The sequence below is a fragment of the Intrasporangium zincisolvens genome (assembly GCF_034724055.1).
Classification (GTDB): Bacteria; Actinomycetota; Actinomycetes; order Actinomycetales; family Dermatophilaceae; genus Monashia; species Monashia zincisolvens.
The window spans coordinates 114,654-168,917 of record NZ_JAWIIL010000002.1 but is presented as its reverse complement, the minus strand read 5'-3'; the positions used below and the strand labels follow the sequence as shown (position 1 = coordinate 168,917).

Sequence of the window (54,264 nt, the reverse complement as noted above, 5' to 3'; positions counted from 1 at the left end):
GCCGCAGTACCTCAAGGACCACCCCGTGTACTACGCCGGTCCGGCCAAGACTCCCGAGGGCATGCCCTCGGGGTCCTTCGGCCCGACGACGGCCGGCCGGATGGACAGCTACGTCGACCAGTTCCAGGCGGCCGGCGGCAGCAAGGTCATGCTCGCCAAGGGCAACCGCAGCAAGCAGGTCACCGACGCGTGCCACGAGCACGGCGGCTTCTACCTCGGCTCGATCGGCGGTCCGGCCGCGCGCCTGGCCCAGGACTGCATCAAGCACGTCGAGGTCCTCGAGTACGAGGAGCTCGGCATGGAGGCGGTGTGGAAGATCGACGTCGAGGACTTCCCGGCCTTCATCGTCGTCGACGACAAGGGCAACGACTTCTTCGCCGAGGTGAGCAAGCCGGTGGCCTTCACCATCGCCAAGCGCCCCGGCCTCGAGTGAACGAGGAGACAACTGCAGTGACCGAGAACGCTTCCGCCCCAAAGGGTTTCGAGGACCTCGTCGCGGCCAACCGCGAGTACGCCGACAACTTCGACATGGCCGGCTTCGACGGCATCGCCCGCGCGGGCGTCGCCATCGTCACGTGCATGGACTCGCGCATCGCCCCGCTGCAGCTCGTGGGCCTCAAGCCCGGCGACGCGAAGATCTTCCGCAACCCCGGCGGACGCGTCGGCTCCGACGCGCTCGAGGCGCTCGTGCTCGCGACGCACCTGCTCGGCGTCGAGCGCATCCTCGTCGTGCCGCACACCCGGTGCGCCATGGCCTCGAACACCGAGGCCGAGCTGCGCGAGCGGGTCGGCGCGAGCGCTGGCGAGGACGCCTCGTGGATGCACTTCCACGCCATCGCCGACCAGGAGCGGGCCCTGCGCGAGGACCTCGCCCGGGTGCGCGCCCACCCCCTCATCGCCGCGGGCACGCAGGTCGCCGGCTTCATCTACGACGTCGACACCGGCCTGCTGCGCCACGTCGCCTGACGCGTCAGGCGACGTCCCGCTCGCGGGTGCTCCACACGTGGTGGGCCACGGCGGCCGCGAGCACGAGACCGGTGACGAGCACGGTGACACCGACCGGTGGCGCCACCGCCGCGACGGCGAGCACGAGCAGGCCCACGCCGACGCCGACACGTCGCTCGGCGGCCGGCGCCCCGGCCATCGAGTGCATGGCGGTCAGGCACCACACGTACACGGCGACGGCGCCGGTGAGGGCCAGACCGACGACACGGGCCGACGCCTGCGCCTCGCCCTGCAAGACGTCCACCGCGGCCGCGAGTCCCGCACCCGTCGCCGCCACTGACGCGAACACGAGGTAGTGCCCGTAGCCGGTGAGGAAGACGCTGGCGATGGATCCCTCGAACAGGCCGGCGTGCTCGCGCTTGAAGTAGAGCCACCACATCGAGAAGACGATGAGCAGGCCGCCGACGACGAGCGCGACCAGGCCCACTGCCGCACCGGTGGCCAGCGCTCCCTGCACGGCCTGCACCGACGCGAGGACGACCTCCCCGAGCACGATGAGCGTCAGCAGGGCGTAGCGCTCGGCGATGTGGTGCGGGTGGAACGGCGTGATGCCGCTCCGCTCGGCGACGACCGGCACGAGCAGCTCGAGAACGACGAGGGCGAAGAACGTCACCAGGAGCGCCGTGCGGTCCTGGATGAGGAGCCGGGCGATCCACAGCACCTGCACGGCGGAGATGCCCACGGCGTAGGTCAGCGCGGTGCGCCGGCCCTCCGGATGGCTCCGGGCGGCGCGCAGCCACATCGCGACCATGGCGAACCGCATCAGCGCGTAGCCGCCGACGACGAGCCCCGACTGCTCGGTGAGGAAGAGCTCGGGGATGCCGGCGGCGAGCATGAGCGACCCGGCCATGATCGCGAACGTCAGGAGCCGGTAGGGCACGTCGTCGCAGTCGTAGGACGAGGCGAACCACGTGTAGTTCATCCACGCCCACCAGATGGCGAAGAACACCATGACGAAGTTGACGAGCTCGCCGAGGTGTCCGGCAGCAAGTCCGTGGTGCCACTGCGCCGCGGCGCTGGCGATGGCGACGACGAAGACGAGGTCGAAGAACAGCTCGAGCGGCGTCGCGACGCGGTGCTCCTCGTGCGGGTCCCGAGGCTGCATGCGTCGCGAGAGCGGCACGACGTTGACGTGGCTCACGACCCGAGTCTGCCAGCAGCCCTTCAGCCGAGGCCGCGACGCTCGAGGAGGTGGCGGATGTCGGCCTCGGCGCCACGGAACTCCCGGTAGGAGGCGAGCGGGTCGACCGACCCGCCGATGCCGACGACGTACCGGCGGTAGCGGTCACCGTTGTCGCGGGAGAGGCCCCCGTTCTCGCGGAACCACGCCACGGTGTCGGCGTCGAGCACCTCGCTCCAGATGTAGGCGTAGTACTGCGCGTCGTAGGCGTAGGAGAACGTGTGCGCGAAGTACGTCGACCGGTAGCGCGGCGGCACGAGCGGGTGCGCGAGCCCGACCCTCGCCAGGGCCTGCGCCTCGAACGCCTCGACGTCGGTGACCGCCTCCGCCTGCTCGACCGTCAGCGCGTGCCAGGCCTGGTCGAGCAGCGCGGCCGCGAGGTACTCCCCCGTGGCGAACCCCTCGCCCCACGACTGCGCGGAGACGAGCCGGTCGACGAGGTCCTGGGGCAGACGCTCCCCCGTCTCGTGGTGCACCGCATAGCTGCCGAGCACCTCGGGCCAGAGCATCCACATCTCGTTGACCTGGCTCGGGTACTCGACGAAGTCGCGGAACACGCGGGTGCCCGCGAAGTGCGGGTAGGTGACGCGGGCGAGCAGTCCGTGGATCGCGTGCCCGAACTCGTGGAAGAAGGTGCGGGTCTCGTCGTAGGTCAGCAGGGTCGGCTCGCCGGCGCCCGGCTTGGGCACGTTGAGGTTGTTGACGACGACGGCGTTCGGCTGGCCGAGCAGGGTGTTCTGGTGGACGAGGCTGTTCATCCACGCGCCACCCTTCTTCGTGTCGCGCGTGTAGAGGTCGAGCAGGTAGAGGCCGAACGGTGTGCCGTCGGCATCGTGCACCTCGAAGACGCGGACGTCGGGGTGGTAGCCGACGAGGTCGTCGCGCTCGTGGAAGGTGAGGCCGTAGAGCCGCTCGGCGGCGAGGAAGATGCCGTCCTGCAGCACCCGCTCGGCCTCGAAGTACGGACGCATCTCGGCGAGGTCGACGTCGTAGGTCGACGCGCGAACCCGCTCCGACCAGAACTCCCAGTCGTGCGCCTCCACCAGATGCCCGGCCTCCCGCTCGAGCAGCTCGCGCTCCCGCTCGATGTTGCGGGCGGCGGCGGGCGCGAGCCTGCCGAGCAGCTCCATGACGCGCTCGGGCGAACGCGCCGTGGAGGCGGCCAGGGTCGCGGCGGCGTGGGTGTCGTAGCCGAGCAGCCGCGCCCGCTGCGCCCGCAGCCGCACGATCTGCAGGACGAGGTCCGTGGTGTCGTCGGCGTTGCCACGGTTGCCGCGGCTCGTCTGCGCGACCTGGATGCGGCGGCGCAGGTCGCGGTCGGTCAGCGAGGTCAGGTGCGGGTGGCTCGTCGGCAGCACGAGCGTGATGAGCCAGGCACCGTCGTGGCCGTGCTCGCGGGCCGCCTCGGCCGCGGCCGAGATCTCGCCTGCGGTGAGGCCGTCGAGGTGCGCGGCGTCCTCGACGAGCACGGCGAGGTCGTTGGAGTCGGACAGCAGCTGCTTCTCGAAGCGCGTGTTCAACGTCGCGAGCCGGCCGTTGAGGTCGCGCAGTCGGCCCTTGGCCTCCTCGTCGAGGCCGGCACCGGCGACGGTCATCTCGGTCAGGTGCCGCTCGACGAGCCGGCGTGACTCGTCGTCGAGGGACGCCATGGCGTCCGCGTCGTCGTGCACGGCCCGGATGCGCGCGAAGAGGCGCGGGTCGAGCCGGACCGCGTCGCCGTGGGCGGTGAGCCGCGGCGCGTACTCCTCCTCGAGCGCCTGCATGGCGTCGGTGGCGAGAGAGCTCGACGTGCCGAAGAAGGCGAGGCTGACCCGGCTCAGCAGCCGGCCCGAGCGCTCGAGCGCGACGACGGTGTTCTCGAAGGTCGGCGGCTCGACGCTGCCGGCGATCGCCTCCACCTCGTCGCGGTGCTGCGCCATACCGGCGTCGAAGCCCGGGCCGTAGTGCTCGACGCGGATCTGTGCGAACGGCGGGAGCGAGAACGGCAGCGTGCTCGGGGCGAGCAGCGGGTTGGCGTCGGTGGTGGTGGCGGGCTCGCTGGTGGCGTCGGGCATGACGCGACCCTACGCAGCACGCCCCGCCGGGGCATCCCGTTTGTCGACGCGACGCGTCAGAGGCTGAGCTCGGCCTTGACGACCCCGACGAGGCGGTCGGCCAGCAGCCGGGCCTGGTCGCCGTCGGCGGCCTCGACCATGACGCGCACCACCGGCTCGGTGCCCGACTTGCGCAGCAGGACGCGACCGGTGCTGCCGAGCTCGCCCTCGGCCACGCGCACCGCCTCGGCGACGACGGAGTTGGCCTCGAGGGCCGACTTGTCGACGTCCTTGACGTTGACGAGGACCTGCGGGAAGTGCGACATCACCGTGGCGAGGTCGGACAGCGGGCGCCCGCTGGCCGCGACGCGTGAGGCGAGCATGAGGCCGGTCAGGGTGCCGTCGCCGGTGGTGCCGTGCTCGAGCATGACGACGTGGCCGGACTGCTCGCCGCCGAGGACGTAGCCGCCCTCCTTCATCCCCTCGAGGACGTAGCGGTCGCCGACGGCGGTCTGCACGACGCTGATGCCGGCGTCGGCGAGGGCGTGGATCATGCCGAGGTTGCTCATGACGGTCGCGACGAGGGTGTCGCCGCGCAGGACGCCCTGCTCCTTCATGGCCAGGGCGAGGATCGCCATGATCTGGTCGCCGTCGACCTCGCGGCCCGCGGCGTCGACGGCGAGGCAGCGGTCGGCGTCGCCGTCGAGGGCGATCCCGAGGTCGGCGCCGGCCTCGAGGACGGCCGCCTTGAGGGCGTCGGTGTGGGTGGAGCCGAAGCCGTCGTTGATGTTGATGCCGTCGGGCTCGCAGCCGATCGTCGTGACGGTGGCGCCGGCCTCGCGGAAGACGCGGGGGGCCACCTCCGACGCGGCCCCGTGGGCGGCGTCGATGACGACGTGCAGGCCCTCGAGGCGGTGCGGCAGGACGGACAGCAGGTGGCGCACGTAACGGTCGGCGCCGTCCTCGAGCACGGTGATCCGGCCCACGGCGCCCCCGACGGGGCGCTGCCAGTCGGCGCGCAGGCGCGCCTCGATGCGGTCCTCCAGATCGTCGGCGAGCTTGTGCCCGCCCCGGGCGAAGAACTTCAGGCCGTTGTCGGGCATCGGGTTGTGCGAGGCCGACAGCATGGCGCCGAGGTCGGCGTCCTGCTCGGCGACGAGGTACGCGATGGCCGGCGTCGGCAGCACGCCGGCGTCGCGCACGTCGACGCCCGCCGACGCGAGCCCGGCGATGGTCGCCGCTGCGAGGAACTCACCCGACGCGCGGGGGTCGCGCCCGACGACGGCCACGGGCCGGTGTCCGTTGAACTCCCCGACCTCGCCGAGCACGTGCGCGGCCGCGACCGACAGGTCGAGGGCCAGCTCGGCGGTGATGTCCTGGTTGGCGATGCCACGGACGCCGTCCGTGCCGAAGAGTCGAGCCACGCGTTGTGCCTTCCCGGTCGGGTGGCCCACGGGCCGACCCAGGTCATGTGCTCGCACGACGATACCGCCAGTACCCGTCGACCACCGCACGAGGCGGGCGGGGCCGGTTCATCCCGCTTGCGGACGGTACACCCCTGTCCGGACCGGGAGGAAGTGGCAGGGAACTGGCAGCCGGCTCCCACCACTTTCACAGACGAGCGCCACGACGATGTCCGACATCCCGCCACCCCCCGGGAGTTCCCTGTGAAAGGACCCGCATGAGCACTCGACGTTCCCGTCGCCTCTCGGTCGCCGTCGCCGCCTCGGCAGCCGCGCTCGCCCTCGGCACGGCCTTCGGCGCCACGAGCGCGACCGCGAGCAGCCCCGACGCCGCGCCCGCCGCGCCCGCCGCGTCCGCCACGTCCGCCACGTCCGGCGGTGTCACCAACCCGTACTCCCCCGCCTACGGTCACCCGTACCGCCACGGCAGCGTGCCGACGCGTGAGCTCAACACCCAGATGCACCGCTGGGAGGCCCAGACCAAGGGCGCGAAGCCGGCAGCGAGCAAGACGCTCTCCTACGGCGGCGGCGTCGACGGCACCGGGGTCACGAGCGGCACCCCGAAGGTCTACCTCGTCTTCTGGGGCAGCCAGTGGGGCACCCAGGGCTCCGACGCGTCGGGCAACCTCACCTTCACCGGCGACCCGAAGACGGGTGCGCCCCTCGTCCAGAAGCTCTTCAAGGGCCTGGGCACGAACGGCGAGGCGTGGAGCGGCGTCATGACGCAGTACTGCGACGGACCGCTCGTGGCCAAGGGCGCCACGTCGTGCCCGGCCGGCTCGGCCCACGTCGGCTACCCGACCGGCGGCAACCTCGCCGGCGTCTGGTACGACCCGTCGACCGCAGCCCCGTCCTCGGCGACCGCCAAGCAGCTCGGCGACGAGGCCGTCAAGGCAGCCGGGCACTTCGGCAACACGACCGCGGCGAGCAACCGGTACGCCCAGTACGTCGTGCTCTCCCCCACGGGCACCCACCCGGACGGCTTCAACACCGCGTCGGGCAACTTCTGCGCGTGGCACGACTACAACGGTGACCCGTACGTCGGTTCGGCCTCGGCCTACGGCGACATCGCCTTCACGAACATGCCCTACGTCATGGACATGGGCACCAGCTGCGGGCAGAACTTCGTCAACGCGGGCGCTGTCGGCACCGACGACGGCTACTCCATGGTCGAGGGCCACGAGTACGCCGAGACGATCACCGACCAGAACCCGGCCGGTGGCTGGACGAACACGACCTCGCGCACCTACTCCGGCCAGGAGAACGCCGACGAGTGCGCCTGGATCTCGCCGGGCTCGGCGGGCGGCGCGGGCAACGTGTCGACGGCGCAGGGCTCCTTCGCCATGCAGGCGACGTGGTCCAACGACACGAACCGCTGCGACCTGTCGCACGCGACCGTGAGCTGACGCGTCGCGCCCACACGAGGGGCACGGAACGTACGACGAAGGCCCCCGAGCGGTGCTCGGGGGCCTTCGGGCGTGACGCGGGCGCCCGGGTGGGCGCGACGGGTCAGCGCTTGCTGTACTGCGGCGCCTTGCGGGCCTTCTTGAGACCGGCCTTCTTGCGCTCCGGGACGCGGGCGTCGCGGGTCAGGAAGCCGGCCTTCTTCAGGGCCGGGCGGTTGAGCTCGGAGTCGACCTCGTTGAGCGAGCGGGCCACGCCGAGGCGGACCGCGCCGGCCTGGCCGGAGGGGCCGCCGCCGTGGACGCGCACGAGGACGTCGTAGGAGCCCTCGAGCTCGAGGATGGTCAGCGGCTCGCGGACGATCTGCTGGTGCACCTTGTTCGGGAAGTAGTCCTCGAGGGCGCGGCCGTTGATCTTCCACTCGCCGGTGCCCGGCACGATGCGGACGCGGGCGATGGCCTGCTTGCGGCGGCCGGTGGCCGCGCCGGGCGTCGAGACCTGGCGGGCGCGCTTGGCCTCGCCGGACGCCGAGGCGTCGGACTCGGAGGTGTACTCGGTGAGCTCGGGCTCGTCGGTGTCGAGCACGCCCTCGTTGATGATGTCAGTCACGGTGTCTGTTCGCTTTCTACGCAGCAGCGGCGGCGCCGGGCCTTACTGCGCGACCTGGGTGATCTCGAAGGGGACGGGCTGCTGGGCCGCGTGCGGGTGCTCGGCACCGCGGTAGACCTTGAGCTTGGACAGCTGCTGGCGGGCCAGCGAGTTCTTCGGGAGCATGCCCCGGATCGCCTTCTCGACGGCCTTCTCCGGGCTCTTGGCGAGCAGCTCGGTGTAGGACGTGGAGCGCAGGCCGCCCGGGAAGCCCGAGTGGCGGTAGGCCTTCTTCTGCTCGAGCTTGGCGCCGGTGAGGGCGACCTTGTCGGCGTTGATGATGATGACGAAGTCACCGGTGTCGACGTGCGGCGCGAACTGCGGCTTGTGCTTGCCCCGCAGCAGGATCGCAGCCTGGCTCGCGAGGCGACCGAGCACGACGTCGGTCGCGTCGATGACGTGCCACGTGCGAGTGACCTCGCCGGGCTTCGGGGTGTACGTACGCAATGGAGTCTGCCTTCTCGCTTCAAACGATGGATGCGTGCCGCCGGGGCGATGACCCTGCGGTCCAGCACAACAGTCATCCAGTTTACGGAGGAGGCGGCTTGCGGCCAAATCGTCGCACCGACCCCCTGAAACCTGCTCTGACCTGCGGCGATGCACCACTTCCGGCTTCGTGCAGAACTCTTGTGCAAACAGATTGTGCAAAGGTAGTGTGCACACTATGGCTGCACACCCCCCGACGCCGGACAACATCTGGCTCACCCCGGAGAGCCTCCGCGTCCTGGCCCATCCCCTGCGCTCACGGCTCCTCGGAGCGTTGCGGCGCAGCGGTCCGGCCACGGCCACCGACCTCGCCAACGCCCTCGGCACCAACTCCGGGGCCACGAGCTACCACCTGCGCAAGCTCGAGTCGGTCGGCCTCGTCGAGGACACCGGCGACGGCGAGGGCAAGCGCCGCCTCTGGCGCGCCGGCTCGGAGTTCCACTCGTGGCACCCGAGCGACTTCGAGGGCGACGAGGACTCCGAGACCGCCCTCAACTGGCTGACCCGCGACTACGCGCGGCACTTCTCCGAGCAGTACGACCGCTGGCTCGACGTGTCGATGACCTGGCCCCCCGCCTGGCAGGACGCCTGCGGCTCGAGCGACGCCGCGGTGCTCGTCACGCCGGAGGCGCTCGAGGAGCTGCGGGAGGAGATGTGGGACCTCATCGAGCGCTACCGCCGCGTCGGCCAGGGCAACCCGAGCGCGCGTCGTGTGGCCGTCTACGCCTTCGCCTACCCCATCGACCTCGACCGTCCGCCCGGCGGCACGAGCGGCGGCACGAGCGGCGGCACGAGCGGCGGCACGAGCGGCGGCACGAGCGGCGGCACGAGCGGCGACGCGTCGGCGGAGCGAGGCCGTCGATGAGCGCCGCCCGACAGGCGGTGCTGTCCCCCACCGCTGCCCGACGCGTCTTCCTCGCGCTGACCCTGACCCGCTGGTTCCCCGTCGGCCTCGTCGTCGGCCTGCTGACCCTGTGGCAGCTCGAGCGGGGCCTCACCGTGGCGCAGGCCCTGACGGCCTCGTCGGCCGCCGGGCTGACGATCTTCCTGCTCGAGCTGCCGACGAGCGGGTTCGCCGACGCGTTCGGCCGCAAACCGGTCTTCGTCGTGTCGGCGGTCGTCAACGTCGTCGCGAGCGCCCTGCTGCTGGCCGCCCACACGTACTGGATGTTCCTGCTCGCGGCGGTCCTCACCGGCGTCTTCCGCGCCCTCGACTCCGGCCCGCTCGAGGCCTGGTTCGTCGACACCGTCCACGCCAGCACGCCCGGCGCCGACGTCGACGGAGCGCTCGCCGCCCAGGGCACCGTCCTCGGCGGCGGCATCGCCGCCGGGGCGCTCCTGTCGGGCGGCCTCGTGTGGTGGCACCCGTTCGCCGGCGCCTCCGCCCTCGTACTTCCGGTGGCCGTGTTCGTCGTGCTCAACGTCGTGCACCTCCTCGCCGTGCTCGTCCTGCTGCGCGAGCCCCCGTCGAGCGAGCACGTCGACGCCACCGGCCTGCGACGCGCCATCGCCTCGACTCGGGAGGCGCCGGTCGTCGTCCGCGAGGGGCTCGGCATGCTGCGCGCCAACCGGGTGCTGCGCGGGATCGTCCTCGTCGAGGTGTTCTGGTCGATCGCGATGATCGTCTTCGAGACCTTCCAGCCGATCCGCCTGGCCGAGCTCGTCGGCGGTGAGGAGCGCGCCGGCGCCATCATGGGCCCGGTCGCGGCGGCCGGGTGGGCGATCTTCGCCGTCGGGGCGGCGCTGTCCGGATGGTCGAGCCGGCGCATCGGCGTGGCCCGCACCGCGATCCTCGCGCGCATCCTCAACGGCCTCGGCGCCGTCGTCATGGGCCTGGTCGCCGGGCCGGCCGCGCTCGTCGCGGCCTACGCGGTCACCTACCTGCTGCACGGGTCGGCCGGTCCGGCGCACTCGACGCTGCTCCACCGGGAGGCGCAGGCCCGCAACCGGGCGACGGTCCTGTCGATGAACTCCATGGTCGCCTCGGCCGCCTTCGCCGTCGGCGCGTCGGCCATGGGCGTGCTCGCGGACGCGACCTCGACCCAGGTCGCGATGGTCTGCGCCGGTGCCGTGAGCATGGTCGGCGCCGTGTTCTACCGAGCGGCCCGACGCGCCGAGGTCGAGCGCGCCACCGCACCCGCGGCGGCCGATGCGCCCACCGACTCCCGTGCGTCCACCGACCCGCTCGACTCCCCCGACGCAGACACTGCCGCGTCGGCCCGCCTCACCTCCCCCATCGAGTGAGCACCCCGTCACACCAGCCACACGAAGACGTGTGACGCGTGGGACGGAGCGCTCACTCGATGGAGGGAAGGTGGGAGGCGTGAGGCGCGTGGGGCGGTGTGCTCACTCGATGAAGAGGCGTCGGGCGTCGGTGTCGGATGTCGGACCGAGCGGCCGCTCGGGTCAGGCGGGCGGGGCGGTGAGGTCGTCGAGCTCGGCGAGGTCGTCGGCGCTCGGGTCCCAGCCGCCGGCGCGGACGTTGTCGAGCACCTGCTCGGGACGCGTCGCGCCCGCGATGACCGACGCGACGGCCGGCTGCGCGGCCAGGCCACCGATGGCGACGTCGATGAGCCGGAGGTCGCGGCGGGCTGCGAACGCCTCGAGGGCCTCGACGGTGTCCCAGTCGGCGCCGGCGAGCCGCTCGGCGCTGCCGGCCAGTCGGGTGCCCTCGGGGGCGGCCTCACCGCGTCGGTACTTGCCGGTGAGCAGGCCGCTCGCGAGCGGGAAGAACGGCAGCAGGCCGACCCCGACGTGCTCGCACGCGGGCACGAGCTCGTCCTCGACGTCGCGCTCGAGCAGCGAGTACTCGTTCTGGGCCGACACGAACGGCGTCGTGCCGGCGGCGCGGGCGGTCCAGTCGGCGTCGACGACCTGCCAGCCGGTGAAGTTGCTGCTGCCGATGTAGCGCACCTTGCCCTCGCGGACGAGCTCGTCGAGGGCGGCGAGGGTCTCCTCGATCGGTGTGACGGGGTCCGGGCGGTGCAGCTGGTAGAGGTCGATCCAGTCGGTGCCGAGGCGGCGCAGGCTCGCCTCGACGGCCTTGCGGACGTACCGCCGCGAGCCACGCACGCCCCAGTCGGGCCCGTTCGAGCCCTGCATGTCCATACCGAACTTCGTCGCGACGACGACGTTCTCGCGCTCGGCGCCGAGCGCGAGCCCGAGCATCTCCTCGCTCGCCCCCTGACCGTAGATGTCGGCCGTGTCGAAGAGGGTCACGCCGGCGTCGATCGCCGTGCGCACGACGGCGTTCGTCGCCTCCTGGTCGATGCGGCGGCCGAAGTTGTTGCAGCCGAGGCCCACCGTCGAGACGGTGAGGCCGCTGTCGCCGAGCTGTCGGTACGTCATGTCGGTCACCGGTCCAACGTAGACCCGCCCCGACGCGTCCGGCTCGAGGGTGGGCAGGCAGGACCTGTCAATGGGCCGTCGGACGCACGGGCCCCGGGGAGAGCACGTCTCCCCGGGGCCCGTCGTCGTGCGGCCGGACCGTCCTTCAGTGCGCCTGGACGAACACGGCCACGGTGCGGGCCGGGACGGTGAGCGTCGACGTCCCGGCGTTCCACGTCGACTGCTTGACGACCGCGTCGGCCCCACCCGCCTGCACCGGGCTCAGCGTCAGCGCGCCGGTGAGCCCGGGCACCTTCTGCGACACGGCGTCCGGCGTCGCGTTGAACACGACGACGAGGCCGTCCAGGCGCGGGTCGACGTCGGCGCCCTTCGTGTCGTCGACGCGCATGACGACGACGCCGGCGTGGGCGTCGGCCGTGCCCGACACGGGGAACGACACCTTCGACTCGATGGCCGAGGCGGAGCCCAGGCGGAACAGCGGGCTGCTGAACCGCAGGCGCAGCAGGTCCTGCGCCATGGCGCTCGCCTTCTGCACGTCGCCCGCGGCCGGCTTGAGGGCCGGGCTCGCGAGGAGCGGCTTCATGTACGACCACTTGTTCGAGTTCGGGCCCTCGGGCGGCAGCCCGTGCCCGAAGCCGTTGTCCGCGCCGGTCCAGTCGAGGCGGTTGAACCAGTCGCCGCTGTCGTAGGAGTCGCGGTCGAGCGACTTGCTGCGCAGCAGGTCGGCGCCGGCGTGCCAGAACGAGGGCGTCTGTGCCAGAGCGGTGGTCGCGAGCGACAGGGTGTTCATGCGCACCCGGTCGGTCATCGAGGTCGCCACCGGCAGCTTGTACGTCAGCGCGTCGAAGAGCGTCTCGTTGTCGTGCGCGTCGACGTAGCTGACGACCTCGTCGGGCTGGTCGGCATAGCCGGCCGGCGCCCCGTTGTAGTCGACCTTGTCACCCCGCACGACCTGCCCGCTCTCCTGGCTGCGGAACTCGAACGCCCGCAGGTTGCCGGCGAGGCCGAGCTGCACGAGGTCGGTGTCGTGCGCCAGACGCGTCGCGGCACCGTCGTTGACGGCCGCCCCGTTCGGGTCGGTCGACTCGCCCGAGCCGAAGCCCTGACGGCGCGGGTCCTCGTCGAACGGGCCACCACCGCGGACGGCGTCGCGCAGCCGGTCGCTGAAGGTGCCGATGCCGGTGCCGCCGAGCTGGCCCTGGGTGGCCTGGGTGAAGCGCGCGTTGTTCGCGACCTCGCCGAAGTTCCAGCCCTCGCCGTAGAGGTAGATCGCCTTGCCGTCGACGCCGTCCTTGGCCGTCGTCAGGGCATCGAGCGCCGAGCGAACCGCGAGCATGTTGTCGCGGCTGGCGTGGCCCATGAGGTCGAAGCGGAAGCCGTCGACCTTGTAGTTGCGCGCCCACGAGACGACCGAGTCGACCATGAGCTTCTGGCCCATCGCGTGCTCGGTGGCGACGTTCTGGCAGCACGACGACGTCTCGACGGCGCCGGTCGCATTGAGCCGGTGGTAGTAGCCCGGCACGACCTTGTCGAGCACCGACTGGTCGGCCTGGCCCGAGGCCGACGTGTGGTTGAAGACCTGGTCGAGCACGACCCGCAGGCCGTCCTGGTGCAGCGCGCCCACCATGGTGCGGAACTGCGAGATGCGCTGCCCGCCGTCGGCGGCCTGGGTGCTCGAGGCGTACGAGCCGTCCGGGACGCTCCAGTGGTACGGGTCGTAGCCCCAGTTGAAGGCGTCCTTGCCCGCGACGGCCGTGACGCACTTCTGCTGCTGGTCGCTGTCCGGGGCGTAGGAGCCCAGGTCGCACTGCGGCGTCTGCTGCTTGGCCTTGTCCTCCTCGATGGAGGCGATGTCGAAGGTCGGCAGCAGGTGCACGGTGTTGAGACCGGCCTTGGCCAGGGCCTTGAGGTGGGCCCGCCCGTCACCGTTCTCAGCGAAGGCGAGGTAGCTGCCGCGCAGCACGGCCGGCACCTTGGCGTCACTCATCGAGTAGTCGCGCACGTGCAGCTCGTAGATCGTCGAGTCGACGTCCTTGGCGAGGCGCGGCGACGGGGTCGTGCGCCAGGCCGAGGGCATGAACGCGGGGTCGGCGAGGTCGACGGCCACGGAGCGCGCCGAGCTCGGCGTCAGGGCCACCGAGGCCGGGTCGGTGACGACGTTCGTCTCGACCTTCTGCGTGCTCGGGGCCCACACCCTGACCTCGTAGAGGTACCGGGCGTTGCGGCCCGCGGCGCCGAGCGAGGTCGACCACGAGCCGTCCGTCGAGCGCGTCATCGGCGTGCGGTGTGCCGTGGCGACCGGCTGGTCGGCCGAGCCCGCGGCCCACGTCAGCAGCGTGACGTCCTGCGCCGTCGGCGCCCACAGTCGGAACCCGACGCGTCCGCCGGAGACGTTGACGCCGTAGGCGCCCCGACTCGCGGGCGTTGCGTACAACGCGTCGAGCGCGATCGCCGTCTGGGCACCCGACGCGTCGAGCAGCGCGCCCGACGAGTCGTACATCGCGACGGCCACCTGGCCACGCAGGATGTCGGCCATCTGCCGCGACGTGGCCTTGTCGGCGCGCAGCGCGACGTAGCCCTTGAGCTCCGGGTGCGCCGTCGTGAGCGCGGCCGGCAGTCCGGCCGGGTCACGCGTCAGCGTCGCCACCGAGCCACCCGTCACGGACTCGGCATCGAGGCCGAGGCCACCGGTGGCCGACCAGTGCAGGCGCCAGGAGAGCGTCGCCGGGTCGGTGCCCGCCGGCAGGCCGGTGGCCGGCCACGCGACGAGGTCGGGTCCGACGACGAACGCCTTGGCCTTCGTCAGGTCGGGCGCGGCTCCGGCGCGCGAGGTCTTGACCGAGATCTGGTGTGTCGCGAGGACGTAGCTGATCGTCGTGACGACGCCGTCGGACGGCACCGAGAACGCGACGTTCGAACCGCCCGCGGCACCGCCGGCACCGTAATTCTCGTCCCAGCTCAGCCCGTGCGCCACCTTGAACTCGTAGCTGCCGGCGGGGATGGCGTCGGTGCTGAAGGTGTACGTGCCGTCACCGTCGGGGTCCTGCAGCCACGAGCGCATGCAGTCGGGTGACCAGTCGCCCGGGCAGCCGAGCTCGCTCTGGAACGAGCCGGGCGCGGTGATGATCGGGCCCTGCGCGTCGCTCGTGACCCAGTGGGTGCGGTGGTCGTAGTAGAAGCTCACCGGCTTGCCGGCGGGCACCGTGACGGGGATGTTCGAACCGCCCTTGGCGGCGCCGACCCCGTAGTTCTCGTCCCACGACTTGTTGATCGCGGCCTTGTACTCGTAGTCGCCGGCCGGGATCGAGGAGTACGAGCCCTTCCAGATGTCGTCCTTCGGGTCGAGGGTCAGCTGCGCCTGGTCGCAGGCCGGCTGCCAGTCGCCGGGGCAGGACATCTCGCTGTTGAGGCTGCCGGGCACGCTGACGTTGTCCGGCTGGGTCACCGGGCCGACGCCGCCGCCACCACCGCTACCGCCCGCCGGCGCAGGGTCGCCGACAACGCCATAGGTCGAGGTCGCCGACACGTGCCCGGCGAGGTCGCGGGCGAGCACGCGGTACTCCATGAGCGTGCCCTTGGCAAAGCCGCTGAGGTCGTGGAAGACGCGGTACGGCGCGTTGTCGTCGGTGCCGAGCGTCGTCCAGGCCGACGTGCCGGCCGGACGCGCGAGGAACGTGACGTCGGCGAAGGTGTCGCCCGGGACCGCGGCCGAGATCTCGGCGCGTCCGCCGACGACACCGCCGGCGCTCGGCGAGAGCGGGTAAACCGGCGGGGCCGTGCGCGAGACCTCCATCGTCGAGTCGGCGCGGAAGACCTTCACCGACAGCGGCGGGACGCTGACGGTGACCCGGCCCGACGCGTCGGCGCGCAGGTCGCCGGGGCCGCCCAGCAGCGGGCTGAACTTCGACCGCGCCGAGTAGGTCTGGAACGTGGCCTGCTTGGCCGTCGTCGCGTTGTTGGCCACGACGAGGTACTCACGCTTGGCCGCCTTGTCGATGCGGCTGATGGCGTAGATGCCGGCACTGTCACTGGCGTAGCGGTGCACCTGCGCGCCGTCGGCGAGCGCCGGGTTGGCCTGGCGCAGTGCGGACAGGGCGGCGATCTGCCGATAGAGCGGGGCGCTCGTGTCGTAGTGCGCGCCGGTGCCGGCCTTGTCGGCGCTGCCGACGATCGTGTCGTCGGCGTAGTCGGCCGTCTGCGTCGCGAACATGTCCTGCCGGGCGCGCTTGTCGCCGAAGTCGGTCGTGGGACCGGTGAAGCCCTGCTCGTCGCCGTAGTAGACGACCGGCTGGCCACGCGTGAGGAACATCAGCGACGTCGCGAGGGAGTCGCGGTCGAGAAGCTCCTTGCCGGCGTAGCCGGCCGCCTGGAGCATCGCACCGACGCGGCCCATGTCGTGGTTGCCGAGGAAGGTCGGCAGCTCGTAGGCGTTGGAGTCGGTGTCGGTGTAGTAGTCGTCGCCGGCGAAGAGGTCACGGACGCCGGTGGTCGCCTTGCTCTGCGCGAAACCGAGCGCCGCCCCCTGGAAGCCGAAGTCGAGCGTGGCCGGCAGCTTGCCCTTGGTCGTGAACTGGCTGGTGTACGAAGGGTTTCCGTCGTACACCTCGCCGAACATGAAGAAGTTCTTGCCGGCCTGCTTGGCGTGGTCGAGGATCGCGGGCGAGAAGTGCTGCCAGAACGGCATGTCGACGTGCTTGGCGGTGTCGATGCGGAATCCGTCCACGCCGAAGTCGACCCACGTCTTGTAGATGTCCTCCATCCCCGTGACGACCTTGTGGTTCTCGGTGAAGAGGTCGTCGAGGCCGGAGAAGTCGCCGTACGTGGCGGACTCGCCGGCATACGTCGAGTCACCGCGGTTGTGGTACAGCGTCACGTCGTTGAGCCACGCCGGCACCTTGACGTCCTTGTCGGCGTCGGCGACGACGGGCTTGTACGGGAAGGACGTCGCCGGGTCCATCGCCGGGAACGTGTCCTTGCCGGCGTAGTCGGCGTCGTCGAAGGCGTTGCCCTGGGAGTCCTTGTACGGCTTGTCGGCCTTGGGGATGTAGGTGTACTGGCCGCCTTGGTAGGAGATGACGTCGGCCGTGTGGTTCGTGATGATGTCGAAGTAGACCTTCATGCCCTTGGCGTGCGCCGCCGCGATGAGGTTCTTCATGTCGGCGTTCGTGCCGAGGTGCGGGTCGATCCGGGTGAAGTCGGTGACCCAGTAGCCGTGGTAGCCGGCGCTCGCGTTCGACCCCGAGCCCTGGACCGGGCGGTTCTTGAACGAGGGCGTCAGCCAGATCGCCGTGGTGCCGAGGCCCTTGATGTAGTCGAGCTTGCCGATGACGCCCTTGAGGTCGCCACCGTGGTAGAAGCCCATGTCCGTCGGGTCGTACCCGGTGGCGAGACGGTCGCCGGTCAGGCCGCCGCGGTCGTTGGCGGGGTCGGCGTCGGCGAACCGGTCGGCCATGACGAAGTAGAAGCGCTCACGCGTCGAGCCGGTGCGCAGCGACTGGCCGGCGAGCGCGATGTCGGCCTTCGTGGCCGCACCCGGCAGGTCGGTGGGCGCGATGCCGATGGCGTGCGTCGTGTCGTCGTAGGTGACACGGAGTCGCTCGGGGCCCTCGAGGACCAGGGGCACGTTCGAGCCGCCGCCGTCCTGGCCGTAGCTCTCGCCCCACCCGTGGTCGATGGCGACCTTGAGCTCGTAGGAGCCCTTGGGCACGTCGAACTCCGCGGCAAAGGTGCTCGTGCCGGCCTGGCGGACGAGGTCGGTGTCGGTGCAGTCAGGCTGCCAGTCACCCGGGCAGCCGAGCTCGCTCTGGAGCGAGCCGACGAGCGTCGCGGTGCGCTCTGCGGCGCGGGCGGTCGTGGTCCCGGCCAGGGGCACGACCGTGCCGGCGAGGACGAGGGCGGAGACGCTGGCGGCGGTCAGAGCCGGCCTACGACGCATGTGCACTCCTTCGTGCAGTGAGGCGCCGGCAGGTCGCCACGCGTTCGTGGAGGGTCCCCTCGCCGGCCACCCGGCAACGTAGCGCCCCATTCGTCCGACTCGCTAGGGGTTGGCTGCAACTTTTTGCAGCGGACGCCCATTTCTTGCGGAGTGGCGAATGGCGTCAGGCGCGGGCGCCTCGCTCGTTCACCTCGAGCAGCAGGTCGACGGCACCCTCGAGGTCGCCTACGAGACGCACGTCGACGCCGTGGCCGACCTCGGGCGGTTCCTCAGCCCACCCCGGGCCGCCGAGCACGACCGTCACGGGCCGACCCGCGTCGGAGACCAGCCGCCAGAACGGCTCGGACTCCGGGCGGGGCAACGAGGCCCAGAGGAACATGACGCGGGCGCGGGTCTGCACGAGGGCATCGACCATCGAGCGGGCCGGCACCCGCGCGCCGAGGAAGACGCTGGGGGCCCCGCAACGCGCGAGCTCGGCCTCGACGGCGATGACCGGCAGGTGGTGGTGCTCGTCGTCGGCGCTGCCGAGCAGCACGGGCACTCCGGACACCCGCTTGCGGTTGGCGCGCACGACCGAGCGCAGCTCGCCCTGGAGCAGCTCGCTCGCCAGGTGCTCACCCTCGACGCCGAGCGAGCCGTCGCCCCAGCGTTCCCCGACGAGGCGCAGCGCGGGGGCGAAAACGGACGACCACGCGTCGCGGAACTCGAGCTGGCGCAGTGCCTGGCGGTAGAAGGCCACCAGGGTGCCGGAGTCGAGGTGGAGAGCCGCTCCGATGATCCCCTCGACGATCGCCTCCGGGGCGAAGGAGGGTTCGGGCACGTCGTCGGACGTGTCGCGACCGGTCCCGCGCGCGCCCTCGCGGTCGAGGCCGGGGGCGGCGCCGAAGACGGCGTCGAAGGCGTCGGACGAGGCGAGCCGCGCAGCGACGGCGGCGTCGGTGAGGGCGCTGACCGACTCGGCCGCCACCTGGGCGGGCACGCCCTGCGACGTGAGGCGCGCCATGAGCTGGACGCGTTGGACGTCGGCAGGGCCGTAGCGGCGATGGCCGCCGTGCGTGCGGTGGGTCGGAGCGAGGCCATAGCGGCGCTCCCACGAGCGCAGGGTCGAGGCGGAGAGCCCGAGCCGTTCGGCGACCGCACCCACCGACCAGCTCAGCTCCGGCAGATGGCGCCCGGGCACGTCGGAGTCGGGGCCGCCCTCCTGGGCGGTCCCGTCCTGTGCCGTCACGTCATCACTCATGCCTGCCTCACCGAAACATTCCTACCGTCCGGTGCCGCGCTGCGCGGGACATTCCCGTCGTCCCGGCGCGCGGCCCGTTCGACCTGCTCACCATAAACTTGCGCAGCGATCTTGTGCAAGTGCATGAGTTGTGCATAAGTTTGGTGTGCAGGGTCCGATCGTGCTCATGGGTGCCAGTCCGCTGGCCTGGACGACGCAACGGCCGGCCCGACCCGAACCGCAACACCGGCCGCGCGAGCGGCCACCAGGCCGGAAGGACCGACCCATGACCGTGACGCGACTTCCTCGACCCGTGCACGAGTCCTACGAGTGGCAGGAGCAGGGCCTGTGCCGCGGGGCGGACGTCGAGCAGTTCTTCGCCGACGACCCCGACCTCGGACAGGTCGCCCGCCGGGAGCGCACCGACGCCGCCAAGGCCGTGTGCTCCTCCTGCCCCGTCGCCCGCCAGTGCCTCGACCATGCGATGCGGGTGCCCGAACCGTTCGGCATCTGGGGCGGGACCACCGCCGCCGAGCGTTCGCGCCTGCTCTGGGACGCCGCCGGCTGAGCCGCCCCCCTCGCGGCTCGTCGGAGCGTGGGCGCGCTCTGCGCACCACGCCGCCCCCGCGCCGTCCCCCGTGCTCAGCCCGCGGGGTCGACGACCGGCGCGGGGGCGGGCACGGCCAGCGCGACCACCTCGGCGTTCGGCAGTCCCGCCAGGCTCGCCCCGTCGAGCAGCAGCTTGGCCCCCCGCACCCCGGCCCCGATGACGACGGGCCCGGCCGCCACCACACCCGCGTCGACGAGCACCGGCCAGTCCGCCGGGAGGCCGACGGGCGTGATCCCGCCCTGCTGCATCCCGGTCAGCGACTCGGCGACCGCCTGGTCGGCGAAGGAGATCTTGCGCGCCCCGAGGTGCTTGCGCACCACCCGGTTGATGTCGGCCCGGTCGGTCGCGAGCACCATGACCGCGGCGAGCGTCGTGACCTCGCCCCGGCGCGCCTCGACGACGACGCAGTTGGCCGACGCCTCGGGCGCGACGTCGTAGGCCGCGCAGAACGCAGCGGTGTCGGCGAGCGCCGCGTCGATGGGCGCCACCCGGGCCTCCGGGACGAACGTCAGGGCGTCGGCCACAGGACGTGCCAGCAGGTCGGGACGCTCCCCCGCCGGGACCCAGTCCAGGTTTCCTTGCGCAGATGCCATGGCCACACCGTAGATCCACGCTCTTCCTGCATCGAGTGAGCACCCCGTCACTCGCGTCACGTGACAGGAGTGACGGGGTGCTCACTCGACGCAGGAGGGCGAGCAGGAAGGCGACCAGGAAGGCGAGCAGGAAGGCGAGCAGGAAGGCGAGCAGGAAGGCGAGCAGGAGGCGCGCGGATGGGCCCACCGGGGGACGACTCGTACGGGGCCGGGGCGGACGCCCGTCAGCGCGGGAGGAGGCTCGCGACGACGGTGGCGGCGGGCACCGGGCGGGCGCGGCGCCAGCCGGTGCCGGCCCAGAGCGCGAGGTGGTCGGGGCGGTCGGCCGCGGCCGAGGCCCGACGCAGCGGCACCGTCACGTGGTGCACCTCCGGGTAGGCCGCCGGTGCGGCGTCGGAGTGCTCGCGCACGAAGTCGGTCTCGAGGGAGCGCGCCAGGCGCCCGGAGAACGCGCGCGTCACGCGGGTCGTCGTGAAGGCCGGATCGGCGAGCGCCCGACGGTAGGCGAGCCCGGTACCGGCTTCCGGCGTCAGCAGCAGCGCGGTGCCCACCTGGACGGCCGCAGCACCGGCCGCGAGGAGCGCGGCGGCGCGGCTGGCGTCGGCGATGCCACCGGCCGCGACGACCGGCACGTCGGCGAGCGCGGCCACCTGGGACACGACGTCGAGCAGGTCGGCCTCGTCGGGCACTCCCTGCGGGTCGAGGGTGCCCCGGTGGCCGCCGCCCTCATGACCCTGCACGACGAGGCCGTCGACCCCGGCCTCGAGGGCGCCGCGTGCCTCCCCCGGGTCGGTGACGGTCGCGACCGTGAGCGAGCCCGACCGGCGCAGCGCCCCGAGCACCGCGGCGTCGGGCAGCCCGAAGGTGAACGACACGACCGGCACCCGTTCGCGCACGAGGAGGTCGACCTTGCGCTCCCAGTCGTCGGTGTCGCCCGCCTCGGGCACGGGCAGGTCGACGCCGAGGCGCTCGGCGTCCGGCAGCAGCCGCTCGCGGTAGCCCGCCACGGCGGCGGCACGCTCCGCCCCGTCGAGGCCCCGCCGCATGGGATGGGTGTTGGCCGACTCCGGCACGAAGAGGTTGACGCCGAAGGGCCGGCTCGTGATGTCCCACACGTCGGCGAGCTGGCGCGCGAGCTGGTCGACGCCGAGGTAGCCGCCGGCGAGGAAGCCGAGCCCGCCGGCGTCGCTGACCGCCGCCGCGAGGTCGGGCGTCGAGGGACCGCCCGCCATCGGGGCACCGACGACGGGGACCTCGAACAGCGTCAGCAGCGGTGAGTCGGCCATGCCCCGACGCTACCGCCGGGGCCCGCCGGCGTCACCGCCAGCCGACGTCAGGCGACGTCAGCGCCAGCCGACGTCAGCGAGGGCGGACGACGCGTCCCTCGTCCCACACCGGCTCGTCCGACTCGTACACCCGGCCGTCCTGTCCGAACACGAGGTAGCGGTCGAACCCCCGGGCGAACCACCGGTCGTGCGTCACCGCGACGACGGTCCCGTCGAACCGGTCGAGCCCCTCCTCGAGGGCCTCGGCGGACTGGAGGTCGAGGTTGTCGGTGGGCTCGTCGAGCAGCAGCAGGGTCGCCCCCGACAGCTCGAGCAGCAGGATCTGGAACCGCGCCTGCTGTCCGCCGGACAGCGACTCGAACCGCTGCTCGCCGCTGCGGGCCAGGTTGTACCGGTCGAGCGCGCGGGCCGCCTCCTCGCGGGGCTTGCCGGCGCGGTGCTCGTCGCCGCGGTGCAGGATCTCCAGCAGGGTGCGCCCCACGAGCGTCGGGTGCTGGTGGGTCTGGGCGAACCACCCGGGGCGTACCCGCGAGCCGAGCCGCACGCTGCCCTCGTGGGCGACCGGCTCGGGGCGGATGTCGCCGACGGGCTGGTGCTCGCGCTCGGGGTCGGTGCCGCCGGAGGCGAGCAGCCGCAGGAAGTGGGACTTGCCCGAGCCGTTGCTGCCGAGGATTGCCACGCGCTCGCCGTACCAGACCTCGAGGTCGAACGGCTTCATCAGGCCGGTCAGCTCGAGGCCCTCGGCGACGACGGCGCGCTTGGCGGTACGCCCGCCGGTGAGGCGCATCTTCACGTGCTGGGTCATCGGCGTCGCCTCCGGCGGGCCGGCCTCCTCGAACTTGGCCAGGCGCGTCTGCGCCGCCTGGTAGCGCGAGGCGAGGCCGTCGTTGTAGGCGGCCTTCGTCTTGTACATGAGCACCAGCGCCTTGAGCTTGGCGTGCTCCTCGTCCCAGCGCCGGCGCAGCTCCTCGAGTCGCGCGTTGCGGTCCTCGCGCGCCTGCGCGTACGTCGAGAACCGGCCGGGGTGCACCCAGAGCGTCGCGCCGGCAGCCCCCGGCTCGAGCGTCGCGATGCGCGTGGCGACGCGGTCGAGCAGCTCGCGGTCGTGGCTGATGAACAGGACGGTCTTCGGCGAGGCCGTCAGCGCCTCCTCGAGCCAGCGCTTGCCGGGCACGTCGAGGTAGTTGTCCGGCTCGTCGAGCAGCAGCACCTCCTCGGGGCCGCGCAGCAGCGCCTCGAGCACCAGACGCTTCTGCTCACCGCCGGAGAGGGTGTTGACCGCGCGCCACTGCGCCTTGTCGTAGGGGATGCCGAGCGCGGCGGTCGTGCACTGGTCCCAGAGCGTCTCCTGCTCGTAGCCGCCGGCCTCGCCCCACTCGACGAGCGCGTGGGCGTAGGCCATCTGGTCGTCCTCGGAGTCGCGCTCCATCATGAGCAGCTCGGTGCGGTCGATCTCCTGCGCCGCGACGCGGATCCGTTCGGGCGCCACCGACACGAGCAGGTCGCGCACCGTGGAGTCGTCGCGGACCGACCCGACGAACTGGCGCATGACACCGAGGCCACCTGAACGCGTCACGGCGCCGTCGTGGGCGGCGAGGTCGCCGGCGATGATGCGTGTCAGCGTCGTCTTGCCGGTGCCGTTGGGGCCGACGAGCGCGACCTTGGCGCCCTCCCCCACCCGCAGCGAGACGTCGCCGAGAAGCGGCCTGCCGTCGGGCAGGCTGAAGGAGACCGAGTTGACGTCGACGTGACCCACGAGGGTCAAGCCTGACGCATCGGACCGGGCGCCGTCACGCGGATATCCCCGAGAGGCCGCACCGGCGGGGTCAGCCCCACGACCACGCGTCGAGGACGGCCTCGTAGGCCGCGAGCGCCGTCGGGTCGTGGGGGTCGTAGGTGAGGCGGATCGCGAAGGCCTTCTGCGTGTACACGACGATGTAGTAGACGTGCCGCACGTCCTCGGACTGGTCGACGACGATGCCCTGCGCCTGGTAGCCGGCCACCTGCCGCTCCGGGGCGGCCTTCGGCGCGAAGCCCTTCTGCTCGAACCCGGACCGGAGCTTGTCGACGACGCCGGACAGCCCGAGGGAGCCCACCTCGAACGGCTGCTCGACGGCGACGAAGCCGGGCACGTCGGTGTCCTGCGGCTGCACGAGCGTGTCGGGGCGCGGGGTGAGGTCGCGCTCGCCGGACGCCCAGCCGGCCGGGATCGGGTAGCTGTAGTCCATGCCCCGGACGCGGTCGTCGGTGAGCGCGGCCTGCGGCAGGTTCGTCGGCAGCGGCTCGATGAGGTGTCCGCCGCTGTCGGTGGTCGGCACCTTCGAGGTGGGCAGGATCACCGTGCCGGTGTCGGTGGGCTTGGGCGGCGTCGGCGCCGGGTCGGCGGAGCAGCCGGCGAGGAGCGCAGGGCCGAGGACGAGGGCGAGCGCGGGCAGGGCGGGTCCGAGTCGGTTCACGAGGGGACGTCCGAGGGCGTGTCGGTGTCGGGTGGCGGTCGTCAGGACCACGACCAGGACGAGAGGATCTCGTCGAGCTCGGTCAGGGCGTGGTCGGCGTCCTCCTGCGAGGAGGACAGGGTCAGCAGGAACACACGACCCTGGTGGACGAGTCCGTAGGACCGGGCGACGACCTTGATCCCCTGCTCCTCGAAGGTCGAGGTGAAGCCGGTGGCGGTCACGCCGTCCACCTGCTGGTCGGGGGCGGCGGACACGGTGCGACCGGCCGCCTGCAGCTGCGTGCGGCCCTTGTCCAGCTCGTCGCGCAGGGTCTGCTCGTCGCCGGGGCTGCTCAGCACGACGAGGTTGTTGGCGAAGCTGCCGACCTTCTTCGAGGACAGCAGCACGAGGTCGATGTCCTTGACGCCGTTGGCGCGGTCGGTGGCCTCGGCCCAGCCCTCAGGAGGCACGACCGTGAAGGTCGCGGACCGGCCGGGCACCGCGTCACCGGCGGCGGTACCGGTGCCGGCCGAGGTCGCGCCCGACCCGCTCGCCGGGGTCGTGCTCGTCGTGCTCGCCATGCTCGTCGTGGAGGTGGCTGCGGCCGAGGCGCCACCGGACGCACCGCCCGTGGCTCCGGCGTCCTTGGAGCAACCGGCGAGGACGAGCACACACGTCACGGCGAGAGCCGTCGCGAGGCGGGAGGGGCGCGCGATCATGCCGAAGATCCAACCACAGGGCCCGTGGGAACGCCCTGTGAGCGCCGATGGGCGGGACGCCTCGACCTGGATGTCGACCTGGATGTCGACCTCGACGTCGACCGCGCCCGACACCTCGCACCTGCCGTCGGGCTGTCCGTGCGGCTACTCGAGGGGCTACTCGAGGGGCTACTCGAGGGGCTGGGCGCCGTGCTCGCCGCCGGCCCCGCGGCGGGCGCGCGTCTGCCGGGCGCGCGCGGCCAGGCCCGCGTCGTCGGGGTAGCGCACCTCCTCGAGGCTCAGGCCGTGCGGCGGCATGACGTGCACCTCGCTCGCCCGTCCGCCCCGCGAGACGAGGCCGGCCGGCCACGCGACGGGGCGCCGGCCCTCGCCGACGGGCACCACGGCGCCGACGAGCGAGCGGACCATGGAGTGGCAGAACGCGTCGGCCCGCACCGTGGCGGCGAGCACGCCGTCCTCGAGCCGCTGCCACGAGAACTCGAGCAGGGTGCGCACCGTGGTGGCTCCCTCGCGCTGCTTGCAGAACGCGGCGAAGTCGCGCAGGCCGACGAGGCCGCGCGAGGCGGCGTCCATCGCCTCGACGTCCAGCGGCTTGCGCCACACGACGGTGTCGAGGCGCCGTAGCGGGTCGCGGGCGGCGCCCGGGTCGGCCAGCCGGTAGACGTACCGACGCTCGAGGGCGGCGAAGCGGGCGTCGAAGCCGGGGGCCGCCGGCGCCGCGCGGCGTACGACGACGTCGGCCGGCAGCACGCCCGCCAGACGCGTCACGAGGGCTTCACCGGGCGCGCGGTCGGAGCGCCCGGGCAGGGCCGCCCACCCCGCCGGGTCGACGTCGACGTGCACGACCTGCCCGCGCGCGTGCACGCCGGCGTCGGTGCGGCCCGCGACGGTGAGCCGCAGCGGGTCGGTGGGGCGCAGCACGGTGGTGAGTCCCTCACTGAGGACGCCCTCGACGGTGCGCCGGGCCGGCTGGAGGGCCCAGCCCGAGAAGTCGGTGCCGTCGTAGGCGAGGTCGAGCCGGATCCGCAGGGTCTCCGGCGCCTCCGCCACCCCCGGCTCGTCCGGCGTCACGTCGCCCGTCATGCCGGACAACCTATCCGGCGACCTGTCCGGCCACACGGGGCGCACCCCGCCGCACCGGCGCGTCCGACCGGTGTCAACCGGCGGCTTCCGTGAGCCGTCTACAGGTGGGGCCGGGCACGGGGCCCGACCCCACCGCACCAAGGGGGCTCACATGTTCGCGACACCACGCCGTCGCCTCGCCGTCGCCGCCGCGGCCGCCGTCCTGGCGGCCACCGCCGGCGCCGCCACCGCGTCACCCGACGCCTCCGCCGCGCCCTACTGCGGCATCACCTGGGGCTCGCTCGCCAAGGCGACGAGCCCCGCCGCACTGTGGAGCGGACGTGTCACCGGCGCCCGCGCCGGGCAGCACGCCTGCTTCGACCGGCTCGTCCTCGACCTCGCACCCGGCCGGGGCCGCGTGGGCTACAGCGTCCGCTACGTCAGCGCGGTCACCGGGCCGGGCAGCGGCCTGCCGGTGCCCGTCGCCGGTGGCGCCCGCCTCCAGGTGACCGTCGACGCGCCCTCGACCCTCGGCACGAGCACGCGGACCTTCACCGGCTGGCGCACCTTCCGGCAGCTGAAGAACGTCGGCAGCTTCGAGGGCTACACCGACTACGGCCTCGGCGTGCGGGCCCGCCTGCCGATGCGCGCGTTCGTGCTCGCCGACGCCGACGGCGGACGGCGCCTCGTCGTCGACGTCGCCCACCACTGGTGACCGCAGGGGCGGCCCGCCCCTCCCCCGGAGAGCCGGGAGAACAGGTCGATCGTCCCTCCGGAGACAGCGAAAGAGCAGCTCGTCCGACTGGACGAGCTGCTCTTTCGCTGTGGTGCGAGGTGGCTCAGGAGCCGGCGCCGGCCTTCGTGAAGCCGGCGGCCTCGGCGTCCTCGGCCGACTTGAACCAGAACTCGGCGATCGTCTGGTCGTACCACTGGCCGTCCGGCTCGTGGTACTTGCCGGAGTCGGCGTTGCCCTTGACGGTGTAGCCCTCGGGGGCCGAGCCGTCCTCGTTCGCCACGACGGCGCCCTTCGGCACCTCGACGGCGGCCGTCTCGGCAGCCTCGGCGTCCTCGGCGGCCTTGGTGTCGGCAGCGGCCTTCTTCGACTCGCTCTGCTTGGCAGCGCGCTTCGTGGCCGCCTCGGCCTCCTTGACCGTCGCCTTCTTGGCCGACAGGGGCTCGCGGACGAGCTCGATGACGACCATGGGGGCGTTGTCGCCCTTGCGCGGGGCGATCTTCGTGATGCGGGTGTAGCCACCCTCGCGAGCCGCCATGTCGGGGGCGATCTCGGCGAAGAGGCGGTGGACGACACCCTTGTCACGCACGACGGTGAGAACCCGACGACGCGCGTGCAGGTCGCCACGCTTGGCGAACGTGATGAGACGCTCGGCGAGCGGGCGCAGGCGCTTGGCCTTGGCCTCGGTCGTCGTGATGCGGTCGTGCTCGAAGAGCGACGTCGCGAGGTTGGCCAGGATCAGCCGCTCGTGGGCGGGGCCGCCACCGACGCGGGGACCCTTGGTGGGCGTGGGCATTTCGTATCTCCTAGGAGGACTGCCCGGGCTGCGCTCTCGCGCGTGGTGACCCGGTCAGAAATGGTCAGAGGCGTTGGTCAGGCAGGGTGGGTCAGAGACGCTCGTCCTCGACGAACGACTGGTCGTCGTCGTCGTAGTCGTCGCCGTAGCCCTCGACGAGGGCCGACGGGTCGAACCCGGGCGGGCTGTCCTTGAGCGCGAGGCCCATACCGGCGAGCTTGGCCTTGACCTCGTCGATCGACTTCGCACCGAAGTTGCGGATGTCGAGCAGGTCGGCCTCGCTGCGGCCCACGAGCTCACCCACGGTGTGGATGCCCTCGCGCTTGAGGCAGTTGTAGGAACGCACCGTGAGGTCGAGGTCCTCGATCGGCAGCGCCAGGTCGGCGGCCAGCGCGGCGTCGGTCGGCGACGGGCCCATGTCGATGCCCTCGGCCTCGACGTTGAGCTCACGGGCCAGGCCGAACAGCTCGACCAGCGTCTTGCCGGCCGAGGCCATGGCGTCGCGCGGGGTCATCGAGTTCTTCGTCTCGACGTCAACGATGAGCTTGTCGAAGTCGGTGCGCTGCTCGACACGGGTCGCCTCGACCTTGTAGGTCACGGCGAGCACCGGGCTGTAGATCGAGTCGACCGGGATGCGGCCGATCTCCTGGTCACCGGACTTGTTCTGCTGCGCCGACACGTAGCCACGGCCACGCTCGACCGTCAGCTCCATCTCGAGCTTGCCCTTGTCGTTCAGCGTCGCGATCTGCAGGTCGGGGTTGTGCACCTCGACACCCGCCGGCGGCGTGATGTCGGCAGCGGTGACGACGCCCGGACCCTGCTTGCGCAGGTACATGACGACCGGCTCGTCGTGCTCCGAGGAGACGACGAGGCCCTTGATGTTGAGGATCATCTCGGTGACGTCCTCCTTGACCCCCGGCACCGTCGTGAACTCGTGGAGCACGCCGTCGATGCGGATGGAGGTCACCGCGGCACCCGGGATGCTCGAGAGCAGGGTGCGACGCAGGGAGTTGCCGAGCGTGTAGCCGAAGCCCGGCTCGAGCGGCTCGATGGTGAAGCGGCTGCGGTTCTCGACCACGACCTCTTCGGAGAGCACGGGACGCTGTGCGATGAGCACTGTTCAGTTCCTTCCCACGGGCGCCCGCCATATGACGCCTCGTGAAACTGCCCGGTCGCGAGCCGGGCGGGCCTGGTCGACTCGGTCTGCGACCTGACCCCGCGGACGCGTCCGGTGCGTGCCGGCGGGAGGACCCCGCGGCACGCACCGGAAAGCGTCAGTTCTTCGAGTAGAGCTCGACGATCAGCTGCTCGGTGAGCTGCGAGTCGATCTGCGCACGCACCGGGAGCTGGTGGATGAGGATCTGCAGCGAGCCGTCGACGACCTGCATCCAGGCCGGGATGGGACGCTCGCCGAACGTCTGGCGGGCCAGCTCGAACGGGAAGCTCTCGACGGACTGCTTGCGGACCGTGATGATGTCGTACTGCTCGACGCGGTAGCTCGGGACGTCGACGCGCACGCCGTTGACCTCGAAGTGACCGTGCGTCACGAGCTGACGCGCGTGGCGACGCGTGCGGGCCAGGCCCGCGCGGTAGACCACGTTGTCGAGACGGGACTCGAGGATCTGGAGCAGGTTCTCACCGGTCTTGCCGGGGCGGCGGGCCGCCTCCTTGTAGTACCGGACGAACTGCTTCTCCATGACCCCGTAGGTGAAGCGAGCGCGCTGCTTCTCCTGGAGCTGGGTGAGGTACTCCTTCTCCTGGATCCGGCGACGGCCGTGCTGGCCGGGCGGGAACGGGCGGAGCTCGAAGTTCTTGTCGCCGCCGACGAGGTCCATCTTGAGACGACGCGACTTCTTGGTGATCGGGCCGGTGTAACGAGCCATGGTTCTCTACTTCCTTCGCTCAGGCCGGATCAAACGCGACGGCGCTTGGGCGGACGGACACCGTTGTGCGGCGTGGGCGTGACATCGCTGATCGCGCCGACCTCGAGGCCGGTGGCGGTCAGCGAGCGGATCGCCGTCTCGCGGCCCGAGCCCGGGCCCTTGACGAAGACGTCGACCTTGCGCATGCCGTGCTCCATCGCGCGCCGGGCCGCAGCCTCGGCCGCCATCTGGGCAGCGAACGGGGTGGACTTGCGCGAGCCCTTGAAGCCGACCTGGCCGGCAGAGGCCCACGCGATCACGGCGCCGGTGGGGTCCGTGATCGAGATGATGGTGTTGTTGAACGTGCTCTTGATGTGAGCGTGCCCGTGGGCGACGTTCTTCTTTTCCTTACGACGAACCTTCGTCGTACGAGCCTTGGGAGGCATGTTTCTCCTACGTCAGAGTGTGTCGGTGAGACGCGACCGCTGGGCGGTCAGCGTCACTTGGCCTTCTTCTTGCCGGCCACGGTGCGCTTCGGGCCCTTGCGGGTGCGCGCGTTGGTCTTGGTGCGCTGACCGCGCACCGGCAGACCGCGACGGTGACGAAGACCCTCGTAGGAGCCGATCTCGACCTTGCGACGGATGTCGGCCTGGACCTCACGGCGAAGGTCGCCCTCGAGGCGGAAGTTGCCCTCGAGGAAGTCACGAAGCGCCACGAGCTCGGTCTCACCGAGGTCCTTGACGCGGGTGTTGGGGTCGACGCCGGTGGCAACCAGCGCCTCCTTGGAACGGGTGCGACCCACACCGAAGATGTAGGTCAGAGCGACCTCGACGCGCTTCTCGCGCGGAAGGTCGACGCCAACAAGACGTGCCATGTTGGGTGTTCTCCTGATTTCTGTGTTCGCGGAGGTCTGGAGCAGTCACCGGTCCGGTGCCCGGTCGCCTCGCAGAAGGACGACCGCCGGTCCCCGGCCTCCGTGCCGGGGGTGACATCCTGCGCCGACTCGACGGTCGGTCATCAGGGGCCGGGTGCTGCTGTCATGCATGTGTTGCGTGCTGTCGAAGACTGTCGACGGCGAAGGTGGTGGGTCTGCTCAGCCCTGGCGCTGCTTGTGGCGCAGGTTCTCGCAGATCACCATGACCCGCCCGTTGCGGCGGATCACCTTGCACTTGTCGCAGATCTTCTTGACGCTCGGCTGAACCTTCATCTGCCTGCTGTCTTCAGATCGCGCTCCTGCTCCTCGCGGGCCGTGGTCGACCCGTGACGCGCAGGTGCTGGTTGGGGAATCGGAGTGGTGCCTCACGCTCGTGCCGGGGCGACCCGCACCCGTGGGTGCGCGCGCTCCGGCCCAGGCGATCAGCGGTAGCGGAAGACGATCCGACCGCGGGTCAGGTCATAGGGCGAGAGCTCGACGACGACCCGGTCCTCGGGGAGGATCCGGATGTAGTGCTGACGCATCTTGCCCGAGATGTGGGCGAGCACCTTGTGACCGTTGGTGAGCTCGACCCGGAACATCGCGTTCGGGAGAGCCTCGACGATCGTGCCCTCGATCTCGATGACACCGTCCTTCTTGGCCATGTCCTCCATCAATCTGTCGGTGGCCGGACCGCGGTGTGGCCCGACCTCGAATGTGCCGTGGTGTCCGCGCACAGGGCGCAGACGAACAACGGGCGTCGAGGCACACGACACCCAACGCACAAGACTACGCCAGATCCCGCCGTTCCTGAAATCGTCGCCGTGCTCCCCCGGAGCACGCAGACTGGATCGCAGGAGCGTCCCCGGATGATCCGGTGGACGAGCCGGCGCGCCCTCGTCGGGCGGGTTCGGGCGAGGGTGTCGGAGGTGGGCCGTGCCAGTCCCTGACGGTCCGATGTCCGACGCTTCGATGCCCGACGCTTCGATGCCCGACGCTTCGACGTCGTTGCGGGAGCAGGTGGAGCACGCCCGGTCGCGGACGACGCTCGCGGGCCACGCCGGCAAGTCGGGGGCCTCCCTCGAACGGGTCGTCCTCGCCGACGGACGCCGGCTCGTCGTCAAGCGGTTCTCACCGCGCGACGACCTGCTGATGGCCAGCCGGGGCGAGCGGGTCGGGTCCGAGTACGTCGCGTGGTCGACCGGGCTGCTCGACCGGCTGCCCTCCGGCGTCGGCCACCCGGTCGTCGGGGCCTGGGTGGAGGACGACACCACGGTGGTCGTCATGCGCGACCTCGGCGGGGAGGTGCTGACGTGGGAGCACCGGCTCGACCGTTCCCGGGTCCGCTGGATGGTCCGGCGCGTCGCCGACCTCCACCTGGCCTTCCTGGGCCGGCCGGTCGAGGGGCTCACGCCGCTCACCGACCACCTCGCCCTGTTCGCCCCGACGCGGATGCGAGCCCACGTCGACGAGGGGAACCCACTCGCCGCCGCGACCCTGCGCGGCTGGGAGCTGTTCGGCGAACAGGTCCCCCACGACGTCGCCGACGCCGTGTCCCGACTCCTCGACGACCCCGGACCGCTCGCCGAGGCGCTGCTGCGCCGGCCGTCGACGCTGCTGCACGGCGACCTCGCGACGGTGAACATGGCGTTCGAGGGCGACCGGCTGGTCCTCATCGACTGGGCGATGGCGGTGCACGGGCCGGGAGCGGTCGACGTCGCCCGGTTCGTCGCCGGATGCTCCCAGGTGGTCGACGCCAGCCGCGAGGAGGTCCTCGCCGAGTACGCCGACGCCCTCGGCCCGGCCCACGACGAGCCGGCGATGCGCCTCGCACTGCTCGCCGGCCTCGTCTGGCTCGGATGGAACAAGGCGCTCGACGCCGCGCTGCACCCCGACCCCGACAAGCGCGAGCGCGAACGTGACGACCTCGCGTGGTGGGTGTCGCAGGCCAGGGCGACCCTCGACGCGCACCTGTTCTGAGGCCTCTGAGGGTGCCGGCCTCCCTCGCCCCGCGGCAGGACGGGGGTTCAGGCGTCCAGCTCGGCCCGGCGCAGGGCGACGACGCGCTCGACGACGGCGTCCGGAAGCGGTTGGTCGACGCCGAACCGGATCGTCCCCTTCGACAGCGAGAAGCCGTCGAGGTCGCCGCGGACGGCGTCGACGACGGCCGGGCTGAAGGGGAAGAGCGACAGGTGGCCCTTCGCCGCGGTGAACCCGACGAGCGGCCGGCCGCCGAGGCGCAGGGCCGGCATGCCGTAGCTCGTGCCCTCCTCGGCGTCGGGGGCGAGGCGCCGGGCGAGGTCGGCCACGTGGCGCAGGGCCTGCTGCTCCGGCTCCGGCAGGTCGGCGAGGTAGTCGGTGAGGGGTCCCACGCCTCCATCGTGCCCCGCGAATCGCACCGTCGGGGCGTTCCGCACGGAGCCGCCGTCCACGGTGACGGCATGACCGGCGGATCGGGTACGCGTCCCGTGGTGGTCCACGCGGGGGCGTCGACCACGTCGCCGGTCTGGTGGGGACCGCGGCCGCCCCCGCTCGTCAGGACGGCCCGGTCACCGTACGGCCCGGCACCCGCCGTCCCGACCGCTCCGCCCTCCGGCGGAGCCCTCCACGAAAGGTCACCATGGCAGTCCGCAGGCGTTCAGGGACCCGCATCAGCTCCATCGTCGTTCTCGTCTGGCTCCTCGTCGGCATCATCGCCGCGTTCCAGCGCGGCTACTTCGGCTCCTCGGCGCCGAACTGCAGCCGCGTCGCGAGCGCGGCCGTGACGATCGTCGCCGGCCCGCTCAACTACGTGGGCATCGACCCCCGGATCGGCTGCACGACGCCCCAGCCGAGCTGACACCCGCGTCGTCCGCTCCTTCCAGCGAGCCCGACGCCGGGGCGCGGCCGGCCCGCCCGGTCGCGCCCCGGCGCACGCGCGGCACACGAACAGGGGCGACGGCATACTGGCGGGATGAGCGAGCGCACCGACGCCAGGACCCCGCCCGACGTCACGGACGCGGTCACCGCGCCACCGGAGGCGGCCGAGAGCGTCGAGGACTACTACGCGCGGATCGCCGCAGCCGCCGGTCCGGACGGCCGGCTGCCCGTCGCCGTCGAGGAGATGCCCGGCTGGGACATCTACCCCTACGAGGTCGAGAGCCTCCGCCTCAAGCCGGTGCAGCCGCCCGCCGACCAGGAACCGCCCCGACGCGGCGAGCGGTCGGCCGACTGCTGGTGCGCCCAGCCGGGTGCGAAGGCCGCGGAGGCCACGCCCGACGCCGACGCCCGGCTCGTCTGGAGCAACGACCGCTGGCGCCTCACCCTCACCACCGACACCGGGCTGCCGATCATGCTCATGCTCATGCCGCTCGAGCACCACGACCTGCCGTCACTGCCCGGCGACCTCGCGGCCGAGATGGGCCAGCTCGTCGTCGCGGTCTCCGACGGGGTCGAGCACGTGCCGAGCGTCGGGCGCGTCCAGCTGGCCAAGTACGGCGACGGCGGCGCACACCTGCACCTGTTCTTCCTCGGCCGCCCTGCACGGATGCTCCAGTTCCGCGGCTCACCCCTCATCGACTGGGAGGAGAACCTCCCGCGGGTGCCCCTCGACGTGCTCCAGGCCAACGCCCGGGTCGTCGCCGAGCGGCTCGTCGTCCACGTCGGCGGCCGCGCCGGACGCCTCGGACGCTGACGCCGCCGCGCCGGACGCCTCGGACGCTGACGCAGCCGCGCCGCCGCGCGAGACATGCTCGCGGCCTCGGACGTTCAGCGCCTCAGGCCGGGTGGGTCTGCGGGCGCTCGAAGAAGAGGACGGCGACGACACCGACGAGCAGGACGAGCCCGGGCAGGAGCATGGCCTCGCTCATGGCGCTCGAGAAGCCCTCGCGCACCTGCGGCGGCAGCGCACGACCGAAGGCCTGCTGCATCCCACCGGCGCCGGCGGTCATGCCGGGCAGGTCGGCGGCGAGGCGGGCCTCGATGAGCGCGGCGATGGCGGCGCTGCCGAGCACCGCACCCACCTGGCGCGTCGTGTTGTAGACGCCGGAGCCGGCGCCGGCCGCACGCAGCGGCAGGTTGCGGGTGGCGGTCGCCCCGAGCGGCCCCCACATGAAGGCGTTGCCGAGGCCCATGAGGGCCATCGGCGGGAGCAGCTGCCAGGTCTGCGTCTCCGGCTTCATCATGAGGGCGACCCACACGAGGGAGGCTGACGTCAGCGCGATGCCGACCGCCGTGATGCCCCTCGGGTGCACCCGGTCGGCCATCCGACCGGCCACAGGCGCGAGGCCACCACTGATGACGGCCATCGGTACGAGCAGGAGGGCCGACTGCGTCGGCGTCAGGCCCCGGACCACCTGCGCGTAGAGCATGAACGGGAAGCCCATCGCCGTGATCGAGAAGCCGATCGTGGTGATGGCGATGTTGGCCAGGGAGAAGTTGCGGTCGCGGAACAGCCCCAGTGGCAGCAACGGTTCGCGGCGGTTGCGGGCCTGCCAGACGACGAACAGGGCGAGGATCACGAGACCCGCGCCGATGAGCAGCGGCACCGAGACGAAGCCGCTGATGGTGCCCCAGTCGTACGTCTCGCCCTCCTGCACCCCGAAGACGAGCAGGAACATGCCGACGGCCGAGAGCACGACGCCGAGCCAGTCGAAGGTGTGGCTGTGGGTCTGCAGGTGCGGCACGAGCCGGCTGCAGAGGACGAAGCCGATGATGCCGACCGGGACGTTGATGAAGAAGATCCACTCCCAGCCCGGCCCGTCGACGAGCAGGCCACCGACGATCGGGCCGACGAGGATGGCCACGCCGGCCGTGGCGCCCCACAGCGCCATCGCCTGGCCACGGGAGGTGGCGGGGAACGTGCGGGTGATGACGGCCATCGTCTGCGGCGTCAGCATCGCGGCGCCGAGGCCCTGCACGACCCGGGCCACGACGAGCATGGTGATCGTCGTGGTCAGGCCGCACCAGAGGGACGCGGCCGTGAAGACCGCCAGCCCGACGAGGTAGAGGTTCTTCGGCCCGTACCGGTCGCCGAGCCGCCCGGTGATGAGCAGCGGCGTGGCGTAGGCGAGCAGGTAGGCGCTCGTGACCCAGATGACGCCGTTGACGTCGGAGTCGAGGCCGCGCATGATCGCCGGCGTCGCGACCGAGACGATCGTCGAGTCGACGAGGATCATGAAGAACCCGATGACCATGGCCCACAGGGCCGGCCACGGGTTGTGCCCCTCGGGCACCCCGCCGACGGGCACGGCCCGCGTCGCCGCGCCCGGGGCCACCCCGGTGGCCGCGGCCCCCGACGCATCGGGTCGGACGTCGGCGCCGACGTCGACCGACGCGTCCCCCCGTCCTGCCGCCGTGCGCTCGACTGCCTGCTCGTCCCCGGCCATGTCCGTCCCCTTCCGACGCGTCGTCGTATCCACCCGATTCTGCGCCTCCCCACCGACAACGCACCCCCCGATTTCCCGGGAAGGTCGGCGCCGGGCTGGTACCAGGCCCGTGTCAGGCCGGTGTCCGGGTACGGGCTCAGGCCCAGCGGGTGGCCAGCCAGAGCGGGTCGCGGCCGGTCAGCGGCACCATCCGCCACGTCAGGTCTGCGTCGCCGCCGCGCAGCCGGGCCTCGACCCGGAACCGGTGCGGGGTCTCGATCGCGATGACCTCGGCCCGGAAGGTGTCCTCGTCGACCCAGCCGCCGCTCGCCACGACGGGCAGCCTCGCTCCCCCGCCGACGAGCTCGGACTCGCGCCAGCCGCCCGAGGCGACCGGCACCGTGAGCCACGTGTCGCGCCGGAGCAGCCCGAGCGTCTGCCCGCCCTCCGCCCGGGCCACCGACACTGCCGTGTAGTCGGCCGAGAGGTCGGAGGCGTCGGACCGCAGGAACTCGGCGTAGTCGGGCCCGAGCGCCTCCCCCGCCATGGCCGGGATCTCAAGTGCCGCAAGCCGATCGGCCAGGGCAGCGTCGGCGGCCGGCGAGCCCGGGCGCCCGATGGCCGGCACGACGTGCTCCCACAGCGCGTCGAGCGTCGGCTGCGTGCGGTCCTGCTCGGCGGTGATGGCCACGACGGTGTCGTGCTCGGGCAGGACGATGAGGAACTGGCCGAAGGCGCCGTCGCCGCGGAAGCCGTGCCGCTGCATCCAGAACGAGTAGCCGTAGCCGCGGGAGGAGTCCGGCTCCATGCCGGGGTCCTCGGGCAGCGGCCCGAAGCCACGGCTCGCCTCCTCGACCCATGCGTCGGACAGCAGCTGCCGACCCTGCCAGCGGCCGAGGTCGAGGTAGAGCTGGGCGACGGACGCGATGCCCTCGGTCGTCAGGTGCGCGCCGGTGAAGCCGAGCTCGCGCCCGAGCGGGTCACGGTGCCACGGCACGTCGGGCAGCCCGAGCGGGGACAGCAGCCGGGGCTGCAGGGTCTCGGCCAGGCCGACGCCGGTGACGCGACCGACGATCATCGACAGCAGGTAGGTGGCGACCTGGTTGTAGGCGAAGTGCGTGCCGGGCTCGCGCGTGGGCTCGGTCGCGAGGACGCGCGGCACCCAGTCGTCGTGCTCCGCCGCGGCCATGCCGCTCATCCGGTCGAAGACGTGGGCCCACGCGTCCTCCTCGTGCCCGACCGTCATCGAGAGGCAGTGCTTGACCCGCACGTCGTGCCACCCGGCCGGCACCGTGGCCGGGTCGTACTCGGGGAAGTGGGACAGCACCCGGTCCTCGAGGGAGAGGCGCCCCTCCTGCACGAGGAAGCCGACGGCCGTGGCCGTCAGCGTCTTGGACAGGGAGTAGCCGAGGTGGACACGGTCGGCCGAGTAGGGACGCCACCAGCCCTCGGCGATGACGTGCCCGTGCCGGGCGACCATGAGGCTGTGCAGTCCGAGGCGACCGGCCTCGACGGCGTCGACGAACGCGAGCAGGCCCGAGGCGTCGACGTCCTGGGCGGAGGGGGTGCTGCGGGGAAGGGTCACGGGCGGCACGCTACGCGGTGCGACGCACCCGGTGGGCCGGTGGGCCGGTGGGGTTCGGGTCAGTCGAGCGGCGCGTACGGGGCGCCGAGGCGCTCGAGCGCCGCCTGGCCGCCGTCGACGGCCGTGAGGATCCACAGCCCGTCCTGGCGCACCGCGACCGAGTGCTCCCAGTGGGCCGCGCGGGAGGCGTCGGTGGTGACGACGGTCCAGTCGTCGGCCAGGACGCGGGTGTCGCTGGTGCCGAGGGTCACCATCGGCTCGATGGCCCCGGTGAACCCGTCGACGAGCTTCGGGCCGCTCTCGCGCACGGCGTAGTTCGGGATCTGGGGGTCCATGTGCATCTGCGGCCCGATGCCGTGGCCGACGTACTCGTCGATGACGCCGTAGGTGTGGCCGTCGCGCTCGGCGGCCGCCTCGATGCTCGCCTCGACGGCGTCGCCGACGGCGTACAGCCGGCCCCCGACGCGCATCGCCGCGATGCCGGCGTAGAGGCTCGCCTCGGTCGCGTCGATGAGGTGGACGTCTTCCGGACGCGCGGCCTCGGCACCACCGACGACGGTCGTGAACGCGGCGTCGCCGTTCCAGCCCTTGACCTCGGCGCCGCAGTCGACGGACAGCACGTCACCGGCCCGGAGGACACGGTCGCCGGGGATGCCGTGGACGACCTCCTCGTTGACGCTCGTGCACAGCGTGTGCCGGTAGCCCGGGACGAGCTGGAAGTTCGGGATGCCGCCGTGGCTGCGGATGAAGTCCTCGGCGAGGGCATCGAGCTGGAGCGTGGTGGCGCCTTCGCGCACCTCACCCCGGAGCATCTCCAGGGTGCGCCCTACGAGCAGCCCCGCCTCACGCATGAGGCGCAGCTGCTCGTCGGTGCGGCCGGTCAGTCGGTTGCGTCCGAACACAGGTCTGCTCGTCGTCTTTCGGGGTGGTTCGTTCGGGTGGAGGGCGCGGGTGCGCTCAGTGCTGCGGCAGGGCGGTGATGACGCGGTCGGTGACCTCGTCGACCTCACCCATGCCGTCGACCTGCACGAGCAGGCCGGCGAGCTGGTAGTGCGCGGCCAGGGGCGCCGTCTCCTTGCGGTAGATCGCCTGGCGCTCGCGGATGACCTCCTCGGTGTCGTCGGAGCGGCCCTCGATCTCGGCACGCTTGAGGAGGCGCTGGACGACGGCGTCCTCGTCGACGACGAGCTCGATGACGGCATCGAGCGCGTGGTCGTGCTTGGCGAGCATGGCGTCGAGCGCGTCGACCTGGCCCGACGTGCGGGGGTAGCCGTCGAGCAGGAAGCCGTTCACGGCGTCGTCCCAGGACAGGCGGTCCTCGACGATCTCGTTGGTGACCTCGTCGGGCACGTAGCCCCCCGACGCGAGGATGTCCTTGACCTTGAGCCCGAGCTCGGTCTCGTTCTTGATGTTCGAGCGGAAGATGTCGCCGGTGGAGATCGCCGGGATCGACAGGCGCTCGGCGATGCGAGCGGCCTGGGTGCCCTTCCCGGCGCCGGGCGGGCCGAGGATGATCAGTCGCGTGGGGGCTGGCATCAGCGGAGGAACCCTTCGTAGTGACGCTGCTGGAGCTGCGCCTCGATCTGCTTGACCGTCTCGAGTCCCACGCCGACGACGATGAGGATCGAGGTGCCACCGAACGGGAAGTTCTGGTTCGCACCGACGAGCACGAGTGCCACGAGCGGGATGAGCGAGACGAGCGCGAGGTAGATGGCACCCGGCACGGTGATTCGGGTCAGGACGTAGTTGAGGTACTCGGCCGTGGGTCGCCCGGCCCGGATACCCGGGATGAAGCCGCCGTACTTCTTCATGTTCTCCGCGACCTCGGTCGGGTTGAACGTGATGGACACGTAGAAGAACGTGAAGAAGAGGATGAGGCCGACGTAGACCGCCATGTAGATCGGGTGGTCACCCTTGACGAGGTTGGCCTGGACCCACGTCACCCACGCCGCGTTGTTGCCGTCGGCGCGGTTGTTGAACTGCGCGACGAGTCCGGGCAGCGCCAGCAGCGAGCTGGCGAAGATGACGGGGATGACGCCGGCCATGTTGACCTTGAGCGGGATGTAGGTGGACGTGCCGCCGTACATGCGGCGTCCGACCATGCGCTTGGCGTACTGCACCGGGATGCGGCGCTGGGACTGCTCGACGAAGACGACCGCGGCGATGACGAACATGCCGAGGATGATGATGAGCAGGAACGTGCCCCAGCCCTTGTTCTCCTTGATGGCCCAGAGCGAGCCCGGGAACCCGGCCGCGATGGACGTGAAGATCATGAGCGACATGCCGTTGCCGACGCCCTTGTCGGTGACGAGCTCGCCGAACCACATGATGAGGCCCGTGCCGGCCGTCATGGTCAGGACCATGATGACGATGGTGACCATCGACTGGTCCACCATGATCGACTGGCAGCTGCCGCCGAAGAGGCTGGAGGGGTTGCGCGCGAAGGTGACGAGGGTCGCCGACTGGAGGATCGCGAGGCCGATCGTCAGGTAGCGCGTGTACTGCGTCAGCTTGCTCTGCCCCGACTGGCCCTCCTCCTTGAGCGCCTCGAAGCGCGGGATGACGACCGTGAGCAGCTGGATGATGATGCTCGCCGTGATGTAGGGCATGATCCCCAGCGCGAACACGGACAGCTGCAGGAGCGCGCCACCGGAGAAGAGGTTGGCGAGGTTGAGGAACCCGCTCTGGTCGCCCGACTGTCCCTTGCTGGCCTGGAGGCACTGCTGCACCAGGCTGTAGCTGATGCCCGGCGTGGGCACGTGGGAGCCGAGGCGGAACAGCACGATGATGCCGAGGGTGAAGAGCAGCTTCTTGCGCAGGTCCGGGGTGCGGAACGCGCGGACGAAGGCGGCGAGCACAGGGTCCTCCTGGGGGTGCCGCGCGGGTGGCGCGGCCTGAGTCATGCAATCCGTGGAAGGTTAACGCAAAGGCGCAACGCCCCGGGCACCGCTCCGCGGTGGTCGACGTCACGTCGACCCGCGGTGCGACTGCCCGGGGCGTTGCTCACACGAGGTGTGGGGTGGGTCCGGATCGAGTCCGACCGGGTGGTGGTCAGCCCGCGAGGGGCGTGACCGAGCCGCCGGCGGCCTCGATCTTCTCCTTGGCGGAAGCCGAGAACTTGTGCGCCTCGACCTGCACATTGACGGAGATCTCACCCGTGCCGAGCACCTTGACCGGGAAGCCGTCACGGACGGCGCCCTTGGCCACGAGGTCGGCGACCGAGACCTGGCCACCCTCCGGGAAGAGGGTCTGCAGGCGGTCCAGGTTCACGACCTGGTACTCGGTGCGGAACGGGTTCTTGAAGCCACGGAGCTTGGGAAGGCGCATGTGCAGCGGCATCGAGCCACCCTCGAAGCGCTCCGGGACCTGGTAGCGGGCCTTCGTACCCTTGGTACCGCGACCAGCGGTCTTGCCCTTGGAGCCCTCACCACGACCGACGCGGGTCTTGGCGGTCTTGGCGCCGGGGGCCGGACGCAGGTGGTGGACCTTGAGGGCCGAGCCCTCGGTCTTCTTGGCCTCAGCCATGGTCAGTCAACCTCCTCGACGGTCACGAGGTGCGTCACCGTCTTGACCATCCCGCGGATCTCGGGACGGTCCTCCTTGACGACGACGTCGCCAATGCGCTTCAGACCGAGGCTGCGCAGCGTGTCACGCTGGTTCTGCTTGCCACCGATCTCGGAACGGGTCTGGGTCACCTTGAGACGAGCCATCACGCACCAGCCTTGTCGGCCGCGGCCTTGGCCTCGGCGAGACCAGCAGCACGGGCCTTGAGCATGGCGGCCGGGGCCACCTCCTCGAGGGTCTTGCCGCGGCGGGCAGCCACCGACTCGGGGCGCTCGAGGTCACGCAGGGCCTGCGCGGTCGCGTGCACGATGTTGATGGCGTTGTCCGAGCCCAGCGACTTGGAGAGGACGTCGTGGATGCCGGCGCACTCCAGGACCGCACGCACCGGGCCACCGGCGATGACACCGGTACCGGGGGCGGCGGGACGGAGCATGACGACACCGGCCGCGGCCTCACCCTGGACGGGGTGCGGGATGGTGCCCTGGATGCGCGGGACCTTGAAGAAGTTCTTCTTGGCCTCCTCGACACCCTTGGCGATGGCCGAGGGAACTTCCTTGGCCTTGCCATAGCCGACGCCCACGGTGCCGTCACCGTCACCGACGACGACGAGGGCCGTGAAGCTGAAGCGACGACCACCCTTGACGACCTTGGCGACGCGGTTGATGGTCACGACGCGCTCGACGTACTGGTTCTTGTCGTCACGGCTGTCGCGGTTGTCGCGGCCACCGCGGTTGTCACGGCGGTCTCCGCGCTCGGTGCGCTCGCCGCCACCGGCGGGGCCGGTGCCTCGACGCTGCTGTCCGGGCATCAGATGTTCCTCATCTCAACAATTGCGTTCACGAAGTTGCTCACAGGGCCAGACCGCCTTCGCGGGCGCCCTCGGCGATCGCCGCGACGCGGCCGTGGTACTTGTTGCCACCACGGTCGAACACGACGGACTCGACACCGGCGTCCTTGGCGCGGGCGGCGACGAGCTCGCCCACCTTCTTGGCCTTGGCCGTCTTGTCGCCGTCGAACGCGCGGAGGTCGGCCTCCATCGTCGAGGCGTAGGCGACCGTCTTGCCGATCGTGTCGTCGACGACCTGGACGAAGAGGTGACGGCTGGAGCGCGAGACGACGAGGCGGGGACGGGCCGTCGTGCCGGCGATCTTCTTGCGACCGCGCACCTGGCGACGGATGCGGGCGGCAGCCTTGGACTTGCCGCGCTTGATGATCATTGCCATGGCTTACTTACCGGCCTTTCCAACCTTGCGACGGATCTGCTCGCCCGCGTAGCGAACGCCCTTGCCCTTGTACGGGTCGGGCTTGCGCAGCTTGCGGATGTTGGCCGCGACCTCACCGACGAGCTGCTTGTCGATGCCCTGCACCGAGAAGCGGGTCGGGTTCTCGACGGCGAAGCTGATGCCGGCGGGAGCCTGGATGAGGATCGGGTGCGAGTATCCGAGCGAGAACTCGAGGTCCGAGCCCTTCGCGGCGACACGGTAACCCGTGCCGTGGATCTCCATCTTCTTCTCGTAGCCCTCGGTCACACCGAGAACCATGTTGTTGATGAGCGAGCGCGTCAGGCCGTGGCGGGCGCGCGAGTCACGCTCGTCGTCGGGCCGCTTGACCTCGAGGTTGCCCTCGGCGACCTCGACGGTGATCGGCGTGACGACGGTCAGCGAGAGCTCACCCTTGGGGCCCTTGACGGTGACGTCCTGGCCCTTGACGGCGACGTCCACACCCGTGGGGATGGAGACAGGGAGTCGTCCGATTCGCGACATGTCAGCGTCCCCTTACCAGACGTAGGCGAGGACTTCCCCACCCACGCCCTTCTCGTGTGCCTGGCGGTCGGTCAGCAGACCGTTCGACGTCGACAGGATCGCGACGCCGAGGCCACCGAGGACCTTGGGCAGGTTCGTCGACTTGGCGTACACGCGCAGGCCGGGCTTGCTCACGCGACGCACGCCGGCGATGGAGCGCTCGCGGTTCGGGCCGTACTTGAGGTCGATGGTCAGCGTCTGGCCGACCTCGGCCTCCTCGATCTTCCAGGAGGCGATGTAGCCCTCGGCCTGGAGGATCTCGGCGATGTTCTTCTTGAGCTTCGAGTACGGCATGGAGACGACGTCGTGGTGCGCCGAGTTGGCGTTCCGGACGCGGGTCAGCATGTCCGCAATCGGGTCAGTCATGGTCATGGTGGGCTCTTTGCCCTTCCTCACCGGGGTTTCGGACACCGGGGCGCCTTGCGGGCGCTCCGGGCCGACCTACGGTGCCAGAGGTTTTGGCTGGTCTTTGGGTGGCTACCGGTGGATTACCAGGAGCTCTTGGTCACGCCCGGCAGCTCGCCCGCGTGCGCCATCTCGCGAAGGCAGATGCGGCACAGGCCGAACTTGCGGTACACCGAGTGCGGGCGACCGCACTTCTGGCACCGCGTGTAGGCGCGGACCTTGAACTTCGGCTTCCGGTTCGCCTTGTTGATCAGGGCGGTCTTGGCCATGTCAGTTCTCCTTGAAGGGGAAGCCGAGCTGCTTGAGCAGCGCGCGACCCTCGTCGTCGTTGGTGGCCGTGGTGACGACGGTGATGTCCATGCCACGGACGCGGTCGATGCGGTCCTGGTCGATCTCGTGGAACATCGACTGCTCCGTCAGGCCGAACGTGTAGTTGCCGTTGCCGTCGAACTGCTTCGGCGACAGGCCACGGAAGTCACGGATGCGCGGGAGCGCGATCGTGACGAGACGGTCGAGGAACTCCCACATGCGGTCGCCGCGCAGCGTCGTGTGCGCACCGATCGGCATGCCCTCGCGGAGCTTGAACTGGGCGATCGACTTGCGGGCCCGCGTCACGATCGGCTTCTGGCCGGTGATCGCGGTCAGGTCGCGGACAGCACCCTCGATGAGCTTGCTGTCACGCGCCGCGTCACCGACACCCATGTTGACGACGACCTTGACGACGCCGGGGACCTGCATGACGTTGGCGTGGCCGAACTGCTCCTGGAGCGCGGCCTTGACCTCGTCCTGGTAGCGCTGCTTGAGGCGCGGCTTGGTGGTGGTCTGCGTCATGTTCAGAGGTCCTTGTCCGACTTCACGGCGACGCGCACGCGGGACGCCTTCTGGCGACCGCCTCGCTCGACCGTCTCGACGCGCGTCTTGACGCGGGTCGGCTTCTTCGACTCCGGGTCGACGACGGCCACGTTGCTCACGTGGATCGCGGCCTCGGTGTGGGTCAGGCCACCGGTGCGGGTGCCACGCGCGGTGGCGCCGGCCTTGACGTGCTTGGTGACGCGGTTGATGCCCTCGACGAGCACGCGCTGCGTCTCCGGGTACACCGCGATGACCTTGCCCTGCTTGCCCCGGTCGCCGCCGTTCTTCTGGCTGCGGCCCGAGATGACCTGGACGAGGTCACCCTTCTTGATCTTCATCTTCGCCATGGGTCAGAGCACCTCCGGCGCGAGAGAGATGATCTTCATGAACTTCTTCTCGCGCAGCTCACGGCCGACGGGACCGAAGATACGGGTACCACGCGGGTCACCGTCGTTCTTCAGGATGACCGCGGCGTTCTCGTCGAACTTGATGTACGAGCCGTCGGGACGACGACGCTCCTTGACGGTCCGGACGATGACGGCCTTGACCACGTCGCCCTTCTTGACGTTACCGCCCGGGATGGCGTCCTTGACGGTGGCGACGATGGTGTCGCCGATGCCGGCGTATCGACGGCCCGAACCGCCGAGAACACGGATGCACAGGATCTCCTTGGCACCGGTGTTGTCGGCGACGCGCAGTCGCGACTCCTGCTGAATCACTGTCTAACTCCTGTCGTCGTGCTGGTTCTCACCCGGTCACCCGGGTGAGCCTTGCCGAACGGAAATGGGGGGTGGCTTACTTGGCCTTCTCGAGGATCTCGACGACACGCCAGTGCTTCGTCGCGGAGAGCGGACGCGTCTCCATGATGAGCACGCGGTCGCCGAGGCCGGCCTCGTTCTTCTCGTCGTGCGCCTTGACCTTGGAGGTCCGACGGATGACCTTGCTGTAGAGCGCGTGCTTGACGCGGTCCTCGACCTCGACGACGACGGTCTTGTCCATCTTGTCGCTCACCACGTAGCCCTGACGGGTCTTGCGGTTGTTGCGCTCGCTGGTCGAACCGGTGGTCGCGTCCGTGGTCACGGTGTCCTTCTCGCTCATGCCTGGGTCTCCTCAGCCGTGTCGGCCTCGGCCTTCTTGTCGGCCTTCTTCTCGGCCTTCTTGTCAGCCTTCTTGGCCTTCTTCTCGGCCTTGTCGTCCTCGGCCTTGGCCGGGACAGCCTCCTCGACCGGGGCCGAGCCGATGCCGAGCTCGCGCTCGCGCATCTCGGTGTAGATCCGCGCGATGTCCTTCTTGACCGCGCGCAGACGACCGTGGTTGTCCAGCTGGCCCGTGGCGGACTGGAACCGGAGGTTGAACAGCTCCTCCTTGGCCTTCTTCAGCTCATCGGCGAGCTTCGTGTCATCGAGACCACGCAGCTGGTTCGGAGCCAGGTCCTTCGTTCCGACTGCCATCAGTTGTCACCACCCTCACGCTGGACGAAGCGGCACTTCATCGGGAGCTTGTGCATCGCGAGACGCATGGCCTCGCGGGCGACCGGCTCGGCCACGCCCGAGAGCTCGAACATGACGCGACCCGGCTTGACGTTCGCGACCCACCACTCGGGCGAACCCTTACCGGAACCCATGCGGGTCTCGGCGGGCTTCTTCGTGAGCGGACGGTCCGGGTAGATGTTGATCCAGACCTTTCCGCCACGCTTGATGTAGCGGGTCATCGCGATACGAGCGGACTCGATCTGGCGGTTGGTGACGTAGGCCGGCTCGAGAGCCTGGATGCCGTACTCACCGAAGGCGATCTTCGTTCCACCCTTGGCAGCACCGTGACGATCCGGGTGGTGCTGCTTACGGTGCTTGACTCGACGGGGAATCAACATGGTCAGGCCTGCTCATTCTCGGTGCTGGCCGCGGCAGGGGCCTCGGCAGCAGCGGTCTCGTTCACTGCCGGAGCAGCGGCGGTCTCGTTGCGGTCACCACGACGGGCGCGGTTCGGACGGTCACCGCCGTCACGACGCGGACCACGCGACGGGCGCGGAGCGGCAGCCTGCTGGGCAGCGAGCTCCTTGGCCGTCATGTCGCCCTTGTAGATCCACACCTTGACGCCGATGCGGCCGAACGTGGTGCGGGCCTCGTAGAAGCCGTAGTCGATCTGCGCACGCAGGGTGTGCAGCGGGACGCGACCCTCGCGGTAGAACTCGGTGCGACTCATCTCGGCGCCGTTGAGGCGGCCGGAGACCTGCACGCGGATGCCCTTGGCGCCGGCGCGCTGGGCGGACTGCATGCCCTTGCGCATGGCGCGGCGGAACGCCACGCGGGCCGAGAGCTGCTCGGCGATGCCCTGGGCGACCAGCTGGGACACGATCTCGGGGTTCTTGACCTCGAGGATGTTCAGCTGGACCTGCTTGCCCGTGAGCTTCTCGAGCTCGCCGCGGATGCGGTCGGCCTCGGCGCCGCGGCGGCCGATGACGATGCCCGGGCGGGCCGTGTGGATGTCGACGCGGACGCGGTCACGGGTGCGCTCGATCTCGACCGAGGCGATGCCGGCGCGCTCCATGCCCGTCGCCATGAGGCGACGGATGGCGACGTCTTCCTTCACGTAGTCGCGGTAGCGCTGACCCTGCTTGGTGGAGTCGGCGAACCAGCGGCTCTTGTGGTCGGTGGTGATGCCCAGACGGAAGCCGTGGGGGTTGACCTTCTGACCCATCAGCGGGCTCCCTTCGTGTTCTCGGGCTGGGTGACGACGACGGTGATGTGGCTCGTCCGCTTGTTGATGCGACCGGCGCGGCCCTGGGCACGCGGACGGAAACGCTTCATGGTCGGGCCCTCGTCGACGAAGGCGGCCGTGATGACGAGGTTGCGCTCGTCGAAGGCCACCGACTCCTTGTCGGCCTTGAACCGGGCGTTGGCGATGGCGCTCTCGAGCACCTTCTTGACCGGGTCGGACGCCGACTGCGGGGCGAACGTGAGCACCGTGACGGCGTCGGTCGCGGCCTTGCCGCGGATCAGGTCCACGACACGGCGGGCCTTCTGCGGGCTGACCCGGACGTGCCGGGCCGAAGCCTTGGCTTCCATGACAACTTCCTTGGATTCGATGGCCATCAGCGACGACGACCCTTCTTGTCGTCCTTCACGTGACCCTTGAACGTGCGGGTCGGTGCGAACTCGCCGAGCTTGTGGCCGACCATCGACTCGGTGACGAACACCGGGACGTGCTTGCGGCCGTCGTGGACGGCGAAGGTGTGGTTCAGCATGTCCGGGCTGATGACCGAACGACGCGACCAGGTCTTGATGACGTTCTTGGTGCCCGCTTCGTTCTGGGCGTCCACCTTCTTCTGAAGGTGGTCGTCGATGAAGGGGCCCTTCTTCAGGCTACGAGGCATTCCAAAGGCTCCTTATCAGCGCTTCTTGCCAGTACGACGGCGACGCACGATGAGCTTGTCGCTTTCCTTGTGTCCCTTGCGGGTGCGGCCTTCGGCCTGACCCCAGGGGCTGACGGGGTGACGACCACCGGACGTCTTGCCCTCACCACCACCGTGCGGGTGGTCGACCGGGTTCATGGCGACACCACGGACGGTCGGGCGCTTGCCCTTCCAGCGCATGCGGCCGGCCTTGCCCCAGTTGATGTTGCTCTGCTCGGCGTTGCCCACCTCGCCGACGGTGGCGCGGCAGCGCACGTCGACGTTGCGGATCTCACCGGACGGCATGCGCAGCTGCGCGTAGGGGCCGTCCTTGGCGACGAGCTGGACGCGCGCACCGGCGGAACGGGCGATCTTGGCGCCGCCACCCGGCTTGAGCTCGATGGCGTGCACGACCGTACCGACGGGGATGTTGCGCAGCGGCAGGCTGTTGCCCGGCTTGATGTCGGCCGCGGGGCCGTTCTCGATCGGGTCGCCCTGCTTGAGGCGGTTCGGCGCCAGGATGTAGCGCTTCTCGCCGTCGGCGTACTGGACGAGCGCGATGCGCGCCGTGCGGTTGGGGTCGTACTCGATGTGCGCGACCTTGGCCGGCACGCCGTCCTTGTCGTGGCGACGGAAGTCGATGACGCGGTAGGCGCGCTTGTGACCGCCACCGATGTGACGCGTGGTGATGCGTCCGGCGTTGTTGCGGCCACCCGTCTTGGAGAGCGGTCGGACGAGCGACTTCTCCGGGGTGCTGCGCGTGATCTCGACGAAGTCGGCGACCGACGAGCCGCGACGGCCCGGTGTGGTCGGCTTGTACTTGCGGATACCCATGTTCGTTAAGTCCTTACGATTCTTCGTCGGTCTCAGGCGCCCGCACCGAAGATGTCGATCGTGCCCTCGCGGAGGGAGACGATCGCACGCTTGGTGTCCTTGCGCTTGCCGATGCCGAAACGGGTGCGACGGCTCTTGCCCTGACGGTTCAGGGTGTGGACCTTGTCGACCTTGACGTCGAAGATCTGCTCGATGGCGATCTTGATCTCCGTCTTGTTGGCCCTCGGGTCGACGATGAAGGTGTACTTGCCCTCGTCGAGCAGCCCGTAGGACTTCTCGGAGACGACCGGCGCGATCAGGATGTCGCGGGGGTCCTTGGCGTGGATGCTCACTTGGTGGCCTCCTTGTCGGCCTCGGCACCCTTGGTGCTGCCGGCGACGAAGGCGTCGAGGGCGGCCTGGGTGAACACGATGTCGTCGGCGCAGAGGACGTCGTAGGTGTTGAGCTGGTCGGAGACCAGGACGTGGACGTTCTGCAGGTTGCGGACCGACTTGAACGTCACGTCGTCGCCGCGCTCGATGACGACGAGCAGGTTCGGACGCTCGGTCAGGCCGGCGAGGAACACCGCGGCGTCCTTCGCCGAGGGCTGCTCGCCCGTGACGATGGAGTCGACGACGTGGATGCGCTCGAAGCGGGCCCGGTCGGAGAGGGCACCGCGCAGGGCGGCGGCCTTCATCTTCTTGGGGGTGCGCTGCGAGTAGTCGCGCGGCTGCGGACCGTGGACGACGCCACCGCCGGCGAACTGCGGCGCACGCGTCGAGCCCTGACGGGCACGACCGGTGCCCTTCTGGCGGTACGGCTTGCGCCCACCGCCGCGGACCTCGCCGCGGGTCTTGGTCGAGTGCGTGCCCTGACGAGCGGCGGCCAGCTGCGCCACCACGACCTGGTGGATCAGCGGGACGTTGGTCTGGACGTCGAAGATCTCGGCGGGCAGGTTCTGCGTCTTGGTTGCCATGTCGTTCATGCACCCTTCGCAGCCGTGCGGATCAGGACGATGCCACCGCGGGGGCCGGGGACGGCACCCTTGATGAGCAGGAGGCCCTTCTCGGCGTCAACGGCGTGGATCTGGAGGTTCTGGGTCGTCTGGCGGACGCCACCCATGCGACCGGCCATGCGCATGCCCTTGAAGACACGGCCCGGCGTGGCGCAGCCGCCGATGGAGCCCGGCTTGCGGTGGTTGCGGTGCGCACCGTGCGACGAGGAGACGCCGTGGAAGCCGTGACGCTTCATGACACCGGCGAAGCCCTTGCCCTTGGTCGTGCCGGTGGCGTCGACGCGCTGGCCGGCCTCGAAGGACTCGGCGGTGATCTCCTGGCCGAGCTCGTACTCGCCGGCGTCGGCGGTGCGCAGCTCGACGAGGTGACGGCGCGGCGTCACGCCGGCCTTCTCGAAGTGGCCGGTCATCGGCTTGTTGACCTTGCGCGGGTCGATGGCGCCGAAGGCGATCTGGACGGCGTCGTAGCCGTCGGCGTCGCCGCTGCGGACCTGGGTCACGACGCAGGGGCCGGCCTTGACCACGGTCACGGGCACGAGGCGGTTGTCGGCGTCCCACACCTGGGTCATGCCGAGCTTCTCGCCGAGAACGCCCTTGATGGTCTTCTGCTGAGCAACAGTCGTCATGTTCACCAACCGCCTCAGAGCTTGATCTCGATGTTGACGTCCGCCGGCAGGTCGAGACGCATCAGCGAGTCGACGGCCTTGGGCGTCGGGTCGATGATGTCGATGAGGCGCTTGTGCGTGCGCATCTCGAAGTGCTCGCGGCTGTCCTTGTACTTGTGCGGCGACCGGATCACGACGAAGACGTTCTTCTCCGTCGGCAGCGGGACGGGGCCCACCACGGTCGCGCCGGCGCGCGTCACTGTGTCAACGATCTTCCGGGCCGAGTTGTCGATGACCTCGTGGTCGTACGACTTCAGCCGGATGCGGATCTTCTGTCCCGCCATCTGATGAACGTCTCTCTCTCGCTTCTGACTGCCGGTTCCCTTGGCCTCCGACCCCCGAGGTCGGGCGTGTCGCCCTCTCCACGAGGAGAAAGTGCGCACGGAAGTGCCACTTTCGTCGTGAGTCCCGGCCGAACCGGGTTGCATTGCGCTTCCCTCGGGCCTCCGAGAGGAGTCCTGGCGAGTCCCCGTCAGGAGGCTCTCGAGGGGCGGCGACGCCGACATGGGTCAGCGACGCGCGTCAAGCAACCTGAACAGTGTGCCAGAGGGGCACGGGCCCTATCAAATCGAGACGGGGACCGCCCGGACCACCCCCGACCGTGGCGCGTCGCCGGTCCTGCCGGGCGGGCGTCGGCCGCGTCGTCGCAGGTCGCACGCGGGACCTCGGGGGACCTCGGAGGAGCTCGGAGGCGGCGCCCCTCCCCCGGCGGTCAGCCGGAGGCAGCGTCGCTGCCGGCGTCGCTGCCGGCGTCGCTGCCTGCGTCGGGCGCCGGTCGGGCGCAGGCGGCGGTGCCGCCCGGCAGCTGGTACCGGTGGTCGGCGACCCACGTGTACACCCGGGCCGCGAGGGCGGAGACTCCCGGCGCGAGCAGGAGGTAGCCGAGCGGTCGCCAGGCCGGAGCGCCGTGCGTCACGGCACTCGCCACGGCCCGGTGACCCGACCGGATCGAGCCGTCGGCCGTGACGAACTGGGCCGCCTCGTCGCAGTCCTGCGGGCTGAGCCCGACCGCGGCGAGGTCGAGCTCCTGCCAGGGCCGCACGTCGTAGCGCCCGCGACGGTCGACCCAGCGCCGCGCGAACTGCGCGCTGCGGGTGCAGAAGCCGCAGTCGGCGTCGTACACCAGCGTCGGCCGGTCGGGCACGGTCAGCTGCACGCGTCGATCCTCCCACGCCGGCCCGACGCGTCGGGCCGGGCCTTCAGGCGGGTGCGAGGAAGGCGCTGAGCGCTCCCGCGTACATCGCCGGGTCCCGCGCCCCCATGAGCTCGCGAGCGCTGTGCATCGACAGGGCCGCCGCACCGAAGTCGACGGTCGTGGCACCGGTGAGGGCCGAGGTGACCGGACCGACGGTCGAGCCGCACGGCAGGTCGCTGCGCGTCACGAAGGTCTGCATCGGCACACCGGCCTGCTCGCACGCGAGCCGGAACGCCGCGGCGCCGACGGAGTCCGTGGCGTAGCGCAGGTTGGTGTTGACCTTGAGCACCGGCCCGCCGTTGACGCGGATCTGGTGCAGCGGCTCGTGCAGCTCGGAGTAGTTCGGGTGGGTCGCGTGGCCCATGTCGCCCGAGGCGATGACGGTGGCCGCGAGCGCCCGGAAGTAGTCGTCGCGGGTGCCGCCGCCGGCGAGGACGATGCGCTCGAGGACCGAGGGCAGCAGCGTCGAGACCGCGCCGCGCTCGGACGTGCTGCCGATCTCCTCGTGGTCGAAGAGGACGAGCACCGGCACGTGGCCCGGCTCGGAGGCCGACGCGTCGACCATGGCGCGGACTCCCGCGTACGACGTGGCGAGGTTGTCGAGGCGCGGTGCGGCGATGAGGTCGCGGTCGCGGCCGATGCGGGCCGAGGGCTGCACCGGGTGGGTCATGACGTCCCACGCGAGGACGTCTTCGTGGTCGACGCCGACGTGCGCCGCGAGGTAGGCCGGAAAGTCACCCGGGGTGTCGCCGACGCCCCAGACCGGCACGAGGTGCTGCTGCCGGTTCAGGGTGAGGGCGTCGTTCTGGGTGCGGTCGAGGTGGATCGCCACCTGGGGCACGCGCAGGATCGGGTCGCCGTCGTGGAAGAGGCGCTCCTGGACGCCGGACGCCGTGCGGACGGTGACGCGCCCGGCGAGGCCGAGGTCGCGGTCGAGCCAGGAGTTCTGCAGCAGGCCGCCGTACGGCTCGACGGCGAGCATCTGCCAGCCGGCCTTGACGTGGTCGGCGTTCGGCTTGACCCGCAGGTTCGGGCTGTCGGTGTGCGCCCCGACGACGCGGAAACCCGCGGCCGGTCCGGAACCGGAGGCGTGCGCCCCCGTGGTGTCCCACGCGATGAGCGAGCCGCCCCGGACGAGCCAGTGGCGCCCCGGCTCGGTCGGGAACGGGTCGGTCTCGACGACCTCGGTGAAGCCGGCCTCGGCGAGGCGGCGCGCCGCCTGCTCGCACGCGTGGAACGGCGTCGGCGACGCGTCCACGTAGTCGATGAGCCCCTGGGCCTCGGAGTCGGTGTCGAAGGAGTGCGCCATGGCTCCCGACCCTACCGACCGGCGCCCGCCCGCACGCCGTCGGCCTGACAGGATCGGCGGCATGCCTGATGCCGCGCTGACCTCACTCGTCGACGACCTCGGCTCACCCGACCCCGCCGTGCGCGACGACGGGGCGTTCAGCGCGCTCGCACGGCTCGTGCGCGACGGCACGCTGGGCGTCGAGGACCGCGCCTGGCTCGCAGGCGCGATGCTCGAGCGGCTGCACCACCCGCGCGTCGAGGCCCGGGCCTTCGCGCCCCTCGTCCTCGCGGCGCTCGTCGCCGGCGGCAGCGGCGACCCGGCCTGGGTGCCTGCCGTGACGCGGTGGTGGGTCGGCGAGCGCGACCTGCGTGGCCACGACCCCGAGCTCGGCTGGGTGCACGCCGTGGCCCACGGCGCCGACTTCTACGGGGCGTGCGGTGCGGTCGGGCTCGGCGATCCCGACGAGCTGCTCGACGCCCTCGCGGCGCGGCTGGTGGAGCCCACGGACGCCGTGTGGCACGACCAGGAGGAGGACCGCGTCGCGTACGCCGTGGCGCTCGTGCTGACGCACCCGGCGCTCGACCCCGGGGGTGCAGTGGCCTGGCTCGACCGCGTCCGTGCACTGTTCGACTCCGGCGAACCGGGGCCCGTGCCGCCCCACGCGTCGAACACGATGCGCGCCCTCCGGTCGCTGCACGTCGCCCTCGGCGAGCAGGTGCTGCACGACGGCCGACCGGTCGTCGTGCGCCATGCTGACACGGTGCGCGACGCTGTCGCGGACGTGCTCGGCGTCGTGACGCCGTGGTTCTGGCGGCCCGCCCGCACCGGCTGAGGAACAGGTGGGTAGCGCTCCCCATTGGCCGGGCACCGCTCTGCTGCCTAGGGTCTGAGGAGGAAGCCACCCGCGTCGCCGCGCGGGAGTCGTCGCGCGGGAGTCGTCGCGCGGCCGTCGTCACAGGGGAAGGCTCGATCGTGGTCGTGTACAGGAAGGGCGCCGATCCCGACGCCCTCGAGCGGGCAGCGGGTCAGCTCGACCTCTGCGCGGGCGAGGCCCGGGCAGCACGCACGGCCGTGGACCACGCGTTCGGGTCGCTCGGGTCTGCCTGGGGCGGTGGCGACTTCGAGGCCTTCCGCGGCAGCTGGCGGGCGTCGGCCCCGAGCATCGACGCCCTCGAACGTGCCCTGCACGGCCTCGGGGCGAAGCTGCGCGAGAACGCCGCGAGGCAGCGTTCCGCCAGCGGCCACGGTTCCGGCGGAGGCACCGGCGGTGGCGCCGCCGGCCCGCTCGGCGCCGTGGTGCCCCTGTCGTTCGGCCCGACCCCGTCGCCCTCGCCCGGACCCGCTCCGACGCCGTCGACTCCCCCGCCGCCCGCCACGACGGGCACGGGCGGTCCCGTCGACGGCTACGACTTCGGGGAGCCGAAGAAGCCCGACATCGAGTGGGACGAGGGCTTCGAGTACGACTCGAAGGACGCGACATGGCACGACCACCTCGCCAAGCTCGAGTGGATGGCGAAGCTCGAGGCTGGACGGGCCCTCAAGTCCGACCTCGACGACGCGACGGCGATGTACGCCCACTACTGGGACAACGACGGTGAGCCCGCACGGTTCGACTACGAGGAGGGCTACAAGGAGGACCCCTCCATCGCCCGTAACGTCGACGGCGAGGTGTCGCGCACGGCCGCCGCCGTCGACGAGATGGTGCGCCACGGCAACACGCACTTCAGCATGACGGGCGACGCCCACCCCGCCACCGCCTACCCGCAGACGGAGAACTGGCAGAAGACGATCGGCGGCTACCAGCAGTGGAGCAGCGCCGACGTCACGGTCGAGAACGGCCAGGTGACGATGAAGGTCACCATCCACGCCGAGGACTACTACAACTTCAACCCGGACCAGAAGGACATCGCCAGCGGGGCCGGCGACAACGAGAACGGCCGGTTCACCGAGATCGGCTGGGCCAAGCCGTTCCCGTCGAGCGGTGACGTCACCCGGACGGTCACGTGGCCGGTCGGCTCGCCGCCGCCCACCGTCCACGTCGGTCCGGGCGACGTCGAGCGCACCCCGGGTCTCGGTCGTGAGGACCGCGCCGACGAACGAGGAAGCAGCCGATGACCCGTGCCCGACGCGTCACCTCAGTGACGATGTCCGTGACCGCAACCCTGCTCGCCCTGGCGACCGCCGCGTGCAGCACGTCGTCCCCCACGCCGCCGAACGACCGAACGAGGAGCACCGTGAGCGCAGCGACCAAGACCGGCACCGGCGAGGTGCGCCACGACCTCGACCCGCTGACGAAGCGCTTCACCGCGCTGGGGGCGCCTGTCTCCGCGACGTGGATGTCGGGCACGCTCGGCGGTGACGCACCCGGCCCGTCGACGTACTGGATCGACGCGGTTGTCCGGCTGTCACCCGACGCCGCGTCCGCGCTGCGCGCCGACTCCCCCGCACCGACGACGGAGACCCCCGACGTCGAGGGCGGCGTCCGCTCGGCCCTGCCGGCCGGGCGGCTGCTGCGCTCCGACGCGCTCGACGCCGCCTTCGCCGAGGGGTCCTTCCGCGCCAAGGCCTACCTGGCGGCCGACTCGGACACCATCGTGCTCGTGGCCCTCGG

The 54,264-nt window shown here is 71.2% G+C and carries 63 protein-coding genes (2 of these 63 running past the window's edge); 13 read left to right on the top strand and 50 right to left on the bottom strand.

What is annotated here, in order from left to right; all coding sequences use genetic code 11:
* A protein-coding gene (locus RY076_RS05200; RefSeq protein WP_323096533.1) for a fumarate hydratase crosses the window boundary here: on the top strand, positions 1 to 433 show its final stretch. 1,280 nt of this gene lie to the left of the window's left edge; only the last 433 of its 1,713 coding nucleotides appear in the window; its start codon lies beyond the left edge, outside the window; its stop codon occupies positions 431 to 433.
* Positions 434 to 450: 17 nt separating this feature from the next.
* On the top strand, positions 451 to 966 hold the full coding sequence (locus RY076_RS05195) for a beta-class carbonic anhydrase (RefSeq protein WP_323096532.1): 516 nt from the start codon (positions 451 to 453) through the stop codon (positions 964 to 966).
* Positions 967 to 970: 4 nt separating this feature from the next.
* Here RY076_RS05195 and RY076_RS05190 read toward each other — a convergent pair whose 3' ends face one another.
* From RY076_RS05190 to glmM, 3 genes are read right to left on the bottom strand one after another with little or no spacing between them, the layout of a single operon-like run.
* Entirely contained in the window at positions 971 to 2,146 is a 1,176-nt protein-coding gene (locus tag RY076_RS05190) for a low temperature requirement protein A (protein WP_323096531.1), read from the bottom strand.
* Positions 2,147 to 2,169: 23 nt separating this feature from the next.
* Positions 2,170 to 4,239, bottom strand: coding sequence for a M3 family metallopeptidase (locus RY076_RS05185; RefSeq protein ID WP_323096530.1), 2,070 nt, complete (start codon positions 4,237 to 4,239; stop codon positions 2,170 to 2,172).
* Between the two features lie 56 nt (positions 4,240 to 4,295).
* A complete protein-coding gene (gene glmM, locus RY076_RS05180; RefSeq protein ID WP_323096529.1) occupies positions 4,296 to 5,642 on the bottom strand; it encodes a phosphoglucosamine mutase in 1,347 nt (448 codons plus the stop codon).
* Positions 5,643 to 5,899: 257 nt separating this feature from the next.
* Between glmM and RY076_RS05175 the strand changes: the two genes are divergently transcribed.
* Positions 5,900 to 7,087, top strand: a complete 1,188-nt coding sequence (locus RY076_RS05175) for a hypothetical protein (protein WP_323096528.1) — start codon at positions 5,900 to 5,902, stop codon at positions 7,085 to 7,087.
* A 103-nt stretch (positions 7,088 to 7,190) separates the two neighbouring features.
* Here RY076_RS05175 and rpsI read toward each other — a convergent pair whose 3' ends face one another.
* A complete protein-coding gene (gene rpsI, locus RY076_RS05170) occupies positions 7,191 to 7,694 on the bottom strand; it encodes a 30S ribosomal protein S9 (protein ID WP_323096527.1) in 504 nt (167 codons plus the stop codon).
* A 42-nt stretch (positions 7,695 to 7,736) separates the two neighbouring features.
* Entirely contained in the window at positions 7,737 to 8,180 is a 444-nt protein-coding gene (rplM, locus tag RY076_RS05165) for a 50S ribosomal protein L13 (RefSeq protein WP_323096526.1), read from the bottom strand.
* Positions 8,181 to 8,397: 217 nt separating this feature from the next.
* Here rplM and RY076_RS05160 point away from each other — a divergent pair, with 217 nt between their 5' ends.
* On the top strand, positions 8,398 to 9,084 hold the full coding sequence (locus RY076_RS05160) for a winged helix-turn-helix domain-containing protein (protein WP_323096525.1): 687 nt from the start codon (positions 8,398 to 8,400) through the stop codon (positions 9,082 to 9,084).
* Positions 9,081 to 10,463, top strand: a complete 1,383-nt coding sequence (locus RY076_RS05155; protein ID WP_323096524.1) for an MFS transporter — start codon at positions 9,081 to 9,083, stop codon at positions 10,461 to 10,463. Before RY076_RS05160 ends, RY076_RS05155 begins: the two co-directional genes overlap by 4 nt.
* Before the next feature lie 162 nt (positions 10,464 to 10,625).
* Here RY076_RS05155 and RY076_RS05150 read toward each other — a convergent pair whose 3' ends face one another.
* The 3 genes from RY076_RS05150 to RY076_RS05140 form a co-directional block, all read right to left on the bottom strand.
* A complete protein-coding gene (locus tag RY076_RS05150; protein WP_323097181.1) occupies positions 10,626 to 11,567 on the bottom strand; it encodes an aldo/keto reductase in 942 nt (313 codons plus the stop codon).
* A 145-nt stretch (positions 11,568 to 11,712) separates the two neighbouring features.
* Complete coding sequence (gene pulA / locus RY076_RS05145) at positions 11,713 to 17,502, bottom strand: pullulanase-type alpha-1,6-glucosidase (RefSeq protein WP_323096523.1); 5,790 nt, start codon at positions 17,500 to 17,502, stop codon at positions 11,713 to 11,715.
* Between the two features lie 163 nt (positions 17,503 to 17,665).
* A complete protein-coding gene (locus RY076_RS05140) occupies positions 17,666 to 18,742 on the bottom strand; it encodes a MerR family transcriptional regulator (RefSeq protein WP_323096522.1) in 1,077 nt (358 codons plus the stop codon).
* Between the two features lie 265 nt (positions 18,743 to 19,007).
* Between RY076_RS05140 and RY076_RS05135 the strand changes: the two genes are divergently transcribed.
* Positions 19,008 to 19,289 (top strand): WhiB family transcriptional regulator, encoded by a 282-nt coding sequence (locus RY076_RS05135; RefSeq protein ID WP_323096521.1) that lies wholly within the window; start codon positions 19,008 to 19,010, stop codon positions 19,287 to 19,289.
* Between the two features lie 74 nt (positions 19,290 to 19,363).
* Here RY076_RS05135 and RY076_RS05130 read toward each other — a convergent pair whose 3' ends face one another.
* From RY076_RS05130 to truA, 6 genes are all read right to left on the bottom strand, one after another.
* Complete coding sequence (locus tag RY076_RS05130; RefSeq protein ID WP_323096520.1) at positions 19,364 to 19,924, bottom strand: YbaK/EbsC family protein; 561 nt, start codon at positions 19,922 to 19,924, stop codon at positions 19,364 to 19,366.
* Positions 19,925 to 20,148: 224 nt separating this feature from the next.
* A complete protein-coding gene (locus RY076_RS05125; protein WP_323096519.1) occupies positions 20,149 to 21,210 on the bottom strand; it encodes a nitronate monooxygenase in 1,062 nt (353 codons plus the stop codon).
* Positions 21,211 to 21,283: 73 nt separating this feature from the next.
* Positions 21,284 to 22,966, bottom strand: a complete 1,683-nt coding sequence (locus RY076_RS05120) for an ABC-F family ATP-binding cassette domain-containing protein (RefSeq protein ID WP_323096518.1) — start codon at positions 22,964 to 22,966, stop codon at positions 21,284 to 21,286.
* A 70-nt stretch (positions 22,967 to 23,036) separates the two neighbouring features.
* Complete coding sequence (locus tag RY076_RS05115) at positions 23,037 to 23,666, bottom strand: hypothetical protein (protein ID WP_323096517.1); 630 nt, start codon at positions 23,664 to 23,666, stop codon at positions 23,037 to 23,039.
* 41 nt (positions 23,667 to 23,707) lie between these two features.
* Positions 23,708 to 24,364 (bottom strand): hypothetical protein, encoded by a 657-nt coding sequence (locus RY076_RS05110; RefSeq protein WP_323096516.1) that lies wholly within the window; start codon positions 24,362 to 24,364, stop codon positions 23,708 to 23,710.
* Between the two features lie 168 nt (positions 24,365 to 24,532).
* Positions 24,533 to 25,447 (bottom strand): tRNA pseudouridine(38-40) synthase TruA, encoded by a 915-nt coding sequence (gene truA, locus RY076_RS05105; RefSeq protein ID WP_323096515.1) that lies wholly within the window; start codon positions 25,445 to 25,447, stop codon positions 24,533 to 24,535.
* Positions 25,448 to 25,598: 151 nt separating this feature from the next.
* Between truA and RY076_RS05100 the strand changes: the two genes are divergently transcribed.
* Positions 25,599 to 26,141, top strand: a complete 543-nt coding sequence (locus RY076_RS05100) for an AMIN-like domain-containing (lipo)protein (protein WP_323096514.1) — start codon at positions 25,599 to 25,601, stop codon at positions 26,139 to 26,141.
* A gap of 124 nt (positions 26,142 to 26,265) precedes the next feature.
* On the opposite strand, the gene rplQ is transcribed toward RY076_RS05100, so the two are convergent.
* The 7 genes from rplQ to infA all read right to left on the bottom strand — a co-directional run bounded on the left by rplQ (position 26,266) and on the right by infA (position 30,395).
* Positions 26,266 to 26,955 (bottom strand): 50S ribosomal protein L17, sunset domain variant, encoded by a 690-nt coding sequence (gene rplQ / locus RY076_RS05095; protein WP_323096513.1) that lies wholly within the window; start codon positions 26,953 to 26,955, stop codon positions 26,266 to 26,268.
* 91 nt (positions 26,956 to 27,046) lie between these two features.
* On the bottom strand, positions 27,047 to 28,072 hold the full coding sequence (locus tag RY076_RS05090) for a DNA-directed RNA polymerase subunit alpha (protein ID WP_323096512.1): 1,026 nt from the start codon (positions 28,070 to 28,072) through the stop codon (positions 27,047 to 27,049).
* Positions 28,073 to 28,229: 157 nt separating this feature from the next.
* The gene (rpsD, locus tag RY076_RS05085; protein ID WP_323096511.1) at positions 28,230 to 28,838 is read right to left on the bottom strand and encodes a 30S ribosomal protein S4; all 609 of its coding nucleotides are present in this window, start codon (positions 28,836 to 28,838) and stop codon (positions 28,230 to 28,232) included.
* A 29-nt stretch (positions 28,839 to 28,867) separates the two neighbouring features.
* The gene (gene rpsK / locus RY076_RS05080) at positions 28,868 to 29,263 is read right to left on the bottom strand and encodes a 30S ribosomal protein S11 (protein WP_323096510.1); all 396 of its coding nucleotides are present in this window, start codon (positions 29,261 to 29,263) and stop codon (positions 28,868 to 28,870) included.
* 53 nt (positions 29,264 to 29,316) lie between these two features.
* A complete protein-coding gene (gene rpsM, locus RY076_RS05075) occupies positions 29,317 to 29,691 on the bottom strand; it encodes a 30S ribosomal protein S13 (protein WP_323096509.1) in 375 nt (124 codons plus the stop codon).
* 219 nt (positions 29,692 to 29,910) lie between these two features.
* Entirely contained in the window at positions 29,911 to 30,024 is a 114-nt protein-coding gene (rpmJ, locus tag RY076_RS05070) for a 50S ribosomal protein L36 (protein ID WP_006592630.1), read from the bottom strand.
* A 149-nt stretch (positions 30,025 to 30,173) separates the two neighbouring features.
* Positions 30,174 to 30,395, bottom strand: a complete 222-nt coding sequence (gene infA, locus RY076_RS05065; RefSeq protein ID WP_006946284.1) for a translation initiation factor IF-1 — start codon at positions 30,393 to 30,395, stop codon at positions 30,174 to 30,176.
* Between the two features lie 322 nt (positions 30,396 to 30,717).
* On the opposite strand from infA, the gene RY076_RS05060 reads away from it, so the two are divergent.
* Positions 30,718 to 31,710 carry a phosphotransferase family protein gene (locus RY076_RS05060; RefSeq protein ID WP_323096508.1) on the top strand — a complete coding sequence of 331 codons (993 nt, stop codon included), beginning with the start codon at positions 30,718 to 30,720 and terminating at the stop codon, positions 31,708 to 31,710.
* A gap of 47 nt (positions 31,711 to 31,757) precedes the next feature.
* Here the strand turns inward: RY076_RS05060 and RY076_RS05055 are convergent, their stop codons facing one another.
* Positions 31,758 to 32,102, bottom strand: a complete 345-nt coding sequence (locus RY076_RS05055; RefSeq protein ID WP_323096507.1) for an iron chaperone — start codon at positions 32,100 to 32,102, stop codon at positions 31,758 to 31,760.
* A 248-nt stretch (positions 32,103 to 32,350) separates the two neighbouring features.
* Here RY076_RS05055 and RY076_RS05050 point away from each other — a divergent pair, with 248 nt between their 5' ends.
* Positions 32,351 to 32,569: a hypothetical protein gene (locus RY076_RS05050; protein WP_323096506.1), complete on the top strand. Its 219-nt coding sequence runs from the start codon at positions 32,351 to 32,353 to the stop codon at positions 32,567 to 32,569.
* 114 nt (positions 32,570 to 32,683) lie between these two features.
* Positions 32,684 to 33,403, top strand: a complete 720-nt coding sequence (locus tag RY076_RS05045) for a hypothetical protein (protein WP_323096505.1) — start codon at positions 32,684 to 32,686, stop codon at positions 33,401 to 33,403.
* A gap of 82 nt (positions 33,404 to 33,485) precedes the next feature.
* Here RY076_RS05045 and RY076_RS05040 read toward each other — a convergent pair whose 3' ends face one another.
* From RY076_RS05040 to RY076_RS04905, 28 genes are all read right to left on the bottom strand, one after another.
* Positions 33,486 to 34,904 (bottom strand): DHA2 family efflux MFS transporter permease subunit, encoded by a 1,419-nt coding sequence (locus tag RY076_RS05040; protein ID WP_323097180.1) that lies wholly within the window; start codon positions 34,902 to 34,904, stop codon positions 33,486 to 33,488.
* Positions 34,905 to 35,232: 328 nt separating this feature from the next.
* Positions 35,233 to 36,660 carry a serine hydrolase domain-containing protein gene (locus RY076_RS05035; RefSeq protein ID WP_323096504.1) on the bottom strand — a complete coding sequence of 476 codons (1,428 nt, stop codon included), beginning with the start codon at positions 36,658 to 36,660 and terminating at the stop codon, positions 35,233 to 35,235.
* A 59-nt stretch (positions 36,661 to 36,719) separates the two neighbouring features.
* A complete protein-coding gene (gene map, locus RY076_RS05030; protein WP_323096503.1) occupies positions 36,720 to 37,562 on the bottom strand; it encodes a type I methionyl aminopeptidase in 843 nt (280 codons plus the stop codon).
* A gap of 55 nt (positions 37,563 to 37,617) precedes the next feature.
* The gene (locus RY076_RS05025; RefSeq protein WP_323096502.1) at positions 37,618 to 38,196 is read right to left on the bottom strand and encodes an adenylate kinase; all 579 of its coding nucleotides are present in this window, start codon (positions 38,194 to 38,196) and stop codon (positions 37,618 to 37,620) included.
* Entirely contained in the window at positions 38,196 to 39,518 is a 1,323-nt protein-coding gene (gene secY, locus RY076_RS05020; RefSeq protein ID WP_323096501.1) for a preprotein translocase subunit SecY, read from the bottom strand. The genes RY076_RS05025 and secY overlap by 1 nt, the downstream gene beginning before the upstream one ends.
* A 193-nt stretch (positions 39,519 to 39,711) precedes the next feature.
* Positions 39,712 to 40,185 carry a 50S ribosomal protein L15 gene (gene rplO, locus RY076_RS05015; protein ID WP_323096500.1) on the bottom strand — a complete coding sequence of 158 codons (474 nt, stop codon included), beginning with the start codon at positions 40,183 to 40,185 and terminating at the stop codon, positions 39,712 to 39,714.
* Between the two features lie 2 nt (positions 40,186 to 40,187).
* Entirely contained in the window at positions 40,188 to 40,370 is a 183-nt protein-coding gene (rpmD, locus tag RY076_RS05010) for a 50S ribosomal protein L30 (RefSeq protein WP_045191891.1), read from the bottom strand.
* The gene (gene rpsE, locus RY076_RS05005) at positions 40,370 to 41,032 is read right to left on the bottom strand and encodes a 30S ribosomal protein S5 (protein WP_323096499.1); all 663 of its coding nucleotides are present in this window, start codon (positions 41,030 to 41,032) and stop codon (positions 40,370 to 40,372) included. The genes rpmD and rpsE overlap by 1 nt, the downstream gene beginning before the upstream one ends.
* Positions 41,033 to 41,072: 40 nt before the next feature.
* Positions 41,073 to 41,447, bottom strand: a complete 375-nt coding sequence (rplR, locus tag RY076_RS05000) for a 50S ribosomal protein L18 (RefSeq protein ID WP_323096498.1) — start codon at positions 41,445 to 41,447, stop codon at positions 41,073 to 41,075.
* Positions 41,448 to 41,450: 3 nt separating this feature from the next.
* Entirely contained in the window at positions 41,451 to 41,987 is a 537-nt protein-coding gene (gene rplF / locus RY076_RS04995; protein ID WP_323096497.1) for a 50S ribosomal protein L6, read from the bottom strand.
* 12 nt (positions 41,988 to 41,999) lie between these two features.
* Positions 42,000 to 42,398, bottom strand: a complete 399-nt coding sequence (gene rpsH / locus RY076_RS04990; protein WP_323096496.1) for a 30S ribosomal protein S8 — start codon at positions 42,396 to 42,398, stop codon at positions 42,000 to 42,002.
* 116 nt (positions 42,399 to 42,514) lie between these two features.
* Positions 42,515 to 42,700, bottom strand: coding sequence for a type Z 30S ribosomal protein S14 (locus RY076_RS04985; protein WP_013493557.1), 186 nt, complete (start codon positions 42,698 to 42,700; stop codon positions 42,515 to 42,517).
* A 1-nt stretch (position 42,701) separates the two neighbouring features.
* Positions 42,702 to 43,262, bottom strand: coding sequence for a 50S ribosomal protein L5 (gene rplE / locus RY076_RS04980; RefSeq protein ID WP_323096495.1), 561 nt, complete (start codon positions 43,260 to 43,262; stop codon positions 42,702 to 42,704).
* Between the two features lie 2 nt (positions 43,263 to 43,264).
* Positions 43,265 to 43,630: a 50S ribosomal protein L24 gene (rplX, locus tag RY076_RS04975; RefSeq protein WP_323096494.1), complete on the bottom strand. Its 366-nt coding sequence runs from the start codon at positions 43,628 to 43,630 to the stop codon at positions 43,265 to 43,267.
* 3 nt (positions 43,631 to 43,633) lie between these two features.
* The gene (gene rplN / locus RY076_RS04970; protein WP_076264101.1) at positions 43,634 to 44,002 is read right to left on the bottom strand and encodes a 50S ribosomal protein L14; all 369 of its coding nucleotides are present in this window, start codon (positions 44,000 to 44,002) and stop codon (positions 43,634 to 43,636) included.
* A 76-nt stretch (positions 44,003 to 44,078) separates the two neighbouring features.
* Positions 44,079 to 44,381, bottom strand: coding sequence for a 30S ribosomal protein S17 (rpsQ, locus tag RY076_RS04965; protein ID WP_323096493.1), 303 nt, complete (start codon positions 44,379 to 44,381; stop codon positions 44,079 to 44,081).
* Complete coding sequence (gene rpmC, locus RY076_RS04960; protein WP_323096492.1) at positions 44,378 to 44,734, bottom strand: 50S ribosomal protein L29; 357 nt, start codon at positions 44,732 to 44,734, stop codon at positions 44,378 to 44,380. The genes rpsQ and rpmC overlap by 4 nt, the downstream gene beginning before the upstream one ends.
* A complete protein-coding gene (rplP, locus tag RY076_RS04955) occupies positions 44,734 to 45,153 on the bottom strand; it encodes a 50S ribosomal protein L16 (RefSeq protein WP_076264098.1) in 420 nt (139 codons plus the stop codon). The genes rpmC and rplP overlap by 1 nt, the downstream gene beginning before the upstream one ends.
* Before the next feature lie 2 nt (positions 45,154 to 45,155).
* Complete coding sequence (rpsC, locus tag RY076_RS04950; protein ID WP_323096491.1) at positions 45,156 to 45,980, bottom strand: 30S ribosomal protein S3; 825 nt, start codon at positions 45,978 to 45,980, stop codon at positions 45,156 to 45,158.
* Positions 45,980 to 46,348, bottom strand: coding sequence for a 50S ribosomal protein L22 (rplV, locus tag RY076_RS04945; protein ID WP_076264096.1), 369 nt, complete (start codon positions 46,346 to 46,348; stop codon positions 45,980 to 45,982). Before rplV ends, rpsC begins: the two co-directional genes overlap by 1 nt.
* A 26-nt stretch (positions 46,349 to 46,374) precedes the next feature.
* Positions 46,375 to 46,656, bottom strand: a complete 282-nt coding sequence (gene rpsS, locus RY076_RS04940) for a 30S ribosomal protein S19 (protein ID WP_323096489.1) — start codon at positions 46,654 to 46,656, stop codon at positions 46,375 to 46,377.
* A gap of 15 nt (positions 46,657 to 46,671) precedes the next feature.
* Complete coding sequence (gene rplB, locus RY076_RS04935; protein WP_323096488.1) at positions 46,672 to 47,508, bottom strand: 50S ribosomal protein L2; 837 nt, start codon at positions 47,506 to 47,508, stop codon at positions 46,672 to 46,674.
* A 32-nt stretch (positions 47,509 to 47,540) separates the two neighbouring features.
* Positions 47,541 to 47,840, bottom strand: coding sequence for a 50S ribosomal protein L23 (rplW, locus tag RY076_RS04930; protein WP_076264094.1), 300 nt, complete (start codon positions 47,838 to 47,840; stop codon positions 47,541 to 47,543).
* Positions 47,837 to 48,472, bottom strand: a complete 636-nt coding sequence (gene rplD, locus RY076_RS04925; RefSeq protein ID WP_323096487.1) for a 50S ribosomal protein L4 — start codon at positions 48,470 to 48,472, stop codon at positions 47,837 to 47,839. The genes rplW and rplD overlap by 4 nt, the downstream gene beginning before the upstream one ends.
* Positions 48,469 to 49,128: a 50S ribosomal protein L3 gene (gene rplC, locus RY076_RS04920; RefSeq protein WP_076264128.1), complete on the bottom strand. Its 660-nt coding sequence runs from the start codon at positions 49,126 to 49,128 to the stop codon at positions 48,469 to 48,471. Before rplC ends, rplD begins: the two co-directional genes overlap by 4 nt.
* A 14-nt stretch (positions 49,129 to 49,142) precedes the next feature.
* On the bottom strand, positions 49,143 to 49,451 hold the full coding sequence (gene rpsJ / locus RY076_RS04915) for a 30S ribosomal protein S10 (RefSeq protein ID WP_009775966.1): 309 nt from the start codon (positions 49,449 to 49,451) through the stop codon (positions 49,143 to 49,145).
* A gap of 428 nt (positions 49,452 to 49,879) precedes the next feature.
* Entirely contained in the window at positions 49,880 to 50,323 is a 444-nt protein-coding gene (locus RY076_RS04910) for a thiol-disulfide oxidoreductase DCC family protein (protein ID WP_323096486.1), read from the bottom strand.
* 43 nt (positions 50,324 to 50,366) lie between these two features.
* Positions 50,367 to 51,671, bottom strand: coding sequence for a M18 family aminopeptidase (locus RY076_RS04905; RefSeq protein WP_323096485.1), 1,305 nt, complete (start codon positions 51,669 to 51,671; stop codon positions 50,367 to 50,369).
* Between the two features lie 61 nt (positions 51,672 to 51,732).
* Between RY076_RS04905 and RY076_RS04900 the strand changes: the two genes are divergently transcribed.
* The 3 genes from RY076_RS04900 to RY076_RS04890 all read left to right on the top strand — a co-directional run.
* Positions 51,733 to 52,485: a DUF2785 domain-containing protein gene (locus RY076_RS04900; protein ID WP_323096484.1), complete on the top strand. Its 753-nt coding sequence runs from the start codon at positions 51,733 to 51,735 to the stop codon at positions 52,483 to 52,485.
* Positions 52,486 to 52,625: 140 nt separating this feature from the next.
* A complete protein-coding gene (locus tag RY076_RS04895) occupies positions 52,626 to 53,768 on the top strand; it encodes a WXG100 family type VII secretion target (protein ID WP_323096483.1) in 1,143 nt (380 codons plus the stop codon).
* Positions 53,769 to 53,887: 119 nt separating this feature from the next.
* On the top strand, positions 53,888 to 54,264 hold the 5' portion of the coding sequence (locus tag RY076_RS04890; protein WP_323096482.1) for a hypothetical protein. The gene runs 7 nt beyond the window's last position; 377 of the gene's 384 nt are visible here — the first part of the coding sequence; the start codon lies at positions 53,888 to 53,890; its stop codon lies beyond the right edge, outside the window.

Excerpts from the sequence above, each read along its gene's own strand:
- RY076_RS05185 (WP_323096530.1), bottom strand. The coding sequence starts at position 4,239 with ATGCCCGACGCCACCAGCGAGCCCGCCACCACCACCGACGCCAACCCG.
- RY076_RS05135 (WP_323096521.1), top strand. The coding sequence starts at position 19,008 with ATGACCGTGACGCGACTTCCTCGACCCGTGCACGAGTCCTACGAGTGG.
- rpsJ (WP_009775966.1), bottom strand. The coding sequence starts at position 49,451 with ATGGCGGGACAGAAGATCCGCATCCGGCTGAAGTCGTACGACCACGAG.
- RY076_RS05100 (WP_323096514.1), top strand. The coding sequence starts at position 25,599 with ATGTTCGCGACACCACGCCGTCGCCTCGCCGTCGCCGCCGCGGCCGCC.
- rpmD (WP_045191891.1), bottom strand. The coding sequence starts at position 40,370 with ATGGCTCGTCTCAAGGTGACCCAGACCCGTTCCGAGATCGGTGGCAAG.
- truA (WP_323096515.1), bottom strand. The coding sequence starts at position 25,447 with ATGACGGGCGACGTGACGCCGGACGAGCCGGGGGTGGCGGAGGCGCCG.
- rpsS (WP_323096489.1), bottom strand. The coding sequence starts at position 46,656 with ATGCCTCGTAGCCTGAAGAAGGGCCCCTTCATCGACGACCACCTTCAG.
- RY076_RS05045 (WP_323096505.1), top strand. The coding sequence starts at position 32,684 with ATGAGCGAGCGCACCGACGCCAGGACCCCGCCCGACGTCACGGACGCG.
- RY076_RS04900 (WP_323096484.1), top strand. The coding sequence starts at position 51,733 with ATGCCTGATGCCGCGCTGACCTCACTCGTCGACGACCTCGGCTCACCC.
- RY076_RS04905 (WP_323096485.1), bottom strand. The coding sequence starts at position 51,671 with ATGGCGCACTCCTTCGACACCGACTCCGAGGCCCAGGGGCTCATCGAC.
- rplV (WP_076264096.1), bottom strand. The coding sequence starts at position 46,348 with ATGGAAGCCAAGGCTTCGGCCCGGCACGTCCGGGTCAGCCCGCAGAAG.
- RY076_RS05130 (WP_323096520.1), bottom strand. The coding sequence starts at position 19,924 with ATGGCATCTGCGCAAGGAAACCTGGACTGGGTCCCGGCGGGGGAGCGT.
- RY076_RS05140 (WP_323096522.1), bottom strand. The coding sequence starts at position 18,742 with ATGAGTGATGACGTGACGGCACAGGACGGGACCGCCCAGGAGGGCGGC.
- RY076_RS05110 (WP_323096516.1), bottom strand. The coding sequence starts at position 24,364 with ATGATCGCGCGCCCCTCCCGCCTCGCGACGGCTCTCGCCGTGACGTGT.
- rpsD (WP_323096511.1), bottom strand. The coding sequence starts at position 28,838 with ATGGCTCGTTACACCGGCCCGATCACCAAGAAGTCGCGTCGTCTCAAG.
- rplQ (WP_323096513.1), bottom strand. The coding sequence starts at position 26,955 with ATGCCCACGCCCACCAAGGGTCCCCGCGTCGGTGGCGGCCCCGCCCAC.
- RY076_RS05025 (WP_323096502.1), bottom strand. The coding sequence starts at position 38,196 with ATGCCAGCCCCCACGCGACTGATCATCCTCGGCCCGCCCGGCGCCGGG.
- RY076_RS05155 (WP_323096524.1), top strand. The coding sequence starts at position 9,081 with ATGAGCGCCGCCCGACAGGCGGTGCTGTCCCCCACCGCTGCCCGACGC.
- rplO (WP_323096500.1), bottom strand. The coding sequence starts at position 40,185 with ATGGCTGAGGCCAAGAAGACCGAGGGCTCGGCCCTCAAGGTCCACCAC.
- rplD (WP_323096487.1), bottom strand. The coding sequence starts at position 48,472 with ATGAACGACATGGCAACCAAGACGCAGAACCTGCCCGCCGAGATCTTC.
- rpmC (WP_323096492.1), bottom strand. The coding sequence starts at position 44,734 with ATGGCAGTCGGAACGAAGGACCTGGCTCCGAACCAGCTGCGTGGTCTC.
- pulA (WP_323096523.1), bottom strand. The coding sequence starts at position 17,502 with ATGCGTCGTAGGCCGGCTCTGACCGCCGCCAGCGTCTCCGCCCTCGTC.
- rplF (WP_323096497.1), bottom strand. The coding sequence starts at position 41,987 with ATGTCGCGAATCGGACGACTCCCTGTCTCCATCCCCACGGGTGTGGAC.
- rpsK (WP_323096510.1), bottom strand. The coding sequence starts at position 29,263 with ATGCCTCCCAAGGCTCGTACGACGAAGGTTCGTCGTAAGGAAAAGAAG.
- RY076_RS05150 (WP_323097181.1), bottom strand. The coding sequence starts at position 11,567 with ATGACGTACCGACAGCTCGGCGACAGCGGCCTCACCGTCTCGACGGTG.
- infA (WP_006946284.1), bottom strand. The coding sequence starts at position 30,395 with ATGGCCAAGAAGGACGGTGTCATCGAGATCGAGGGCACGATCGTCGAG.
- RY076_RS05175 (WP_323096528.1), top strand. The coding sequence starts at position 5,900 with ATGAGCACTCGACGTTCCCGTCGCCTCTCGGTCGCCGTCGCCGCCTCG.
- RY076_RS05040 (WP_323097180.1), bottom strand. The coding sequence starts at position 34,904 with ATGGTCATCGGGTTCTTCATGATCCTCGTCGACTCGACGATCGTCTCG.
- rplB (WP_323096488.1), bottom strand. The coding sequence starts at position 47,508 with ATGGGTATCCGCAAGTACAAGCCGACCACACCGGGCCGTCGCGGCTCG.
- rplX (WP_323096494.1), bottom strand. The coding sequence starts at position 43,630 with ATGGCGAAGATGAAGATCAAGAAGGGTGACCTCGTCCAGGTCATCTCG.
- RY076_RS05060 (WP_323096508.1), top strand. The coding sequence starts at position 30,718 with ATGCCCGACGCTTCGACGTCGTTGCGGGAGCAGGTGGAGCACGCCCGG.
- rplP (WP_076264098.1), bottom strand. The coding sequence starts at position 45,153 with ATGTTGATTCCCCGTCGAGTCAAGCACCGTAAGCAGCACCACCCGGAT.
- rpsC (WP_323096491.1), bottom strand. The coding sequence starts at position 45,980 with ATGGGTCAGAAGGTCAACCCCCACGGCTTCCGTCTGGGCATCACCACC.
- rpmJ (WP_006592630.1), bottom strand. The coding sequence starts at position 30,024 with ATGAAGGTTCAGCCGAGCGTCAAGAAGATCTGCGACAAGTGCAAGGTG.
- RY076_RS04985 (WP_013493557.1), bottom strand. The coding sequence starts at position 42,700 with ATGGCCAAGACCGCCCTGATCAACAAGGCGAACCGGAAGCCGAAGTTC.
- rpsH (WP_323096496.1), bottom strand. The coding sequence starts at position 42,398 with ATGACCATGACTGACCCGATTGCGGACATGCTGACCCGCGTCCGGAAC.
- rpsM (WP_323096509.1), bottom strand. The coding sequence starts at position 29,691 with ATGGCACGTCTTGTTGGCGTCGACCTTCCGCGCGAGAAGCGCGTCGAG.
- rplR (WP_323096498.1), bottom strand. The coding sequence starts at position 41,447 with ATGGCAATGATCATCAAGCGCGGCAAGTCCAAGGCTGCCGCCCGCATC.
- rpsQ (WP_323096493.1), bottom strand. The coding sequence starts at position 44,381 with ATGAGCGAGAAGGACACCGTGACCACGGACGCGACCACCGGTTCGACC.
- rplC (WP_076264128.1), bottom strand. The coding sequence starts at position 49,128 with ATGACGACTGTTGCTCAGCAGAAGACCATCAAGGGCGTTCTCGGCGAG.
- rpsE (WP_323096499.1), bottom strand. The coding sequence starts at position 41,032 with ATGCCCGGACAGCAGCGTCGAGGCACCGGCCCCGCCGGTGGCGGCGAG.
- RY076_RS05160 (WP_323096525.1), top strand. The coding sequence starts at position 8,398 with ATGGCTGCACACCCCCCGACGCCGGACAACATCTGGCTCACCCCGGAG.
- rplE (WP_323096495.1), bottom strand. The coding sequence starts at position 43,262 with ATGACGCAGACCACCACCAAGCCGCGCCTCAAGCAGCGCTACCAGGAC.
- RY076_RS05125 (WP_323096519.1), bottom strand. The coding sequence starts at position 21,210 with ATGGCCGACTCACCGCTGCTGACGCTGTTCGAGGTCCCCGTCGTCGGT.
- RY076_RS05050 (WP_323096506.1), top strand. The coding sequence starts at position 32,351 with ATGGCAGTCCGCAGGCGTTCAGGGACCCGCATCAGCTCCATCGTCGTT.